Origin of the sequence: Bartonella sp. AC10YNML, assembly GCF_042196825.1 — a bacterium.
In the GTDB taxonomy this organism is placed as follows: domain Bacteria; phylum Pseudomonadota; class Alphaproteobacteria; order Rhizobiales; family Rhizobiaceae; genus Bartonella.
Window position 1 is genome coordinate 1 of record NZ_JBHIRA010000005.1, and the last position, 57,671, is coordinate 57,671.

Genomic DNA, 57,671 nt, shown 5'->3' on the forward strand with positions numbered 1-57,671 from the left:
GTAGCATTTTTATCTTCTGTCGAGATTGGCAAAAAATCTGTTCCTGTAGGACTGGAGGAAAAGATCATAGAGCTTTACGGTTTAGATAAAGAGAAGGCTTCTCTCTTAAAAAAAGAAGCCTATTCTTGTCGAAAAAGCATCATCATAAAGCCTTCTACTCCGTTGCAACGTGAAACTGTTGTTGCGTTTATGAGACTTTTAGATGGCTTACATCAAGAAGCGTTAGCAGACTTCAAAGAAACATTAGAAACATTGTGCGAAGCGTGCTTTATAGAGAAATGTTAAAAATCCTATTCCCTAACTTTTATTTACGCGTCCCTCACTGTAAAAAAGCTGTATAAATACAGCAAGTTATTTTTACATAAAACTTATATATTATTCTGTTATTGAATGTTTTATATTAAATAAATCGTGATAATTAATCACGGTTTATTTATTTTTTTTAATCTTAATGACATTGATAAGTTTATCCTTTTATATCATTAAGATATTGTTTTGTGGATGCCAGTATATGGTGCATTAAATTCAGCTAATCAGTTGCTTTTTAAATTTACTTAAATTTTTTCCTCTTCAAAATGCGCATTTTAGCTAAGTTTGTGGTTGATATTTTTTTATGATGAAAACGCGAATGCATTAATTGAGATATCCATAAACTTTGTATATCAACTCAAAAAATACAAGGTCACACAATCTTACGACTATTTGTGGGTTTTATGTTGATGAACTGAATAAGTATAGCGATGCGTCTTACAAATATTTGCAAAAATGCTTTTATTGGAATCTTTTAATCTCTTTGTGGTTTACAATTCATTTTATCATTTTATCTTAAGCAAAGAGAATGTGAATTCATTTCTATTTCTCTATTTTATCTGAGAAGGGTGGAGTTATACGAATGTCAAAAAAAGTCATGATCGTGGAAGATAATGAGCTTAATATGAAGTTATTTCGCGATCTTGTAGAAGCGAGTGGTTATGAAACCGTTGAAACGCGTAATGGTCTTATGGCATTAGATTTGGCGCGTTCATCAATGCCATCTCTTATCCTTGTGGATATCCAGTTGCCAGAGGTCTCTGGAATAGATGTTATTAAACAATTAAAAGAAGATGAAGAACTTCGATCAATCCCCGTTGTTGCTGTAACAGCTTTTGCTATGAAAGGCGATGAGGAGCGAATTCGTGCCAGTGGATGTGAAGAATATATGTCAAAGCCTATTTCTGTCCCTCATTTTATCACAATGGTAAAGCATTTCTTGGACTAAAGCTTGTTAAGTGGTGATAGAAAAAGCATTGAAAAGCTTATAAGATTGCTAAAGTTGTCGCGTAAATATTTTTGTGCTTCAGCACGTGGATATATTACAAGTTAGTAAAACAGATTTTAAAAATTGAAACTGAAGTTTTGAATTTTTTCGGTCTATTTTTCTTGCCTTTTATCTTAAGAGAAGGGATTGTTTTGCATTCTTGTTTTTTCTAATCGGTATAGATTTGTTCCTACATTCATCTAAAAGTTTGTTTTAGTAGGGGAAAAAGCCCCGTTTTTGTCCGAGGCTTTATGCATTGCAAAAATTGAAATTAACGCTTTGAGAATTGGAAAGAACGACGTGCTTTTGCTTTACCGTACTTTTTACGTTCAACAACACGGCTATCACGGGTAAGAAACCCACCTTTTTTCAAGATTGAGCGAAGTTCTGGTTCGTAATAGGTTAAAGCTTTGGAAATGCCATGGCGCACTGCACCGGCTTGTCCGGAAAGACCACCGCCTGCAACGGTTGCAATAATATCAAATTGGGTATCCCTATTTGTTGCAACAATTGGTTGACGAAGAATCATTCTAAGAACAGGACGAGCAAAATATTTGTCAAATTCCTTATTGTTGATCGTGATTTTTCCAGAACCTGGTTTAATCCATACACGTGCAACAGCGTCTTTACGCTTTCCTGTTGCGTAAGCACGTCCTTGTGAATCAAGCTTTTGCACGTGAACAGGAACAACATTTTCATGTGTTTCTGTAATACTTGTTACTATGCTAAGCTCAGAAAGAGAATTAATTTCAGCCATAATCAAGCAATCCTTTTGTTTTTGCGGTTTAAAGCACCAACGTCAAGAGATTCAGGCTGTTGTGCTTCATGTGGATGTTGGTTTCCAGCATAAACACGCAGATTCTTCAATTGACGGCGACCAAGAGGCCCACGAGGAATCATACGTTCTACCGCTTTTTCAATAACGCGTTCGGGAAAACGCCCCTCAAGAAGTTGACGTGCTGTACGTTGTTTTATTCCACCAATATAGCCGGTATGCCAATAATATTTTTTATCCGTATATTTTTTGCCAGTGAGAGCTATTTTATCTGCATTAATGACAATAACGTTGTCACCATCATCAACATGTGGAGTAAATGTAGCTTTATGTTTGCCACGTAAGCGGTTCGCAACAAATGTGGCAAGACGACCTAAAACAAGGTTTTCTGCGTCAATAATAACCCATTTTTTCACCACTTCAGTTGGCTTTTGTGAAAAAGTTGCCATAGAAGTATCCTTTATTAGAACCCTTTTAATATAAGGGAATTTTTACTGTTTTGCGTTGAAAATTGTTACCATAGCGAAATATTTAACGCATACTACTTGCTCTGATATAATGTCTTTTGATTGACGTCAAGAGAAAATAAAAACTTTATAAAACAGCATGTTATGAGAGAGGTATTATAATACCATATTAAAGAAGTTTGTGGATCATTTAAATTTAAAATGAATGTTGCAAAAGACTATTTTATCTTTAACGCATGATTGTATTTTATCGTTCTTCATTATAAAATAAACAATAATGCAGTCGCCTCGTTATTTTCTCAATGTTGAATCTTCTGCTTGTGGTCAAGCTTGGTTAGATGCCCTTGATGTTCAAGGGATAAATAATGCGCGCGCTATTTCTCAAAAATTTGGTTTTCCAGATCAGCTAGCTCGAGTACTTTCAGCAAGAGATGTGGATGAAGCTGAGGCTGTTGCTTTTATTAATCCAACATTGCGTACGCTTATGCCTGATCCAGAAAGTTTTAGGGATATGCAATGCGCTGCAGAGCGTATTGTTAAGGCTCTTTTCAATCAAGAACAGGTTGCTGTGTTTGGTGATTATGATGTTGATGGTGCTTGTTCATCGGCACTTATAGCGCGTTTTTTTCGTTATTTTGGTATTGAAGTCAAAATTTATATTCCTGATCGTATTGTTGAAGGCTATGGTCCGAATGAACAAGCAATGAGGATGCTTGTGCAAGAAGGCGCTCGGTTAATTATCACTGTTGATTGTGGCGCAAACAGTCCAGATGCCGTAAAAGCAGCTAGGCTTGCTGGGGCTGATGTTGTGATTTTAGATCATCATCAAATGTCAGAGATTCATCAAGAAGCTATTGCTCTTGTTAATCCTAATCGTCCTGATGATTTTTCTGAACAGGGTCATTTATGTGCAGCGGGTGTTGTCTTTGTTACATTAGCTTGGGTTCATCATTTACTGCGGAAAAAACAATTCAAAGGGAAACTGCCTGATCTTCTCAGTATGCTTGATCTTGTTGCATTGGCAACCATATGTGATGTTGTTCCATTACAGGGGGTTAACCGTGCTTTTGTGATAAAAGGGCTGCAAGTTGCTCGTTCTATGCATAATCTAGGAATAACAGCTTTAACAAAGGTTGCACGAATAGGGGAGCCGCTTAATAGTTTTCATTTAGGTTTTTTATTAGGTCCTAGAATTAATGCAGGAGGGCGCATTGGTGATCAAGCTTTGGGAGCACGTTTGCTTAGTTGTGAGAATAAAGATGAAGCGGACAGAATAGCAGAACAATTAGATCGGCTTAATCAAGAACGCCAAGAAATGGAGAACATTCAATTAGCACAAGCGGAATCTTATATTACTTCTCTTTATCAAGATCAAGAAATACCATTGTCGCTTGTAATTTCTCATAAAGAATGGCATCCGGGAATTATTGGTATTCTTGCTTCCCGTCTCAAAGAGCGTTTTTTTTGTCCTGTTTTTGCTATTGCTTTGAAAGAAGATGGAAATGGCATAGGGTCGGGACGCTCAATTAATGGTATAGATTTAGGAGCACTCGTTCGTGAAGCTGTTACATTAAATTTATTAGAAAAAGGAGGGGGACACAGTATGGCAGCAGGAATTACAATTCAATCAACAAAAATTGAAATTTTTCGAAAATGGCTAGAAGAAAAAGTTTCTTTAATGGTTTCACAGTTGCGTGCAAAAAAATCTCTTAGTATAGATGGTTCTCTTTCTGCTTCCGGTGTTAATGAAGCGCTGTTTGAATTGCTTGAAAAAGCAGGGCCATTTGGGGCAGGGAATGCAACACCTGTTTTTGTTCTTCCCTCTCATCGACTGGTGAATCTATCTGAAGTTGGTAAAGGACATCTTCGCCTCATTGTATCTAATGTTGAAGGAAAAAAACTACAAGGAATAGCTTTTCGTGCTGTAGGGACATCACTTGGTGATTTTCTTTTTGAAAATATTGGTGAAATGATTCATTTAGCTGGTCATCTTAGTTTGAATTATTGGAATGGAACGATCAATCCGCAACTGCGCGTGATTGACGCAGCCGCAGTGGTTTGAAAGGGATATTTTTTATATTAGATGTCTAGATTAGAAGCAAAAGTAGAGTTTTCTTGTATGAAACGAAATCGTGCTTCTGGTTTTGTTCCCATGAGACTTTCTACAGTCTTTTTCGTTTCTTGTATTTCCACGGCATCAATAGAAACACGAAGCAATGTACGTTTTTGAGGATGCATAGTCGTTTCTTTAAGTTGTTCTGCGCGCATTTCACCCAGCCCTTTAAAACGCCCGATTTCGATTTTAGCTTTTCCAGTAAATTCAGTTTTGAGCAATTCATCCTTATGAATGTCGTCACGAGCATAAGCAACTTTTCCTCCTTGCGATATTCTATAAAGGGGAGGGACGGCAAGATATAAATGTCCCTGATGAATAAGGTCAGGCATTTCTTGAAAGAAGAAGGTAATGAGCAGTGACGCAATATGAGCACCATCAACATCAGCATCTGTCATGATGATAATACGTTCATATCTGAGATCTTTTTCACGATACTTGGAGCGTGTTCCACATCCAAGAGCAAGGATAAGATCGCTAATTGTTTGGCTTGAGTTCATTTTTTCATGTGCAGCACTAGCGACATTTAAGATTTTACCACGAAGAGGTAAAATTGCTTGGTTTGCTCTATTTCTTGCTTGTTTAGCAGATCCTCCTGCAGAATCCCCTTCAACAATGAATAGTTCAGCACCCAAAGCATGGTTCTGGCTACAATCTGCAAGTTTACCGGGCAGACGTAATTTACGGACAGCAGTTTTTCGACTTATTTCTCTATCTTGGCGTCGTCTAACACGTTCTTCAGCACGTTCGATAACCCAATCGAGAAGTTTTGTTGCTTCTTGTGGGGAATTTGCTAACCAATGATCAAAAGGATCGCGGATTGCATTCTCAACGATACGCTGTGCTTCAATGGTTGCTAATCGATCTTTTGTTTGTCCAACAAATTCAGGGTTACTGATAAAGACTGAAAGTATTGCGGCTGTTGAAATCATAATATCGTCAGACGTAATAATTGCTGCGCGCTTGTTTCCTATTAACTCAGCGTAGGATTTCAATCCACGCAAAAGAGCTTGGCGTAATCCTATTTCGTGTGTTCCGCCTTCTCCTGTAGGAATCGTATTGCAGTAAGATTGCACACAAGAATCACCACCATGCCAAGCGATCGCCCATTCAACGCAGCCATGGCCGTTATTTTGTTGTGTTTTGCCAGAAAAAATTTCTGACGTTACTCGATATTCATCTTTTAGTGACGCAAGTAAATAGTCTTTAAGCCCATCGGGAAAATGAAAAACAGCTTTTTCAGGAATATTTTTTGCGCCTTCAAGTATGACGGGATCACAACACCAGCGAATTTTTACGCCACCAAAAAGATAGGCTTTGGAGCATGTCATCTTATAGATTTTTTCTGGATCAAAAGCTGCTTTTTCACCAAAAATTTCATGATCAGGATGAAAACGAACGCGCGTACCACGACGATTATAAACATCTCCCAGATCTTCCAATCCAGATTGAGGAATACCGCGTGAGAAACGTTGGCGGTACAGTTTTCGTTCTCGTGCAACTTCAACTTCCATATCATCAGAAAGAGCATTGACGACAGAAATTCCTACTCCATGAAGCCCACCAGCAGTTTGATAAGCTTTTCCATCAAATTTTCCGCCTGAGTGGAGTTGTGTCATAATAACTTCAAGAGTAGATTTCTCAGGCATTTGAGGATGATTTTCGACAGGAATACCGCGTCCATTATCTGTAACGGTTATATAACCGTTCCTATCTAATGAGACTTCAATAGAATCTGCATAACCCGCAACAGCTTCATCCATCGCGTTATCAATAATTTCGGCAAATAAATGATGAAGTGCTTTACTGTCTGTTCCACCAATATACATTCCAGGGCGTAAACGTACGGGCTCTAACCCCTCAAGTACTCGAATAGAGAGAGCATTATAGTCATCTTCTTGCATATCTTTCGCACTTTTTTTTGAAATCATCGCTTTTGATTTCATTGGAGACTGCAGAGTGCTTTCTTTTGTATTTACCCGAGATTGGGCTTTATTTAAAACACTAAAAAGATCCTTGTTGTTATCGCTCATAGCGTTTAACTATCCACCTCATAAAATATTTATTAAAATAAATTTTATGCCTGTTTTTTATTTAAAAATCAATGCACTTAGGAAACATCAATTGTTGGACCAAAAATTTCTTCAAAAGCGTGTTTGAGAGCGATATCAATATCATACATTGTTACAGAGTACCCTAGATCAAGAAAGCTTGTTACACCATGGTTTGTAATTCCACAAGGAACAATTCCTGAATAATGGGCTAAATTAGGATTAACATTGATAGAAACTCCATGAAAGCTTATCCATTTGCGCACTCGAATGCCAATAGCTGCAATTTTATTTTCAGAAGAAAGATCATTTTGTTTTGATGGGCAATGAGGCTGTTTAATCCAGACACCAACGCGATCTTCTCGTCGTTCGCCTTTAATATTAAAATTTGCAAGCATCTGTATGATCCATTCTTCTAATGCACTAATGAAAGCACGAATGTCTTGTTTTCGGCGTTTAAGATCAAGCATGATATAAGCAATACGTTGTCCTGGACCGTGATATGTAAATTCACCTCCACGTCCTGCTTCATAAACAGGGAATAAATGGGGTGCTAAAAGATCTTTTTTGTTGGCACTCGTCCCCGCTGTATAAAGGGAAGGGTGTTCAAGAAGCCAAACTTGTTCATGTGCGGTTTTTGCAAGAATTTTTTCTACACGTTCTTGCATATAACGCAGAGCTTCAGGATACTCAACTAGATGATCACTTATCTTCCATTCAACTGGTGGATTGCCTAGAATTGCATTAAAATGATGTGATAAGTGATTACGATCCGTATGTTTCAATTCAAATGTCATTAGTAATATTTATCTTGATGTTTGAGTTTATATTGTAATCAGAAAAATAAAAAAAGAATAAAATTAAGAGATAGTTTATAAGAAGTGCAATGAATTTTATAAAAAAATCGTTATATGCTCGTTTTACCATCTTCCTGTTGCACCGCCACCACCTGATGATCCACCACCACCCCTAAATCCCCCTCCACCTCGAGGACCTCCGAACTTTCCACCAGGATATCTGCCACCGGCACTTAAGTTAAGAAACCAAGGTGTGAAGATAATCCCCATCCAAAGATACTTTTGTGGGCCTACTTTTTTACCAAAAATCATTGCAAGAATGGGCAAACCAACGACTATAAAGAGAATGAAAAACATGATTGTATTGATAATCATTTCTTCTTTTTCAGCTTGTTTACGTTGTTCTTCAACAGCTTTAGCTTTTTGATTGATTCGAAAAGAAAAATCAGCATCACTTTGTGTGATTACTTTGATAATTGCATGAACCGCTTCGACAATCCCTTTTTGATAATTTCCTTCACGAAAATTAGGAATCATGAAGCTATTAATGATGACAGAAGAAATGGCATCTGTTAGTTCTCCTTCCAGACCGTAGCCTACTTCGATACGTGCTGTGCGTTCATTTGGTGCAATGACCAGTAATACACCATTATTGATCTTCTTTTGGCCTAATCCCCATGTACGAAAAAGAGAATTGCTGTACGTTTCTATATCATTGCCCGAAAGAGTAGGGAGTGTGACAAGAACAATTTGATCTCCCGTTTTCTCTTCGAGTGCTGCCAGTTTTTTTATCAAGTCTTCCTTGGTTGCATTATCGAGCAAATGAGCTACATCATTAACATACCCTGTTAAATGAGGAAATTTTATTTGCGAACAAGCGATACTTCCCAATGCAGCAACTAAATACAGAGAGCAGATAAAAGCCCATAATTTTGGAAATACAATACGTTGCAAAGAGTATCGAAATAGTTTCATTAATTAAAATTAACCTTTGGTGTTTGTTGGCTATCTGTATCGATGGTAAAAGTTGGCATGGGTTTAGCATCGCGAAACCATAACTTTGCCCAAATCATCGTCGGCATTGTTTTGAGTGCAGTATTGTAGGCACGTACTGTTTCAATATAATCGCGGCGCGCAACGGAAATACGGTTTTCTGTTCCTTCTAATTGTGACTGAAGAGCAAGAAAGTTTTGGTTTGCTTTAAGATCCGGATAGTTTTCAACAACAGCCATAAGCCGCGAAAGTGCACTTGATAAGTTTGCTTGATTTTTGAGATATTGCTGCATAATTTCTGGATTATTCAACATATCTGCATTAATATTGACTTGCGTTGCTTTAGCACGTGCTTCAATTACATTTGTGAAAACGCTTTGTTCATGAGCTGCGTAAGCTTTAACTGTTTCTACAAGATTAGGGATGAGGTCTGTACGACGTTGATATTGATTGAGCACTTCACTCCATGCGGCGTGTGCTTTTTCTTCATTTGTTGGTATCGCATTGAATCCGCAACCACTTAAAAATGGCACTAACCATACCAAAAAAATAATAATTGAAAATCGTTTTAATATTCTAAACATTGAAGAAGTTTGTACATTTAACATAAAGATGTCTCCACAGATATTTTATGTATTATATAGAGTCTTTTTTCTTGGTGGAAAGTATTTTGAAATTTATAAACAGGCGTATTTATCAATAAATTGATATCTCTATGCGTTTTAGGTACGCTTAAGTGACTTGTTGATATTAAAATAATAATAGTAATATAGATGTCATCTTATAAAAGATCAATAATATTTATATCAATTATTATTACAGAAAATTATATTATTTTCGTAGGAGTTTTGGATTTCGCAACGTGCAGATAATAATTGGAAAAGAGAAAAATGTAAGGATCAATTTTATAGAAAAATAGAAGGTAAGGGCAGTTCTTATTTTCTTCCTTTAGAAGTTATGCTTAACGTATTGGATAAAAATACTTTTTAATTATGTATATCAGCAACTGTAAGGAGAGACAAAGTTCTATGATAGAAAGTGTCCAACAGCAAAGTGAAAAATTTGACGGATTGGCTGATGATTATAATCGCTATCGTCCTCGCTATCCCCTTACTTTATTTAAGACCATGCTCTTTCCTTTTAAGAACAAAAAGAATTTGTCCATCGTGGATGTAGGCGCTGGGACAGGCATCGCATTAGAGGGGATTGTTAAATTTTTAGGCAACGAGCACCAATATCATGCTATTGATGTATCGGAAGATATGATTAAGCAGGGACGAAGAAAATTTCCGAACGTGCGTTGGTATCAGGGCCGAGCCGAAGATCTATTGCCTCAAATAGGCAAGGTAGATCTTATCGTTGCAGCGCAGGCATTTCAATGGATGGATCGCCCTAAATTGCTTTGCGTTATTTCAGATCAACTTCGGGTCAATGGTGTCATGGCGGTTATTCAAAATAATCGTGATTTCAAGCATAGCGAATTTCTAGAGGCTTATGAGACATTGTTAGAGAAGATGAGTCCAAATTATTCCCGTTATTATCGTAATTTTGATTTTTTACAGGAAATGAGTGATGGCTTTGGGGTAAAAGCAGAAAAAATTTCTTTCCATACGCATAATTGGACGATGATGATCTCGTCTGAATCTTTTATTGGAATGAGCCGCTCTTCAACGCAAGCGCAACGCGCTATTGCGAGCCATGGAAAAGAATATTTGCGGCAATTGGTCGCATTGATAAAGAAATATGAAGTGCAAGGCAATTTGGAGATTTTGTATCGAAGTGAGCTCTATATGTATGCAGGATAATCCGATATCGATGATTGCTTTTGCTCTTTTAGCACATCAGAGTGGGCGCTATTCAGAAAATTAACGCATTATTAAGGCAGACTTTGAGGGAGAAAGGTTTTTTCTTCTTCAGCATTCACATTGACATCTTATTACCGCTGATTTTCATTGTTCATTTAATATGAGAGAGTTTAAATAGAAAACTTATGCTCTGCATTATAGCATCGAAGCGCTTTCTTTACTGCAGTTTAACAACAGATTATTTTATAAAATGGAAAGAGGTAGATTGAATAGAAATGTTTGATAATTCTTTGTTTTTATGATTGCTTTTTATTATTAAATGAGAGTGTTTTTAATAAATTTTGACAAAAATAACTGAAAAAGTACAAAAAATTATCATAATCAGAAATTTGTAGTAAAAAAGTAATGGCTTGGAAGAACCTTAAAAAAACAACTCATTTTGAAATTATCTCTAAATTTAGATTCAGTATAACAAAAAAGTAAAATATAAATATGCTATATGAAGCATTTCTCTTTTTAAAAGATATAATATAAAACAATATATTAATTATTTTTTTTGATATAAGAAAACTTCTTTTATTTTCTATTTTAAATAACGGGTTAGGCCGAGTCTTATGTGGTTTTATTGAAGATGTGTTTTTCAAGGTTTAATCTGGCGCTTTAAATACAATTTTAGAAGTGGCAAATAAGCTCAATTTCTTCTCTGTTGTGATGTGTTGAATAAGTTTTTAATTTTCTATAGAGTTTGATTTTTGCAATCATGATAGATTGTGACAGCTATCTATTTAAGGTTTTTATAAGTTTAGTAAGAATAGCTTGATAATAAATCCATTGAGTTTTCCATCTTTACGCTTCATAAAAGAATAAGCCTGCACCATCCACACTTTCATCTCCCAATGTTGCGACAGCCTTTGACACGGTTCATAAGAGGAGTTTTTAGTCCTTTTTTACAGTTTTATCCATACGCCAATCTCGCTTATTACGTGCAAGCGAATGGTTTTGATTTATTCAACATACACAGATTTGGAATGAGAGAGTTTTAAGATATTCAGCTCTCTCATTTAATATGCAGCATGCTAGATTATGATTATAAATTAAAGTGTTATCTATTTTTGAAATCCATTACTTTGGTTGTGCTTGTCAATATTTCATTTTCATTTATCGTCAACTATTCTACTTTTGGATAATGACTCCATTGTAAGGAATACCTTTAAGAAAGCATTATCGCTTTAAAGAGTCGTTATAGTTTTTTTTGTTTTATAGAAAGATCAATAATGTTAAGCATTGTACTTTAATGAACGAAGAAAGAAAATCATGATGATTACACTAAAACCGGGCGAGGTAACGCTTAGTGAACTTAAAGATATTTATTTTAATGGAGAAGTGGGTAAACTTCATAATAATACGCATTTAGCTATCGAGAAAGGAGCGCAGCGCATTTCTGAAATTGCTGCTGGAAGTAAGCCAGTGTATGGTGTTAATACTGGTTTTGGGAAATTGGCTTCCATTAAAATTGATACGGACAATGTTGCTGTTTTACAGAGAAATCTTATTTTGTCCCATTGTTGTGGGGTGGGAGAACCTTTAGCAGAAAATATTGTGCGTTTGATAATGAGCTTAAAGCTTATCTCTTTAGGAAGAGGGGCTTCAGGGGTTCGTCTAGAATTGATAAATTTGCTGGAAAATATGCTTGCAAAGGGCGTCATTCCTGTCATCCCTGAAAAAGGGTCTGTTGGCGCTTCCGGTGATCTCGCCCCACTTGCTCACATGGCGGCTGTTATGATGGGAGAGGGAGAAGCATTTTTTAAAAATATTCGTATGAGTGGAGCTGCTGCGTTAGAAAAAGCGGGATTGTCCCCTATTATTTTAAAGGCAAAGGAAGGTCTCGCTCTTATTAATGGGACTCAAACCTCAACAGCCCTTGCACTTGCCGGTCTTTTTCGAGGTTATCGGGCATTGTGTGGTGGATTGCTGGCAGGAGCTTTGACAACAGATGCCCTCATGGGGTCAACGGCGCCATTTCATCCTGATATCCATATTTTACGAGGACATTATGGGCAGATTGCCGTATCGAAAACATTAGAAAAACTTGTAGAGAATTCAGAAATTCGTGCAGCACATCTACGGGGTGATGAGCGTGTACAAGATCCTTACTGTATACGTTGCCAGCCACAGGTGATGGGGGCATGTTTTGATATTTTGTTAGCCGCAGCAAAAACACTTATTATTGAAGCAAATGCTGTTACAGATAATCCTTTGATTTTAAGGAATGGTGAGGTTGTATCAGGTGGGAATTTCCATGCAGAACCTGTAGCATTTGCTGCTGATCAGATCGCTCTTGCTTTGTGTGAAATAGGATCTATTTCTCAGCGGCGTATTGCTCTTATGGTTGATCCAGCTGTTTCTTATGGACTTCCAGCTTTTTTAGCGCATAATCCAGGTCTTCATTCAGGTTTTATGATCGCTGAAGTAACAGCAGCAGCTTTAATGTCTGAAAATAAGCAAATGGCCTATCCTGCTTCCGTTGATTCAACACCTACTTCAGCTAATCAAGAAGATCATGTTTCAATGGCTTGCCATGGCGCTCGTCGGTTATTGGTCATGAGTGAAAACCTTTTTACACTTATTGGCATTGAAACGCTTGTTGCAGCACAAGGAATTGAATATCGTGCACCTTTAAAAACAAGTACTTTTTTGCAATCTGTTATGGAATGTTTACGAAAAAATGTTGCTTCTCTTAAGGAAGATCGCTATCTGGCTCCAGATCTTCATCGAGTACATATACTTGTGCGTGAAGGACATTTATTATCTGTTTTACCAGAAACAATTTTTCCTTCATTAAGTTTTCAATAGTATTTGTTTTAAGGTCAATGCTGAAGGGGGGATATTGAATTTTGAAACTTTCTCATATGAAAATATAGAGGAGCAATACTATATTTGAATTATTTAATAAAATGTATATTTATTACTGTATATATCTGATTTTTGTAGTTAACTAGATATTTTGTTATTTTATAGAAACTATAAAATTAAAGCACCTATATTTTCTGATTTATATCAGAAATTTTAATATAAGTTAAATAATATATACGAATTATATATTCGTGATATTATATTTTTATAAATATAAATTATGATATATGTATTGTATCAAGTAAAAATAAAATTTTTATTTTATATTCTTCTTATTTTTAATACTTTATGAATTTTATAGTTCATTTTTGATATTTAAAATAAAAAAGGAGAAAAGAATGTTTAAAAGTGCTAAATTATGTGTTTCAATAACAGTTCTTTTTTTCTCTCAAATTCTTGAGATTCATGCAAATTTTAGGAGAGCTAGCTTTCCAGAGGAAGTTTTCATTATGATAGTGGCTCAAGAGAAAGAGCCTCTTATTTCAGCGAAAAACAAAGATTTTATTGCTATCTCAGGGCAAATTCCCAGAGGTAATGAGAACGCTATCATCGGACCAATAATCAAAGATGCTTTTTTTATCGCATATTTTTTTTTCATTGGAAAGCTTGTCGTTAAGACAGCTGGAGTCCTTAAAAGATGGGTTCTAGATAAATTTTCTCATGCTTTTGAAGACTTGCGAGATTCGTATTATCATTGATTGAGCTATTCAATTGGCATAAAAAGTTTGTTTTATGGGCTCAAAGAAAGTTTGCTTAAAGTAACAAAAAATTAATTTTATGCATAGTTAATGTGTTTGTTATGAATTTTTAGGCTTCTATTTCAGTGCACCGAAATAGAAGCCTAAAAGTTTAGATTACATTAAGGTTAATTTTCTCTGTAAAAAACTAGAGAATACGAAATGAATTAAATGACAATTGTGAAAAAATTCATTATCACTTTATTTGAATAAAATAATACGAAATTGTAGGCTATAAAAGCTGAATAATTCGCAATAAAAGTATTTTTTCATTGTTTAGAGCAAAGTGTTGGACTGGCTGGTCTTCGATGTTTTTTGAAATATATTTGTGAAAGAAACATGAGGCTTTATTTATCATAGGGCTGTTATCGTGGTGTGGATTGTCAGCATTTCAAAAAGTAAGGAAAGAAATGGCAATAAATGAACTGAAACGGGGTATGAGTAAGCGCCAAGTTATTTTTTTAGCTCTTGGTTCTGCTATTGGAACAGGTCTTTTTTATGGGTCTGCACAGGCAATTAAGCTTGCGGGTCCCAGTGTTTTGATTGCCTATTGTATTGCTGGTTTAGCTATTTTTATGGTTATGCGGGCTCTAGGAGAGATGATACTTCATAATCCATTGCCTGGTTCTTTTGCTCGTTATGCGGCAAATTACATATCACCATTAGCAGGTTTTTTAACGGGATGGACATATGTATTTGAGATGATTCTTGTTGGTTTGGCTGATATTACAGCTTTTGCGACTTATATGGGTTTTTGGTATCCTGATGTTGCTCCTTGGGTATGGGCACTGAGTATTACATTAATCATCACAGGCATTAATTTAGCTGCTGTAGAAGTCTATGGTGAACTAGAGTTTTGGCTCTCTTCTATTAAAGTTATAGCTATCATTGCGATGATTATTTTAGGAATAGCAATTATTTTTTGGGGGTGGGGTGAAGGTGCAGATTTTTCTACCGTTACTGTTCATAATTTATGGAAAAATGGTGGTATTTTTCCCAATGGTTGGTTTGGTTTTTTAGCTTGCTTTAGTGTTGTTGTTTTTGCTTTTGGTGGCATAGAAATTATTGGCATGGCAGTTATGGAAGTTCAAAACCCTCATCAAACGATTTCAAAGGCAATTAATTCTACTCCAGTTCGTATTTTGCTTTTTTACGTCATGACGTTAGCTATTTTAATGTCTCTTTATCCTTGGAATGAGATTGGTCTTATGGATAGCCCTTTTGTATCTATTTTTGAAAATCTTGGGATTTCGTATGCAGCAAATATTTTAAATATTGTTGTTGTTACAGCGGCTATTTCAGCAATGAATAGTGGAATGTATGGTGCTTGTCGTATGATCCATGGTTTATCGCAGGAAGGTTATGCTTTAAAAAAGTTTCAATATTTATCAAAAAATGGTATACCAGTTTTTGTTATTTTGATGATCTTCGGTATCTTTCTTCTTGGTGCTCTCCTTAATTATTTTTATCATGAAAAGCTTTTTTTTCTTATTGCCGCAATGGCAACATTTGCGACAGTTTTTGTTTGGATGATGATTCTACTTTCACAATTTTCTATGCGAATTAAGATGCCTAAAGAAGCACAGAATGGTTTAAAATTTCCCATTCCATTTTGGCCAATAGGGTCGATTTTTTCTATTTTATTTATGGTTTTTATTTTTATTCTCTTATGGTATTTTGATGAGACACGACCGGTTTTAATTATAGGTGTTAGTTGGATTGCTTGGCTTGTTGTTTGTTTCTATGTACTTAAACTTTATAATTTTAAGCAAAAGAAACAGCAATAAAATGTGAATAGAGATAAAACTCAAAACAAATAGCTGATGTCATCAGGAAAACAGGTGTTTGATTGTTATTCTCTAAAGGTTAGAACAATCTAGATTGAAAAAATCTGCTCGTTATTATTTTGCTTTGGAAGTTTTTGTGAGCCATTGCTTACGGTAACGACCAAATCATATAAATATTAGGCGTTTTTTGATGGTGAGCTGTGCTATCAATATAAGTCTTTCAGGTTAAAATGCCTAACAGCGCAAATAGATTTTACCAGATACAAGATTATAGGCAGATATCTTTTTCTAAACGTATTAATGAAGTTCTGTTTTACAAGAGAAGTTATTGTAAGAATTGTTTTTTTAAGCTCTTTAAAAAATTGGTTGCTTAAATTTTGTTGTTTAGAAAATTACTATTGCTTTTAGAAACGAAGATAAAGTTCTTTATGTCTTTTCTTGAAAAGAAGGGGTGAAGTTTTTTTTCTATTTTTTTTTCTTAAAGAGAATTGGCGTTGGTAGAAAATAGTGGATAACAAAGTTACATGAGGCATTGTATCATTGTTTTTATAAAAACTTTAATAAACAGCAGCAAGATATTACAATAAAATCTCATAGAAGAGTAAATTAAAAAGAACAATGAACGTGTGACAGTTTTACGATTCTTATTATTATTGCTCTCACAAGAGGAAGGATCAAACTTATTTTTTATAATATTGATACGAGAGTAGTTTTTATTACAAGTGGAGGCGGACAAAATGTACTCCGCAATTGTATTTCGGTGCAAAATTATTCAATATTACCATAAAAGGCGCTCAAGAACACTACGACCAGAAAAAACAATCATCGGAAAGTGGCTTTTTACACGAGAAGTCTTCCAATAGCTCTGAAACACACACAACAACGATTCCGTTTATCCTTGAGGTAACAGGCAAAGTTGATATGGATGTACAATGAGATGCTACGATTATTGCTTCTCATCTGATTTCTGGTCAAGATATCAATGTAATGGAAGAAAGTATGACGGTTGTTAGCATGACAGACCATCATAGCGGTCATTCACAGAGGCATGAAACAGGTTTTGATGGGCATAGATTTGACTTTGTAAGCAGAATTATTGGCGGCAATGACTATACTTACGAGACAGCACCTGCTGGTAGTAACTGGTGGACAGAATGGTGGAGAGTGATCATGAATCCCATAAGCTCCCATACCTGTCTTGGAGATGCGGGTCCGAAATGCCAAAAGTTTTATGGCACATCTCATTTAGAACAAAAGCCTTGAATTAAATCATGGAGGAAAAAATGAAACAAACCTTAAAATTATTAAGTGCGATAATTCTATTGGGTATAGCTGGGTGCCAGTTTAATAAACCTCCTCCAGGAGAGGTGGCTACGTGGGAGAAAAATGGTGTTACTGATTTTACTGAGGTAGGAAAAGCTTTGTTAGAATGTGGTATGCCAAGCCTTATTGATGCCGATCCAGAAAACAGAAAACTCAGCTACAATGCATGGGCAACTATTGATGCCTGTATGGTTCAATCGGGATTTCGTGATAAAGTGGGGGGAGGGACTTGGTGCGAGAATCATAAAGCCGAAGATCTCCCGATTTGTCGTCCAGGCGCTGTTGTTCCACAGCGCAGTGTCAAGAAGCGCTTAAACAGCCCTTTTTGTAAAAAATATAAAAATGCACCTGAATGCAAACCTTAAGTCTTGCTGTTTGTGACGATCAACAATCCCTACCTTCATGTTTCTCATGCCCGTGTGGGGATGGCTTAATTCAGCATGTCAATGCTATTTATTTATGGGGACTACAACTGTTGGCGCAATAATATAAAATATCTATCTTGGTTGTAATCAAAATATTGAGAATAATTATATGCATAACGTTGATAGAATACGATTTAAGTAGTAATTTTGCTGTATTTTTGATATAATATCGGTGGCATAATTATCGGAAAGAGATAAATAACCATGAAGGTTGATAATGTTCATCGTTATTTTGGAAGTGAAAAAACAGCATGTAAAGTAATTTATGGATTGTTTCATAATATCAAATTATTCAAGGATAGGAAAATGAAGCAGATTTTAAAATTATTAAGTGGGATGACCCTATTTGTTATGGCTGGATGTTATCCAGAAAAGCCTTCTCAAACAGCTGTAGATGCATGGGAAAAGTCTGGTGCTGATCAACTTGAGATAAAAAAAGCTCTGTTAGAGTGTGGAATACAGTATCTTGATGGTCGTTTTGATACAGAAACAAGTACTGATGAGAGATTCAATGCAGAGGAGTCTGTGAATGCATGCATGATACAAGCAGGTTTCCAAGATAAATTGGGAAGGGTAAAGTGGTGTGAAAAGTATGAAAATCTTCCAATTTGTCAGCCTGATGCTGTTATTCCTCAGCGAAGTGTAGAGAGGCGCTTGAATAGTCCTCATTGTGAAGAGAACAAAGAGCAGCCCGAATGTCAACCTTAAATATTGATGCTGTTGTAATCAATAATCCTTATATTTTTGTTCTCGCAAGGGGGGCGGGATTGTTTTTCTCAATAGACTAGCAATCTTACATGTGAAAAAATTAGCACAGAGTTATAGGCTTTTTTATTCGTAAATATTGAGGGAGGGGGAAAATGAAAAAAATATTGAAATTATTGAGTGCTATGATTTTTTTTAAGCTCTGTGGGATGTGTTAGTAAATCTCCCCCATCGATATTGGCATGAGGGGAAAAGCCTGGTGTCAATAAATCTATGGTTCAACAAGCACTGTTAAAATGTGGATGGAAACCAATCTACGTTTCTTCTGAAAATATGGATTCGCGTGCAAGTGAATTTGCAGCAATTTATGAGTGTATGACTAAAGCAGGTTATCGGTACAAATTGCAGGATTCAAAGGGAATCTATTTTTCATCAACACCGCGAAGTGATTCATTTTTAGTCAATTTAATGGTAGCAGGGTATCAGAAGGTTATGGACAATGATACTTTGAAACAAAAACAAGATTTGATGTTACGTCTTCAGAATGATAAAAAATAGAAAAGTTTTGAAAAAGTGACATAACAGTAAAATATATTCATCTTTAAAGTAATAGTTCAATGAAAATATTAATAGGGGTGAGGGAGTAAAAGTGCTGCTCTTTTACCCTCGATATAGTTATATTCATTAGAAACTAGCTTAGCAATGTATTATTTTCAGATGATAATAATATTGGGGGATGGTTAGCATTTTTAGAGAAGATTATTCAATATAAAAAATGGCAAAGAATAGCTTTGCTAAAATATCCTCTTTAACGATAATAAATAGATTATTTTTATAGAAATGAGTTTGATGAAATATTTTATTTTGATGTTTTTTAATTTCAGGAAAGTGAGTGTTTTATTGTATTTTAAATTTTATCAGAAGATATTAAAGCGTTATGCAAGTAATTTTGATGTAAATATCTTTTCATTTTATGGTCTATTTCGAGATGATATCTTTTAGAGTGGTTTATTGATGAATTGAAAACATTGATGATAGGAACTTACGAGAAAATTTATTCAATTTTTTCACTAGGTAGTTTACAGCTTTTATATAGAATTAGATACCTACATTAACTTATACGCTAGTGAGCATTTCCTTAGGTTTTTGTTGTAGAAGAAATGGTGCAATTATAACTTTTGTATAGTTTATTTCATAGTGTTGTGTTTTTATTAAGACATTTTGAGTTTTTAAATCTTAACAATTATTCTCATTTTATTGTATTTTTATTTTTGGGTAGTGAAAGAAATTTAAGATTATATCTCTCCAAAGTTTGCCTTTCTTCAAGTTTTTTTGAGATTATTTTTCCGACACTTTGTGTTGCCATTCTCAGCAATTGGGGGATTAGTTCTTTAAGAGAGCGTAATCCTAAATGGTATTATTAAGTTTTTTGTTCTTTCTTTACATAAAATACAAAACATATTATGAAATGCTGTCATTTATCAGTAAAATAGTAAAATAACTTTGTTTATTTTATTCTTATCGTATTTAATGTATGGTTTATTTTTTACCGGCATTTTTTGTGTTTGTTGAGAAAAAGAAAGTTTTGAAAATAATGATAAGCAAGGTATCTAAAAATCGCTTATATTCGTGTGTTTTTACGGCAGCTATTTTTTCTTTTTTGTTAAACACAAATATTGAGGCACATTCTCGTTCATTTGTATTACTGTCATGTGATGAAAACAAATTACCTTATGAATGCAGAGATGGTGCAAAGCATACAATTAGTGATAAAATATATAAGTTCACTGCACCTGTTAAAGAAAAGAATGGGGAAGGTAGTTCTCTCATATTGCCTGCTGCTATAGTAGTACAGGAGCCTAATACAGTTATTCAGGCAATGCGTGTAGAGGTTGAAGGAATTTCAGGTATAGAAGATATTTATGGTGCTGTTGTATCACGAGGGGGAAGAATTGTTTTAAGCGATTCAGCTTTTAAAAATGTATCAGTAGGTCTTAAAGCTGATAGTGGAATAATTGAGGTCAATCGTGGAACAATTGAAGCTTCTCATATAGCTGCTTATGCAGAGAAGCAAGAAGCAGCTGTTAGGTTAACGAATACAAAAATTAAAGTAGAAGGTCAGGGTATTGGTCGAGAGAGTGCTCTTTTCGTTGGTGCTGATGCGGGCATTCAGATGACGGGTGGATTTATTGATGTAAATGATGCCGCTGCACTTTATGTGGGTATAAGGGGAAATGCAACTTTAGATGATGTTACCATTACTTCAAAACGTCAAAAAACAGAAGATAAAGAAAATACAAATGAAAAAATTGCGTATACAGTTTTCAATGTAGACCAGCGTGGTTCTGTTTATTTGAAGAAGACTAATATTGTTTCTACAAATGTTCATGTTTTAATGGTTGGACAAGATTCTAAGGCACAATCCAATGTTGGCTGGAATGAAAATATTTTAATTTCGCGGGTTAATATTGAAGATTCAACAATTAAGGCAATCGGTAACAAACATGGTATGCATTTTGAGATGGGGGGAGGGAACAATGCGTACGAACAAGGACTAGTCTTTTTGAAAAGGACGGTTTTTGAGGTTGCAGATGGAACAGCTATTCATAGTCATAACAGTCGTAGTTATATTGCAGTAACAGAAGGCACAAAAATTTTGGGTGACTTATTATTAACAGCTGAAAAGGGGGGGGCTGTAGCGATTTTGGCTGATTCTTCTTCATTGATAGGAGGAACTCGTGTTGCTGATGGTTCTATTGCTGAGCTTTATTTAACAGGAGGATCAAAATGGTTCGTAACAAAAAGAAGGGCGATAGATTCACATATTGCAAACCGTACAAGTTCATTTATTTCATTTGTAAAACTTTCTGATAGTTTGATTGCTTTTGAAACGCCAATGTTTCAGGAGTATCAGACACTTTATATTGGGAAGGGAGAGAAAGAAGTTTATAGTGCGCAAGATAGTGCAGATATTTATCTCAATACACATCTCAGTCGTGATGGTTTGCTTGATAATAAACAGACTGACCGACTTTTGATACATGGTGATGTTTCTGGGAAAACCACAGTTTATGTGCAATTTGTTCCAGGAAATCAGGGGGAGATAGCAACCGGTGAAAAGGCTCATAGTATTTCACTTATTCAGGTTTCTGGAAAAGCGGCAGAAGATTCTTTTCAGTTAGATCGTGCTTATATTGCATTAGAGGGTTTGCCTTACCAATATTATCTTCATGCTTATGGTCCGAATTCTTCTCTTGGAAATGCACAAACTTCTCAAAGATTGGTTGAAGGAGATGGAGACTTTTGGGATTTCCGCCTTGAAAGTAAATATATTCAGCCTGTTTTAGAGGTGTCTGCTATTCCCCCTTCTGAGTTAAAGGTCAGAGAGGTTGTTCCACAAGTTCCGACCTATCTTTTGTTACCAAATGCTTTGTTTCATGTTGGACTCATGGATATTCGTCATCAACAAAAACAGTTGCAAGCTACGCGGTCTATTTCTCGTAAATTGTTAAAAAACGAAGAGAATTTTGCTTTATCTATTCACAGTTATGGTGGGCGTTATCGTTATGTCTCAGATCTTTCTACACTTAAATATGGGTACGATGGTCATGTTGATTATAACGCTATAAAAACAGATATTTTGCTCAAAACAATAGAAAGCGCATATAGTACGACATTTTTTGGGATTATGGGAACCTATGGAAAGCTTTCCTTACAACCTCGTAACGTGGAACGAAGCCAAAAGAGTACGTTTAATAAATGGTCATTTACGGCATACGCTAGTGTGGAAAACAACACTGGTTTTTATGTAGATGGTCTTTTATCTTATGGTTTGTTTAAAGGGGATGTGCTTACCCATGCTTGGGGTAAGACGGCGACATTAAAAGCAAATCCTCTCAACGTTTCGTTTTCTGCTGGTAAAGTGTTTATGACAGGATATGAAGATCTTATTTTTGATCCGCAACTTCAGCTTATTTATCAACATCTTCAATTTAATAAGTTTCGTGATATTGATGGATTTGATGTTGAGATGAAAAAAATAGGTCAATGGTTGGTGCGTATCGGTGGGCGTTTAAATAAAACATTTTCAGCATTTGAAAAGGATCGTATCACTTCTTTTTATGGCAATATTCATCTTACTCATTGTTTTGATAAAGAAAAATTTGTTCATTTTAAAGATGTTTTCCAGTTGAGTTCTTTTGGTTCTTCCTTAGAGGTTGGCTTGGGTGTCAATTCACAGTTTTCTTCTAAAGTTACACTTTACAGTGATCTTGGCTATCAGCATACGTTAACAAAGGCGGGTTTTTCTGGAGTTCGTTTTTCTGGTGGATTGCGCTATCATTTTTAATCACTCTTTTTAAAAATAATAAATGTGATTTTCAAAATCTTGTTCTGTTGTCGAGAACTAAAACCATTGTTTGTGCAGAATTTTTTAACAATAGTCCCATGTGCTTTAATAAATATGAAAGTATCACGTTGATTTATTTTTATTGAGTATAGCATTTCTTAAATGCTTTTAAAAAATTGGTCTATTAGATTCTAAATTTTTTTGTCTTGTTTTGGCTATAAATATTTGGGATACCTTCGTTATCATCTTTTTAAAAGAACAGCATTGTTATCTTATTATGCCATAAAACACCGTTGTGTAAGGTATGCTGATATCAGGCATGAAAAAAGGCAGGGGAATATTGTTTGTGCTGATTGAGAGCCTTTGCTTTTAAGGATATGTGAAGAGAAAGAATGCACAACTCTATAGTTTCATGGATAATGGGCATTTTTCTACTTTTAAATTTTGCAAAAAGCGTTTTTGAAGCTTTAGAATCGAGTGCATTATTGTAAGTGGGGAATAAGAAAAGTGGTAAAGTGTGCTTCCTTTCACCATAAGATTCACTATCTTTAATTTTAAAATCAAGATAAATCCTTTGAAGAAATTGTTAGAATTGTTGCTGAATAGATGAACAAGGCCGTTGTTTTGTTTGTTAAATAGAGATGAAATATAACTTTTAAATCGGAGTGAAAGTGGTAAGATTTTCTTCTTTCTTTAAGGCGTGGGGAGAAGAGATTGATCATATCGAAAAAGTCGATGACAAGTTTTCTTTATGGTTTGAAATATGGAGATATTGAAGAGAGTCTATTAAAATGGGGTGTAAAAGTAGATCATCGCTTCCTCAATCATTAGGTTTTGAAAAGGGTAAGAGAAATATCTTTATCGGCTTATTGATAAATATGGTATTTCCAGTGGGTGCAGTTTTACGCGCTTGTTTTAAAGAGAGTTCTCTCAACGTTCCAAAAGTCCTTTCGCGACGGCATTTTTGAATGGTCTAACGGTAAATCCATTGAGCCTCCCATCTTTACGCTTATGAAGTAACAAGCTGGCACCATCACACACTTTGCCAGCTTCCAATGTTTTTTGCTACAGCTCTTGTCGTAAGATGATGCATAAGAGGCATTTTTACTTCTTTTGTAACGTGTAAGAAAATTTTTTTGACTGATTTAATATAAACAGGGTTGGGATGAGAGAGTTCTTCAATATTGGGAACGCTCATTCAACATACAAAAAAATAAATTGTTTTTATAAGTCAGTATTTTGCCATATGATGTTTAAAGTGTCATCAAGCCATTTATGGTAATTGCACGCTTCTTTGTTTGAGGCATGAACAGAGAAAATAAAGCCAGGATATCCACCAAATGCTGGTGGAGGTGGTGAAATATGATCCGTTTCAAAGAAAATGATAGTTCTGCTAGTTTGTGGATGTTGTACGACCTTATCGAGACCTAAAAATCCAGAGAAGCGTCCATACCCATGAAGAGGAATAATATAATTTGCAGCCACTTTTTTAGCTGGGAGGACATCAGGAAGATCTAAATTTTGTTCAGCTAAAGCGGCATTCATACAGAGTTTTGCAAATGAAATTCCTGTACCTTGTTCTACAATAAAATGGGAGACACCTGACCCACCTATACGAGCGCCGATCTCAATGATATAAGGTAAATTATTAGCATCTAGGCGTAGCTCTACATGGGCAGCTCCCATATTTATACCAAGAGCTTTGACTCCAGAGCATGCAGCCTCACATAAAGCAATAATTAAAGGATCATCTATATCACAGCGTTGACGATAAATTGTTTCTTCAAACCATGGTCCTTCAGGTTGTCCTTTGTCGCCAACGGCTAAAACATGCACACCTGTTGTATCAACAAAACATTCTACGACAAATTCTTTTCCTGGCAAATATTGTTCTACAATTAAACCTACAGGTTTATTTTTATCATTAAAACGTGCCATATCTTTATGCTGAATATTCCATACAGCTTTGATGAGCTTAGAAAATTCTTCAGGATTTTTAGCTAACATGACGCCTGTACTCGCCCATCCAGAGACGGGTTTAATAACGAGCGGATAGTCTAAGGTTTGTGTTTGTGATAGGTCTTCTGGATTATCTATATACAGAAATTTTGGTGTTCTTAAGCCTGCTTTAGCAAAAGCTTGACGCATGAGATATTTGTTTCTGGTTAATGCTGCTACTTCTGGTTCAATACTTGGAGTGTTGATTTTTTTGGCAGCCAAAGTTGTCCATAGAATGGCTTCTTCGCGAAGGGTCATAACCCCAGCAATATTGCGTTCTTTTACGCCTGCTGCAAAAGCGTCTAGAGCTGCCTCTGGCTTATCAAAAACAGGAAGTTTCCAAGTTTCACTGACTGCTGCGAGGTGTTGAATAGGGGCGTTTTCAGCGGTATCATAGATCATTACTAATTCGATATTAGCTGCTTGTGCTGCTTCAAATATAAACGGGAGCTTTGTATTGCGCTGGCAAACTAACGCGAGTTTTTTCATTTTGTTTCCTTATTAAATTTGGAATTTGTGGCACGACGTTTTTGTTGCCATCCAGATACCTTTGATGCATCTATAAATAAGAATGTCATTCCTATAACAGCCATCATCATAGCAATTATTTTGATAATGTTGAGAGAAGGGCTCGAGCCGATTATCCATTCACATGTAACCACTGCAAAAGGGGATAATACGCCAATAGTGTTGGCGTATAATACACCTCCCTCAGCTAAAACTTTTTGGTACAAAACGTAAACTGGTGCCGAGCAAATAGTTCCTAAAATCAATATCTTAAATACATCTTCTAACTTAAGATATAAGAGTGGGGCAGGATCAAAAATGAATAATGGCATAAATGATGCGGCAGAAATTGTTGTAATCCAAGCCAGTGAGGTGAGCAAAGGTAAATGTTTAAGATAACGTTTAGACAATAAGCCATAAGCAGAGTAAGAAAGTGCTGCTGTTAAGGCAAGACCTACTCCTATCAGGTTATAATATCCACCTTCTCCACTGTTTATATTGAATGCTACAGCTGCTACACTGACAATTATCACTCCACTAAGCTTCAGCCATGAGAATTTAAGGACATTTGTCAATGCACCTAATATATAAGTAATCCCTGGAATAGTAGCAAGCACCATGGTTAAATCACTAGCTTTGAGTGATTTTAATGCACCAAAACTGCATACAAAATACAGCGAGAATCCTAACACTGAGAGAATAAAAAAAGCAGGTATCATGGAAAGCAATGGTAGGGATCTGAAAACGGCTTTCTCACGAAATAGTGCAATTAACCATAAGGCGGCAGCGGTGGCAAACAACCTAAGTTCAACCGCATGCATGACGGGTATATTGCTAACCAAATTCTTAGATAATAACCAACTTATGGAAAACAATGCTAGAATAGCAAAGGTAAACAGGAATAACCGTCCTTTTAAGAAACTCAATGATTTAATCCCCCAATAATGTACTGTGCATAAGATGATGTTGAAAAGTTAAATCGTGACTTTGAGGTCTGTGGTTTTCCAAGATTATTTTGGATATAATCCTTAGCTCCTGCCAAATAAGCATCATCATCTAATGCTTCAAGTGCTTTATAGCTGCAATCATCAATGCTATTACTTGTTTGAGATGCTCCAAATTAAAGATACCTCCTTGATCCGTTTCAATCAATGCTTTGTTTCACATCAATATTTCAAAAAGCAAGATCCCTGTACCAGCATCGAATGTCATATGCTGATCAGAATCTTTTGGATAACGAAATATGCGTTCTAAGAGGATAAATTCAGTTATTTCTTTCCAAAACTTTGAACAGTCTTCTAGCATAATACACACTGTAACTAAGTTAACTTTAATTTCTTCTAGAAGATCTGTAAACCAATTTAATTTTATATACAGATTCTTATTTAATGGTTGCGGTCCAGTATGATGTGCATAGTCATGATAATACCCCCATAAACAGTGAACATCGTAAATGTCTTCTTTAGATAAGTTACGACTATGCAATTGACTGAACAGGAATTTACTATCTCGACCGAGTAAATTTTCAGCTTTCACAATTGTTTGCTTGTTGTAAATATCAAAGAGTTTGCTGAACAAACAAAGCAAATGCTTGTTTGTCAATTTTTTTAGCAGTTGCACAGATTTTGGGAATAAAACAATGTAATTGCCTTCTAAAAAACCTTTTGATGCTCTTCCCATTTTTATACATTGAAAAGGTGATACATAATCCTTTGTATATTTTGAGGCGTCGGCAAGATAGTCCGTTTCATGACGATATCCTGTCTAATTCCAGTCGGAATCCTTCTGGATCAGGTTCATTTGTTGCACGCATTGGAGCCAAGAAAAACAAGGGAGCATCTGGTAATGGCGCTTTGAAAGCAGTCAAGGTGTTATCAAGTTTAGGAGGGGTAGTTAAACCGCTGAGCATTCACTGATGAAGATCATCAGAAGTGGTCACCAAAAGTTCCGGATATAATCCCCGTCAATTATATCTGCATGATGATTGAGCAGAGTGATCAATTCATTGATTATATCACTATCTGCTGAAGTTGGTTCCTTAATGCTCCCATCTCGTTCTTGGCGCACACGAAATTTGTCAACCAAGTTAACAATAGAAAGAAGTGCTTCAGATTGTTTCATGATGAGCTGACTTTAGCGAATGGAGCAAGAAAGCCATTGGCACTTGTCCAAAATTTTTCATAATATTCAGCTTATAACGGTTTGCTGCAAACGATATTGTGATACTAGCATCGGCTTTTTTAGCCTTACAAAGAACGGCTGCATCAGCATGGCTGTTGGCAAATATTTTGTCATATTGAGGAGCCACTAGAGATTGCGGAGTAGGATGAGTCGCTACGATTTTAATTTCATCAGCCTTATTGTGTTTAGCTAAAACCATAGAATGGGTAGGCATGAAAAGCTATTAAATAATTGCATGTCACCTAAACGGGTGAATATAAATGTATGCAAGTCGGGGTAAGCCGCACAGCTTAGGAGATAACCATCCTTTTTCTGAGCGAGTTCATCAAAGGCTTCTTCAAGAGTTGCGTATAAGATAATACGCGATTCTGAATCAGAGGAAAAAATATTTTGATTATGATTGTCAAGCCACTATTAAGCCACAGCTGCACAGTTAGTTTCTGCAGGGCCAAGTGTATTAAAGTATTATTTTCAGGTTTCACGACCTCTACACTCTATAATTATACAATTAAATTTAAGCTAGTGCAGTATGTGAAGTATATTAAGAAAAATAAGTTAAATAATTTAGTGCTTTAGAAAACATATGTATAGGTAAAAGAAAATTTACGATTATAATTTTGTCTTGTCATTGCCCTATTGCCATAAAATATCGTTATTTAGGGGAGTTATTAGGGAGAAAAGATTCTATGCAGGGGGTGTTTATTGGATATGTTAGAGAATTATTGGAATGGTGAAGCAAAGGTTGATGATGTGTAAAGCACACTGTTCTTTTGGGGATAATAAGCTTTTTTCTACTTTAAAATTTTGCAAAAAGTATTTTTTAGCTGTTCGTATCAAGTGCACTATTGTAAGTGGATAACGAACAGAATGGTAAAACACGATTGCTTTTACCATCTCATTCAATATATTTAACTTTTTAATTAAAATAATATTTTTAAAAAATATTCTACAGTTGTGACTGTATTGAATATATGAAAAGGTATCATCATTGGCTTGTTTGTAAAAGAAACATGAAATATAACTCTTAAATTAGAGTGAGGTTGGCAAGAATCTTTTTCCTTCTTTGAGGTGTGGGAAGGGTGGATTAAATCTTATTAAAATATATAAAACTTAGAAAAAATAGTCTCTTTCTTAAAAAGATCAGAGGTAAACAATATGCGTGGGATTTTGGATCACTTTGATATGCCATTGAATAAAAAGATTTCCGTTCAACAGACTCAAAATTTTTCATGTCAGCCGTTACCAAAACGATTTTATAAACAAGTGAAAATTGCTTGTGAGGAAAGAGGTTTTACTATCTTATTAGATGAACGTTCTGTTAAGACGCCCGCAAGGCGTCATTTTTATGTGCCAACGCAAGTGTTTGCTGAATTCGTTGCTCAGGAATTTGAGAGCCAAAAGCACGTTGTTGATCCTGCAAAAATGCCGATGACGCGTTTGGTTAACACAGTTATTGATGGTATCGCTGATGATATGCAGGCTGTGTTTGAAGATTTATTGCGTTTCGTTGTATGTGATATGATCTTTTATCGTGCGCAGACACCTAAAGAGCTGGTGCAAAAACAATCTAAACAGTGGGATCCTTTATTAGATTGGGCAGAAGAAAAATTGGGGGCGCGATTTTATTTGACAGAAGGGCTAATGCATGTGGAACAATCACCAGAAGCACTTCAAGCAGTCAGTAATTATTTACGTAGAGTTGAATCTCCTTATATGCTTGCTGCACTTCATATGATGACGACCTTAACGGGATCTGCTCTCATTGCTCTTGCGGTTGCTGCGGGAAAGATTGATGCTGATCATGCATGGTCTATTGCCCATTTAGATGAAGATTGGATGATGGAACAATGGGGAAGGGATAAAGAAACAATAGCACGCCGTACTCATAAAAAAGTTGAATTTAATGCTGCGGTTACAATTGCTACAGTATGTTTATAAGATTTCTTTGTTTCCGTGGGCTTTTTAAAGAAACATCTCTCAAAGAGTACCCAAGCCCATTTCACGGTGACAACCATGAATGGTATAACGATAAAGCCATTGAACACCACCATCTTTACGCTTGTGAAGAAGCAAGCCAGTACCATCATACACTTTACCAGCTCGTAGGTGTTGCGAACAGTCCTTGGTATTTGAGAGGGTTCATAAGAGGCATTTTTAGTTCTTTCTTGTACAGTTTTTACTCATATGCTAGCCCCGTTTTTGACGCGCAAGGAAATGGTCTTTATTGATTCAATATACACAGATTTGAAATGAGAGAATCTTACGATATTTAGCTTTCTAATTCATTTATAAATCAATGTGTTGTTTTTGCTGTTACATTATTTTTGTGATTTTGAGAGGATTGATTTTTACTTTTTCAAGTCCAGGAAATATTTCATTGGTTATGTTTAAGATTGCTTCGTCATTACCACGGATAAAATACCATTCATTATCGTGAAGGAGGGCAATAATTTCAGTTTGAATAGAGCATTTTTTTCCAGCATTTGTTGCGGTTACAAGCTCCACGGGTATAACAAAATAAGGAATGCCATTATCAAGTGTCCCTTCACGTTTTTGTTTTTGATCAATGTTGATTGTTTCAATCTTGTAACTTTCTGCCAACCGTTCTATTTGGCTTTTCATAATTTGTAGAAATTGTGATTGATTAAGATTTTTTTTGGCGGTTAAGCGGTTGATGATTTGGGGAGGAATAGCATTTAAGATGGCATTTGCATCGGCATTTTTAAGTGCTTTACTATAAGCAGATGTTGCTTTCTCAAGAGTTGTAAGCTTTTGGTTGGTTATTGTATGTGCTTTAGTTGTTGATGTGATAAAGACAATGCATAAAAGAACGGGAACGAGAAAACAAATTCGCGGCATTAGAAACCTTTGTTAATTCATTTGAAGAGATTCAACACATTATAAAGGAAAAGCGGATGAGCAAAAAGCCTCTTGCGCTTTTGCATGAGACGAATATCCACAAAAATGGAGGCTTTTGCCTCCATTTTTAAAATCAAAAGAATGCGTATTAATTGTTTAAACAGAATAGTACATATCAAATTCAACAGGATGGGGTGTTGTTTCGTAACGCAAGACTTCTTGCATCTTTACTTGAATGAAGGAATTAATCTGATCATCATCAAAAACGTCGCCAGCTTTAAGAAAGCCACGATCTTTGTCAAGTGCTTCAAGCGCTTCACGCAGGCTTCCTGAAACAGTAGGGATTTCTTTAAGTTCCTTTAAGGGAAGATCATAAAGATCTTTATCCATAGCATGTCCGGGATGAATTTTGTTTTTGATACCGTCAAGACCAGCCATTAAAAGGGCTGCAAATGCCAAATAGGGATTTGCTGTTGGGTCTGGAAAACGAACTTCTACGCGTTTTGAATTTGGTGAGGAGCTCATTGGAATACGGCAAGATGCAGAACGATTACGTGCTGAATAGGCAAGAAGAACAGGAGCTTCATAACCAGGAACCAAACGTTTATAGGAGTTTGTGGATGGGTTGGTAAAAGCATTTATTGCTTTTGCGTGCTTAATAACACCACCGATAAAAAACAGACAGGTTTCTGATAGTCCAGCATATTCATTTCCTGCAAAAATGGGTTTGCCATCTTTCCAAATGGAAATGTGGACATGCATTCCAGAGCCGTTATCACCAAAAACTGGTTTTGGCATGAAGGTTGCTGTTTTCCCATAACTGTTTGCTATTTGATGTACAACATATTTAAAAATTTGCATCTTGTCAGCCTCGCGAACAAGTGTATCAAAACGAATACCCAATTCATGTTGGCCCGCTGCTACTTCGTGATGGTGTTTTTCGACCTGTACACCCATATCTTTGAGTGCTGTGAGCATTTCAGAACGCATATCTTGGCAAGAATCAATCGGCGGAACAGGAAGGTAGCCTCCCTTTATTCGTGGGCGATGCCCTAGATTTCCTGTTTCATATTCCGTATCATCATTGGAGGGAAGTTCACTTGAATCGAGTTTAAACCCTGTGTTGTAAGGGTCCGTTTTATAGCGCACATCATCAAAGATAAAAAACTCTGCTTCTGGACCCACATTGATTGTATCTCCAATGTTTAAAGATTTCATATAAACCTCAGCCCTTTTGGCGATAGAACGAGGATCTCTACGATAAAACTCACCAGAGACAGGGTCAAGTACGTCACAAAATATGACCAAAGTAGATTGAGCAAAAAAAGGATCAATATGTGCTGTTGCTGGATCTGGCATTAAAACCATGTCAGATTCATTAATTGTTTTCCAACCAGCAATTGAAGAGCCATCAAACATAACACCATCACTAAAAGTATCCTCGCTGATTTCTGCGATATCCATTGTGATGTGATGCAATTTTCCTCGTGGATCAGTAAAACGTAAATCAACAAAACGGATTTCGTTGTCTGCAATCTGTTTGATAATATCTGATGCGGTTGTCATATTCAATTTCCTTAATGTGGCGTTGAGGTGGATAAAAAGACTAATTTTTTCGTTATCTATTAAAGGGCATCGATCCCAGTTTCGTCAGTCCCTATACGAATGGCATCATCAATGGAAAAGACAAATATTTTTCCATCTCCTATATGTTTGGTTTGGGCTGCTTTACGTATTGCATCAACAGTTTGTTCCAGTTTGTCATCGGACACGACAATTTCAATTTTTACTTTAGGGAGAAAGTCAACAACATATTTCGTCCCACGATAAAGTTCTGTATGTTCCCTTTGACGACCAAAACCTTTCGCTTCTGTTACTGTAATACCATGTAACCCAATTTTTTGAAGCGCTTCTTTCACTTCATCAAGTTTGAAAGGTTTTATAATGGCTTCAATTTTTTTCATGCTGAAATTATCTCCAACGTTATTTTGTCTTTTTAGACTGCATCACATTATATTGACAACTGTAAGATGTCCAACAGATACTTTGTGCACAAAAAGTCGGAAATGATGATACTATATATTCTTGGAGAGGCGCTTCTTTTGTAAAATTAAAGTGAAATATTATTGTTTTGGAAAAAACTTATAATCCTTATAAGCGAATCAAAATAATATCATTAAGAGAGTTTGCTTCCTTTTTGGGGGATAATGCATTGACTTATAAGGATAATTAGACGTTTTCTATATGGCATGAGGAATTCTAATAGCGTAAGATTTTCTCATTTTAGATCGTCTCATCAAAGCTATATCCTTGTATATCAAGAGATATGAGTGTGTGGATAAAAACATTTGAAAAAGGAATATAAATGCTTTTTATGAAAGCTCTCGATAACCAAAGGTTATTACAATATTAGAGATTAGGGGAGAGCGCAAATATTGGAAATGAAGGTGTTAGTTTGCACTTGCTTAAAAGCACAAAGATAGTGGTGTATAATAATTAATTTACCATTCTCAGGTGATGTCGTGAACTGGATTTGGGAGTGTTGAAAAATATTTTTTAAAACAAGCGTGTGAATTGGCAACGAAAATATATTCTATTTGGGGCGTTTTGTTTTTCGTGAGGAGCGAGATCTCATTAAAGAATGCGATAAACAAAAGCGTGAAGCAATGCGCAATCTTCATTCTTTTTAAAATATTGCTGTAGATGTTTTTGAAAATCGTAAAGATGAATTAAAAGGGGAGGGTAAAGATGGAAACTGGTTTATACCCTTAAAACTTCATATCCTTTCAAAATTAGGTTGTCTTCTCGTTTCAGAGATTACACCCAATAGAGCTATGCAATATGTTTGCCGCTATTTGACAATACAAAAACTAAAATAAAACAGCTTATAAAGCGCTAAATTGTTTTTAGTCTTTGCTTCCAACATGTTGCACCACTGGAATTAGGTGTTGGTTTACAGGTAACAATAAAAGTACAGGCTTTGTTCGTATGCTGTGTTTTATAAGGGGAAGCATTTTTAAGAATTGGAATTATAGAGGGATGGGCGCAGTAAAACATCTTTTAGAAATTTTCCTGTATAGGAAGCGGGAATTTTAATAATGTCTTCAGGGCGTCCAATTGCAACGATTTCTCCACCGCGATCTCCACCTTCTGGTCCTAAATCAATAATCCAGTCGGCTGTTTTTATAACATCAAGGTTATGTTCAATGACGATGACTGTGTTGCCTTGCTCGACTAGTTCGTGAAGCACTTCAAGAAGTTTGGAAATATCATGAAAATGTAAACCTGTTGTCGGTTCATCCAAAATATAGAGTGTACGTCCCGTTGTTTTACGAGAAAGTTCTTTCGCAAGTTTTACACGTTGTGCTTCCCCACCAGAAAGTGTGGTTGCTTGCTGTCCTACTTTTATGTAACCCAATCCTACTTTAATGAGAGTTTCCATTTTATTATGAATAGCGGGAATAGCTTGGAAAAATTCTTCTGCCTTTTCAATTGTCATATCCAAAATATCGGCTATAGACTGTCCTTTGAATTTTATTTCTAGTGTTTCTCGGTTATAGCGTTTTCCTTTACAGACATCGCAAGTAACATAGACATCAGGTAAAAAGTGCATTTCAATTTTAATGACTCCATCACCTTGACATGCTTCGCAGCGTCCTCCTTTAACATTAAATGAAAAACGTCCTGCTTTATAACCACGGGCTTTTGATTCTGGAAGTTCGGCAAACCATTCACGAATCGGTGTAAAAGCGCCTGTATAGGTTGCGGGATTAGAGCGTGGGGTGCGTCCAATAGGGGACTGGTTGATATCAATAACTTTATCAAGAAATTCTAGTCCTTCAATTTTGTCATAGCTGGCAGGGCTGTGATGAGAGCCCATGATATGATGTGATGCTGCTTTGAAAAGCGTTTCAATAAGAAATGTTGACTTTCCTCCTCCAGAAACACCAGTTATGCATGTGAAGGTTCCAAGAGGGATGTTCGCATTGATATTTTTGAGGTTATTGCCTTTGGCACCGATGATTTTAAGTGTTTTCGATTTTGATATTTTACGCCGTTCTGTTGGCATTCTAACAGCCATTTTTCCTGAAAGGTATTGGCCTGTGAGAGAGGCTGAATTTTCTATAATTTCCTGCGGTGTTCCTTGTGCTACGATTTTTCCACCATGAACGCCCGCGGCCGGCCCCATATCGACAACATAGTCTGCCGTGAGAATAGCATCTTCATCATGTTCAACGACAATAACTGTATTGCCAAGATTGCGCAAATGCTGCAGCATTTCCAAAAGGCGTTCATTATCGCGTTGGTGTAAACCGATAGATGGTTCATCTAAAATATAAAGAACGCCTGTAAGACCAGAACCAATTTGAGATGCTAATCGAATACGTTGGCTTTCTCCCCCTGAAAGCGTTCCTGAATTTCGAGACAAGGTAAGATATTCCAATCCTACATGATTTAAAAAAGCCAAACGTTCACGAATTTCTTTTAAAATACGTACGGCGATATTACGTTGTTTTTCTGTGAGATATTGATGAACATTGGCAAACCAATCATCTGCTTGTGAGATGGAAAGATCTGATATTTGCCCAATATGCATTCCGTTGATTTTTACAGCAAGTGCCTCTGGTTTTAAACGATAACCGTGACAAGCCGGACAGGGCGAAGAAGACATATAACGTTCGATTTCTTCTCGAGACCAAGCAGAATCGGTTTCTTTCCAGCGTCTCTCCATATTAGGGATGATTCCTTCAAAAGGTTGGGTCGTTTTATGCGAACCAGAATTATTTTTATAGATAAAAGAAATTTCATCTCTTTTTGTACCGTAAAGAATAGCCTGTTGTGCTTCATTAGAGAGTTCACACCATTGATCTGTGAGTTTGAAACCGTAAGCTTTTCCTAATGCTTCTAAGGTTTGTTTATAGTAAAGTGAATCTGATTTAGCCCAAGGGGCAATGGCGCCATTCTTGAGGGTAAGATTTTTATTGGGCACAATTTTCAGTGGATCCATTGCTTTTTTTATGCCCAGTCCATCGCAGAGAGGACAGGCGCCAAAAGGATTATTGAACGAAAAAAGGCGTGGTTCAATTTCAGGAATAGAAAAACCCGATACAGGGCAGGAAAACTTTTCTGAAAAAATGAGCCGTTTGTGTGTATCATTTTTTGATTTATGAGCAGATTCCTTTGTCGTTTCTTTTTGTGCTAAGGGTTGGTCTGCCATTTCAGCAATGGCAAGCCCATTTGCTAGCTGTAAACAGGTTTCTATACTATCAGCTAAACGAGAGGTGATATCCTTTTGTACAACAATGCGGTCTACCACGACATCGATGTCGTGTTTATATTTTTTATCAAGAGGTGGAATATCAGCGATTTCATAGAATTTTCCATCAACTTTAGCGCGTTGAAATCCTCTTTTTAAAAGTTCTGTTAGCTCTTTTTTATATTCTCCCTTTCGTCCTCGCACCAAAGGGGCCATAATAAAAATTCGCGTTCCTTCTGGTAAGGACATAATTTGATCCACCATTTGGCTTACTGTCTGGCTTTCAATAGGAAGTCCTGTCACAGGAGAATGAGGAATGCCAATACGGGCAAAGAGAAGACGCATGTAATCGTGGATTTCAGTAACGGTACCTACCGTTGAACGAGGATTGCGACTGGTTGTTTTTTGTTCAATGGAGATAGCGGGAGAGAGACCGTCTATGCGGTCGACATCGGGTTTTTGCATGACTTCCAAAAATTGGCGTGCATAGGCCGAAAGGCTTTCGACATAGCGACGTTGTCCTTCAGCGTAAATTGTATCAAACGCTAAGGATGATTTCCCTGATCCAGAAAGTCCTGTTATAACAATGAGTTTATCACGAGGCAGATCGAGATCAATATTTTTAAGGTTATGCTCACGTGCACCGCGAATGGAGATATATTTTTGATGAGTCATACTTTATCCTTGGCATATGTGGCAAAAATTGAGCACCTAAAATGGAATAAAACTGTTTTTTTAGAATTACAATGTGTTTAACTGCTTTAATGCAAAAGGAAGGTATAAGTTTTGTGAAGAAAATACAAATAAGCAGCTTTTTATTCTCTCGAGGTGGAATAAACTATGCGTTTTTATCATCTTTTGTTATAATTACACTGAATACAATATTGGTAAAGGATAGCAATACCTATATTGATGGTCAATTGCGACATGTAAATTGAAGGTCAAGATGGTTATAACTGTTATAGAACAGAGTATTTTACAAATTAAAATTTTGGAGTTTATGCGATGGCTGGTAGCCTTAATAAAGTTATTTTAATTGGTAATCTTGGTGCGGACCCTGAAATCCGCCGTTTGAATTCTGGTGATCAAGTGGCAAATCTGCGTATTGCTACTTCAGAAAGTTGGCGCGATCGGAATACAAATGAGCGAAAAGAACGCACTGAGTGGCATAGTATTGTTATTTTTAATGAAAACCTTGTCAAAGTTGCAGAGCAATATTTAAAAAAGGGGAGCAAAATTTATATTGAGGGGCAGTTACAGACACGAAAATGGCAAGATCAAAATGGAAATGACCGTTATACGACAGAGGTTGTTTTGCAAAAATACCGTGGTGAATTACAAATGCTTGATGGGCGCGGAGCAGCGGGTGGAGAGCAGGGAGCAAGTCAAGGGGGGAGTTACAGTGGTGACTTTGCTAATAGTAGTTCAAATCAAAGAAATACTTTTGGTCAAAATAATAACCAATTAGGAGAAAGTTTTTCACACAAATTAGATGATGATGTTCCTTTTTAAAAGGCTTTAAAGTTGCAGTATTATGATTGCTTTATGGTTTGTTTGTTTTAGATTTTTGAAGTTTAGCAAAGTGAAAGTTGTTAATTATTATTGGTAATTTAAAATATAAATTAATAACATCTTGAAAAATATTGTTAAATTTCTTTTTTGTTATGGGAGAGAAATTAGCATTTTTGTGTATTTTTCGATATAAACCGATATAAATAAAGTGAAATGATTCTTTTTTGAAAGTTTTTAAATTGTGACCGATCTTACTCCACACCCAGAACGTGATGTGCTGACCGGTATTGAACCAATCAGTATTATTGATGAAATGCAACGCTCCTATCTCGATTATGCGATGAGCGTGATTGTTTCGCGTGCACTCCCTGATGTCCGTGATGGTCTTAAGCCTGTTCATCGACGTATCCTTCATGCTATGAATGAGATGGGGCTTTCTTTCAATAAGTCGTATCGTAAATCTGCTGGTGTTGTTGGTGAGGTTATGGGAAAATTCCATCCTCATGGTGATGCTTCAATTTATGATGCTTTGGTGCGTATGGCGCAGGACTTCTCTTTGAGAAATCCATTGATTGATGGTCAGGGGAATTTTGGTTCCGTTGATGGTGATCCACCTGCAGCTATGCGCTATACTGAGTGTCGTTTAGAAAAAGTTTCAGAAGAACTTTTAGCTGATATTGATAAAGATACTGTTGATTTTCAGGATAATTACGATGGGCGTGAGCGTGAACCGGTTGTCTTGCCAGCACGTTTTCCCAATCTTTTGGTTAATGGGTCAGGGGGAATTGCTGTGGGAATGGCAACCAATATTCCTCCCCATAATCTTGGTGAAGTCGTTGATGGTTGTATTGCTTTGATTGATAATCCTGATATCACACTCGATAAAATAATTGAAATTATTCCTGGTCCGGATTTTCCTACAGGGGGTATTATCCTTGGCCACTCTGGTGTCCGTTCAGCTTATGAAACAGGGCGGGGTTCAATTATTATGCGTGCTAAAGTTGATATTGAAGAAATTCGTAGTGGTCGGCAGGCAATTATTGTGAGTGAGATCCCTTATCAAGTTAATAAGGCCACAATGATTGAGAAAATGGCCGAATTGGTGCGCGATAAACGCATTGAGGGAATCTCTGATTTACGTGACGAATCGGATCGTGATGGGTATCGCGTTGTTATTGAGTTGAAAAAAGATGTTGTTGCGGAAGTTGTTTTAAATCAATTATATCGTTATACGCCGCTGCAAACTTCCTTTGGTTGTAATATGGTTGCGTTGAATGGGGGAAAACCCGAACAAATGACGTTGCTTGATATGCTTCGTGCATTTGTTTCTTTTCGGGAAGAAGTTGTCAGTCGGCGAACAAAATATCTTTTGCGTAAAGCGCGTGAGCGGGCCCATGTTTTGGTTGGTCTTGCCCTTGCAGTTGCCAATATTGATGAAATTATAGCGCTTATTCGCAAAGCTCCTGATCCACAGACAGCACGTACACAATTAATGGAACGACGTTGGCCAGCGATGGATGTCGCGCCTTTGATTAAACTTATTGATGATCCTCGTCATATTATCCACGAGGATGGTACTTATAATCTCTCTGAAGAACAGGCACGTGCTATTTTAGAATTGCGTTTGCAACGATTGACAGCCCTTGGACGTGATGAAATCGCTGATGAATTGAATAAAATTGGTGTGGATATTGCTGATTATCTTGATATCTTAGCATCGCGCGTACGCATTATGGGTATTGTTAAGGACGAGTTGAGTGCTCTGCGTGAGGAATTTGCAACACCGCGACGTACCGTATTTGGTTTTGGTAGCGCTGAGATGGAGAGTGAAGATCTGATCGCGCCAGAGGATATGGTCGTAACGGTGAGCCATAGTGGCTATATTAAGCGCGTACCTCTTAATACCTATCGTGCGCAACGTCGTGGTGGTAAAGGGCGTTCTGGTATGTCCACGAAGGATGAGGATTTTGTAACACGGTTGTTTGTCGCCAATACGCATACTCCGGTTCTTTTCTTTTCATCACGTGGGATTGTTTATAAGGAGAAAGTTTGGCGTTTACCGCTAGGTACACCGCAATCACGTGGGCGGGCTTTGATCAATATGCTTCCCTTACAACAAGGTGAACGCATTACGACAATTATGCCTTTGCCTGAAGATGAAGCAAGCTGGAGCGCATTGGATGTCATGTTTGCGACAACACGTGGAACTGTGCGTCGTAATAAGTTGTCAGATTTTGTTCAGGTTAACCGTAATGGTAAAATTGCAATGAAACTTGATGAGGAAGATGAAATTCTTTCTGTCGAAACTTGTACAGAACATCACGATGTCGTTCTAACAACAGCGAATGGACAGTGTATCCGTTTTCCAGTTGTTGATGTGCGTGTCTTTGCGGGGCGTAATTCTGTGGGAGTTCGTGGTATCAATTTGGCTAAAGGCGATAAAGTCATTTCAATGACAATTTTAGAGCATGTCGAGGCAACGTCCATTGAACGTTCTGCTTATATTAAACGTGTCATGAATGAGCGGCGTGCTGCTGGTGCAGATGCTGATGTTGAAGATATTGTCATTCTGGATGATGAAGATGGGGGTGTTGAAACAGAGTTAACAGATGAACGTTATGCAGAACTTCATGCACGTGAACAAATGCTTTTAACAGTGAGTGAATTTGGTTATGGTAAACGTTCTTCTTCCTATGAGTTCCGGATTTCGGGGCGTGGTGGAAAAGGGATTCGTGCAACAGATCCATCTAAAACAGCTGAAATTGGTAAATTAGTAGCGGCTTTTCCGGTGAAGGCGCAAGACCAAATTATGTTGGTGTCAGATGGGGGGCAGCTTATTCGTGTCCCTGTTGAGGGAATTCGTACTGCTGGGCGCTCAACTAAGGGAGTCACAATTTTTAATACAGCCAAAGGTGAAAGAGTCGTATCGGTTGAACGTATTTCTGAGCCTGAAGATGATACGAGTTCATTGGATGATGAAGGTGAGAAGCATTCTGATACGATTGATATGAGCGAAGAAAAGTAATTTTTAAGAGGAAGGAGTAAAATCATGAAAATTGCTCTTTACGCAGGTTCGTTTGATCCTCTTACAAACGGTCATCTTGATGTTTTAAAAGGGTGTTTTGTGTTAGCTAATAAGGTGGTCGTCGCTATAGGTATACAGGGTGACAAAAAAGCACTCTTTAGCTTTGAAGAGCGTGTTGGTTTTATTACCCAAGTAGGGAAAGACTTTTTCGGTGCAGATTCTAATCGGTTGCAGGTTCTTTCATTTAATAACCTTCTCATTGACAAGGCACGTGAAGTTGGTGCTTCATTTCTCGTTCGCGGATTACGTGATGGTACTGATCTTGATTATGAAATGCAAATGGCAGGGATGAATGGCATTCTGGCTCCTGAATTGCAAACTGTTTTTTTGCCCGCAAGTGTTTCTGGGCGTGCGATAACGTCTACATTGGTACGTCAAATTGCCTCTATGGGAGGTGATGTGACACCATTTGTGCCGCCCAATGTTGCACAAGCTTTGCGCTCGAAATTCCAGTCTTTAGAGGAGAATAAGTGTGTCTCGTAGAATTTTTGCTGTTTTGATATGTGTGTTTTGTTTTTTTTCATTGTCCGCTGTCGCTGGTAATTCTAGCCCTGCAAATGATTCAAGCCTTCTTGTTTTATCTCTCAAAGATGGTGATGTTGTTATTCGCCTGCGTCCTGATTTGGCACCAAAACATGTTGCGCAAATCAAAAAACTAACAGAGGAAGGGGCCTATAATAATGTTGTGTTTCATCGTGTAATTCCTGGCTTTATGGCGCAAACTGGTGATGTAGAATTTGGAAAAAAAGGCAGTAGAGATTTTGATCTGAAACGCGTTGGTATGGGGGGATCAAATTATCCCAATATACCGGCTGAGTTTTCAAAGCAGCCATTTAAGCGTGGTACTGTTGGGATGGCACGTTCACAAGATCCAGATTCCGCGAATTCTCAGTTCTTCATTTGTTTTGATGATGCTGCTTTTTTAAATGGTCAGTATACGGTTGTTGGGGAAGTAATAAAGGGGATGGATGTTGTTGATAAAATTAAAAAAGGTACCACAAGTAATAATGGATCTGTAGAAAATCCAGATGTTATTAATGCTGCTACTTTACAAGTTGATAGATGAAGCAAAGGAGCTTTTCATATGATTGAGGATAAAAATCCGGAAAATACTTTAATTCTTGAAACAACAAAGGGCAGAGTTGTTATTGAGCTTTTTGCTGATTTAGCGCCTTGTCATGTTGCACGTATCAAAGAACTTGTCCGTGAAGGTGCTTATGATAATGTTATTTTTCATCGCGTTATTGATGGCTTTATGGCGCAGACTGGAGATGTGCAATTTGGAAAGAAGGATGGTGAAAAATTCAATTTATCACGTGCTGGTATGGGGGGGGCAGAAAAACCAAATTTAACAGCAGAGTTTTCAAATCTTTCTCATAAGCGTGGTACAGTTTCTATGGCACGGAGTCAGAATCCAAATTCTGCTAATTCTCAGTTTTTTATTTGTTTTGCAGATGCTCCGTGGCTTGATCGTCAATATTCCATATGGGGGCAGGTTGTTGAAGGTATGGAAAATGTTGATAAAATTAAACGTGGTGAACCTGTTGCAGACCCAGATTCAATTACCAAAGCCATTATTGCTGCGGATGTAGAATAGTATAAATTATACTGGTTTCAATTGTAAGTTGCTAAGAGAAAATTCTCCTATCTGATATAGGGTGGTGATCAGTGATTACAGCTTAAATTCCTAACAGAGTTCAGCTGCTATGCCTTTATTCTTTCTACCAAGTTTCTTTTAATTTATGGATTTAGAGAATTTTGTTTGCTGTATTGGGGAAAGGTTGTGATTTGTTTGGGTGTTTTCTCGAACGAAGAGACCGCTCAATTGGGTGGAAGACGTAAAGATGAAAATAAAAGGCTCATCTTGCTCTCTCCTTTTTAATTCAGCTTTACTTTTTCAAAAGTATCTAAAGCAATGTCTTTTAAATAATGAAGATGACGCATTGCCTTATGCTTTGGTTCCTCTTGTTTTTTAATAAGAGGAACACTCATTACGTGGAATAGAGCGCCCCAAATAGAGTTACGCATTTACGCGCTTTTTTAAAGAAACATCTCTCAGTCTATTCCAACATTCATTTAAACTCCCTCATCTTTATGCTTGTGAAGGAGCAAGCCAGTATCATCATATGCTTTTTTCAGCCTCCAATGTTATAACAGAGCCTTTGGTATGTGTAGTTTGACAGTAAGTTTCGCAGTAAGTGGGAAGAGGTGGGATTAGTTAGGAATACGTGATAATTTACTATTTTATGTATAAAATTTAGCATTAAATGCGTATTTTGTCAAAATGGATTTTGACATTTGAAATTGCCAAAAAGAGCTAAAAATAACGAAATTTGGAATTTTGGAGCAAAAATGATAAAAGGCTTTGAAAGATCTTTTAAAATCCTTTGAAGATTTTTAAAAAGTCTGTGAAATCCCAAAAAACCGCCTTTGAAGACCCTTTGAGAGCCCCTTAAAAATCATTTGAAAAAAATAAATTGATGCAAAACCCGATGATAAGCTACAGTATGTGAGAATCTTAAAAAAGTGCTTTTTTTTAGTGTTTTTATTTACACGTTAATCTCTCTTGTGATGTGCAAGAAAATGATTTTAGTTATTTTAACATATACAGATTTACAATAAGAGAAGCTATCCCTTCATTCAACATATAGAAATGAATTATTATTATAAATCAATGTATTGATGCTGTTTCTAAATATTGTCGTTAATAGGATTATTCTATCAAAGTTTGGCTTTTACATCTTAATACGGTTTGTTCGATGTAATTTGAGTATGAATAGCCTATTTTATTGTACTTACTATTTATAGGGTTCGTCGTTTTTTAAAATTGTTTTTGCGTTTCATAATAGGTGGTTCATTTTATTTTTATCCCATGTGGGTAATGATCTTACAGTTTAATTAAGGATTTTTCCTGTTAGATTGAATGAATTATTTTTTCATGCTTGTGCTTTTTAAAAAATTTTGATGAATCTATCAATGTGGATGATACAAGGTAAGGTTTTAAAATAGAGTATTACATTTGTGATGTTGGTTGTCTTGTACAATCTGGAGAGCCTTTTAACGCCATATTATATGAATATATTGCGCAAGATAATGAAAATAAAATCATGATTTTTTTATTTGCAATTACAATGGAGCAAAGATGTAATCTCTAGGCTTGTGTTTTATGAAGTTATATCTAAATAACTTTAGAGATAGGTTTCTTTCTAGATTAGTACATTGATTTATAACGGATAAATTATTATTTTGTCCATTGAAAGAGCGCTTTGAATATTGTAAGATTTTCTTATTTCAATTTCTCTTATATTGACTTCTTCTCCATCCTAAAGGGTGAATTTTCTACAAGTGTCGGTTTGTAAGCCTTTCTTTTTTCACGGTAGGGGTCTCTTACAGATTATTCATGCGGTTGAATTAATCAAAATCATCCCTTTTGCTCGTCACAAATGAGATTGGCGTGGGGAAAAACTATTGGAAAAAGCTCCCTTTTATGAATTATCTCAAGGGCTATCTCAATGTTGTGAACGGATAAATGATAATATGCATTTGCACTTTTATTAAGCGTAAGGCTCTCGGTGCCCGATAGATGAAAATTTTTTATCTGTAAAAGTGAAGAATATTGGAAGTTGTATAATGCGTTCATAACTTTCTTCTATTCGTACGAAATTATTACTTATGAAAGTACGTAAAGATGAGATTGTTGAGATAATAATTTTGCAGTTCTGTTAAGGCTTTAGTGCGTTAAGCATAGGTATTTTGAGGTGTGATATTATAAGGATTTTACTTGTTTTCTGGAGCTAGATTATCACTTTTATTATGTTGATTTCTTAACAAGAAATGTTCTTTTATCTCGTTTAATTTTTGATGCTGATTACAATATTGAGCGAATCAAAAATTAATTCATAAAGCTTATGACAATGCTCGTAAGGGGATATCTTTTTTCTTTCTATAGAGATATGCATTGATGGAATCAAAAAGACGAGAGTTATGATAAAGACATTTCATTATAGAAAAATTGCTCAAGATGGGTATGCACGTCGAGGCGAAATTATAACGGGGCGAGGATGCGTTCGTACACCCGCATTTATGCCAGTTGGGACGGCAGGAACCGTTAAGGCTATGTATATGGATCAAATTCGTGATCTTGGTGCAGATATCATTTTGGGAAATACTTATCATTTAATGTTACGTCCAGGAGCTGAACGTGTTGCACGTTTGGGAGGATTACACGAATTTTCACGCTGGAGCGGACCTATTTTAACTGATTCTGGAGGCTTTCAGGTGATGTCGCTGGAGGGAATCCGTAAAATTACTGAACAAGGTGTGATTTTTCGCTCTTACATTAATGGCGCTTACTATGAAATGAGTCCAGAGCGTTCTATCGAAATTCAAGGGCTTCTTGATGCGGATATCCAGATGCAGTTGGATCAATGTATTGCATTACCCGCCACTAAAAAAGAAATGGAAGAAGCTATGGAACTTTCATTGCGGTGGGCGCTGCGTTGTAAAACAGCTTTTGGAGATCAGCCAGATAAAGCATTGTTTGGGATTGTTCAAGGTGGTGATAATATGAAACTGCGTGAGCGTTCTGCTCAAGCATTAAAAGAAATGGATTTAAAAGGTTATGCTATTGGAGGGCTTGCTGTTGGTGAGCCGCAGAGTGTTATGACAGCAGTATTGGATACTACTTGTCCGATTTTACCAGAGGATAAACCACGCTATCTTATGGGAGTAGGGACACCTGATGATATTTTACAAAGTGTTGCTCGTGGTATTGATATGTTTGATTGTGTTATGCCGACGCGTGCAGGACGTCATGGTTTAGCTTTTACCCGCTTTGGTAGAATTAATTTGCGTAATGCGCGTTATGCAGAAGATCCACATCCTCTTGATCCACAGTCACTTTGTCCAGCAGCACATGATTATAGTTGTGCTTATTTGCATCATTTGATCAAATCTGGTGAATCTCTTGGGGGGATGTTATTGACTTGGAATAATCTTTTTTATTATCAACAACTTATGCAGGGAGTTCGTGATGCCATTGAGGAAGGTTGTTATGCTGATTTTTGCGCTGAAACGCGTGCTCTATGGGCACAAGGACGCTAAAATATTAATCGAAATATAGCACCTCATTTTTTTATTGAATTTATTCTCGCACTTACAAATTTAACTAAAAATATGAAATTAGAAACATCTTCCAAAATTATAAAATCCACTATCTTAAGATATAACAGTGCGGTTTTATAGGGCATATATTCTCTTTCTAAGTACTATATAAAACAGAAACTGTTACTCCGGTACGCGCTACCTGATCCGGAGAAAAACAGTTTTTCTGTTTCTGATGACTGTTTACAGCAACAATGTTAATGAGGCGTTAGCGAACTCTTAAAGAAGTATGAAAATTGTACTTTTATGAGCTACTTGGTATTTTTTATTACTAAAGTTAAAGAATGGATTATATACAATCGAACAGATAAATTTTTAGAAAATTAAAATAAAGTTAAAATAAAATTACAAAATTTTAAATGTTGTAATTTTATTTTTTAATTTTTCATATATAAATATTCTTTAAAATATATTTATGTAATATTATTAATATTATAAAACTATAGATATAATGTTATAATAAATTAAAATATTAATTACGATAATTGTCATATTTATAAAATATCAATAAATATACTTATACAAAATTTGTTATATTTGTTTTTTGCTTTGTTTATAGAATTTATCTGAAAATAATCATAATATATTTATGTGAATATTTTAATTTACAGATAGTGAGTTAGATATCTGATGCGATTCCTCTGTTAGATGAGGGAGGGCTAAAGATGTCTAAAAGAGGGTATTTAATAAATCTAGAAACCAAGCACTATTATCATGAGAATTTTTAAAAGAATTTATAATAATTTATAAAAATGGCATAAAGTTGAAATTATAACTTATCGATTTGGAGGGTCTGTATTCAGGTAGCAAAAATAAAGCAACAATAATTTTAGGGGAGACGTTTTATCTTTGTATCAAAATAATGATGAGATATTATTCACTTGTTGAAATGCATTCTTCAGCAAATTTTAGAATTATTTATAGGATATAGTATGTCGTTGCAAAATAAAGCTTTCATTGTAAAATTACAATGACTGAAAAGAGGAGGTAAAGTTTATTATCTGGCAGATCTGATAAAAATAGGTAAATACGTCTGTGACCTTGAGGTTTTCAAAGGTTTTTCATTAAAGAATCTTACTTAAAGCTTCATAAAATGCTTTATATATCAAAATATTTCTAAAATTTTATTAGGGACTATTGGGCATGCGTATAACAATGTTTTGAATTTTTGTTTGTGTGTATTACAGATATCTACAGTTAAAACTCCTATCCAGAAGTGATGATATGAAGGATTTTTATCAACAAAAGGTTCTTGCATTGGGAATTGATTCGAGAATACGGCGTTTAATAATTTTAGCTCTTGCTGTGGGGAGTTTTGCTATTGGTACTGCAGAGTTTGTCGCAATGGGGCTACTACCAGAGATGGCACGAAGTTCCTATGTTGATATTCCTACCGCTGGTCAATATATTTCTGCTTATGCATTAGGAGTTGTGATTGGAGCACCTCTTTTAGCTGTGGCAACAGCTCAGGTATCACGCAAAACTGTTTTGATAGGATTGATGCTTTTTTATGCTTTAGCAAATATCGCTAGTGCCTTTTTTTCTGACTTTAGCATATTAGTCGTATTACGCTTTCTCAGTGGACTTCCCCATGGAATCTATTTTGGACTTGCGGCTATGGTTGCCTCTTCAATGGTCGAAATGAAAGAACGTTCTAAAGCTGTTGGATATGTTATGCTCGGCTTAACAATTGCAACCGTTTTGGGAGCACCCAGTGCTACTTGGATTGGTCAACTTATTGGTTGGCAGATTGCTTTTATCCTTGTGGGTATGATTGCTTTATTATGTAGCTTGCTTATTTGGAATTTTTTTCCTTGTGATTCAATTTTTCCAAAAACGAATCCTTTGCAAGAAATGGGTGCATTAAAGCAAAAGCAGGTGTGGTTTCTTTTGTTGATGGTTTCGGTGGGAGCGTCAGGATTATTTTCTGTTTTCACTTATATCAAGCCAACGTTAATGCATATTTCTGGTGTTTCACTTGAGTTGGTACCATTTATCATGCCTTTAGTTGGATTGGGTATGGTGGTAGGAAATCTCTTGGGGCCTAAATTAGCCGTTAAAATTGGTATTTCGCCGATGATATTTTTTTCTATGCTTTGGAGCGTATTTGTTTTTTTTCTTTTTTTCTTTTTATCCTATGCTCCGTTAACAGCGGCAATAGGATGCTTTTTTGTTGGAACTTCTTTTGCTGCTATGCCTTCTATACAAACAAAAATTATGGATGTTGCACTACAGGGACAGATTTTGGCAGGAGCATTAATGCAGTCTGCTTTTAATATTGCCAACGCTCTTGGTGCAGAATCTGGAGCATTAGTTTTAAAATTGGGCTATAGTTATGAATATACAGCTGTTTTAGGAAGTGTTCTAACTTTGTGTGGATTAATGGTTTTTTGCATCTCATGGTATATGGAGAAGCATGCTTAATATTTTTCATTTTTTAAATGAAGAAGGAATTTTTATATTTACTTTTAGTTATTGGAATGTCCTGTTGGTTTTTTTAATATGCAGTAAGAAATGCGCAGTGCTAATGGAATAGCAAGACAAAATAAAAGACCCATAAGCACTATAAGAAGAGTTTTTGCTGCTAAGATCATTCCTATTGTTCCTCCAGGATTAAAGAGGCCAGCAAGATTGGTGATAACTCCTGCTAGAGTTGCACTTAAGGCAGCTGAAAATAGTTGTACAGAGGTAAGGGATTCACTGGCACGGAGAGCATCTTCATCATTTGCACATTGTAAGATCCTTGTGAGCAAATGTGGCCATGCTATGCCCGCACTGATTCCAATAAAAAACAGTGCTAAGCAGATCATAAAAATATATTCAAGTGTGGAAACTTCTGTTGGAATGAGCCATAAAAGAATAGCTATGCCTAATAGTTTTAATAGGGGGGAGTATATAATGATGTTGCGAATTTTTTTTGCCGATACACCAGCGCTTGAGAGGGCTCCACATGTCCATCCTAGGCTCATAAGTGCTGCTATGTAACCAGCAAGAAGTGGAGTTTGTCCATGAAGCTCTTGAAGAAAAAGTGGGAAATAAAGCTCCATACTATATACGACTGTCGTCATAACGAGTATTAATGCGTAAACAGGAAAAATTTCAGAAGAAAAAGAAAAGGATTTGCGTGGCAACATAGGATGAAGGGTAGATGATTCGATTTTTGCTAGGACAAAGAGGAGACTAAGTCCGATAACTAATCCGCAAATTTTGGCCATTGTTGTGTCCATAGCTCCTCCAACAGAAATGATAAAAATCAATAAGGTGAGTGTGAGAAGCTGGAGCAGAGGGAGAGGGGTTGTTGGAATATAATTTTCATTCTTTTGGGGTAAAAATTTAAAGGCTATGAGTGAGAATAATATAGCTAATGCACCAATGATCCAAAAAGATGCTCTCCACATGCCATAATATACAGAAATTCCTCCGATTGCTGGTCCTAACAAGGTTGATATTCCCCACATTCCAGAGATGACACTTAATGCGTGTGACCATAAAGATGGACTGAAAACAATACGTACCATGGAATAGGATAAGGATAACAAAGAACCACTTCCAAATCCTTGAATAAAACGTCCTATTAAAAATAATGGCATAGATGAAGAAATGCTGCACATGAAAGTGCCTAGGGTAAAGATAAGTCCAGAGAGAACATAAGTGTTGCGAGGACCTAATTTCCCTAATATTTTTGTTGCAAATGAAGTCCCAAGAAGTGAAGCTGTAATAAAGACAGTTGCCACCCAAGAATAATATATTTCATTGCCAATATGATTCATAAGAGAGGGCAAAATAGTAATAACAATATAAACGTTGGTAGCGTGTAACACAACACCGCCTATAAACGTCAAAAAGCAAAGACCATTTTTACCTAATAAAAGCGCAGACCAGCTTTGTTTTTTCACTGTTTTTGCTATTTAATAAAATTTATCCTCTTTTTATTTATAAGGCAGTTCTTTAAATTTGCCAAGAGAAATTCAAAGCTCTAAACAGAGCTTTGAATTTTAATTTAAGTAATAACTTAATTGCCCATTGCTTTTTTGAGATTCTCATCAATTTTATTGAGGAAACCTGTTGTAGAAAGCCACTTTTGTTTAGGCCCAATCAAAAGTGCGAGATCTTTAGTCATAAAACCTTCTTCGACGGTTTTAATACAAACTTCTTCCAATGTCGTGGAAAAGTTTTTTAACTTTTCATTGTTATCTAGTTTAGCACGGTGCGCTAGTCCACGCGTCCATGCAAAAATAGAGGCAATGGAATTTGTTGATGTTTCTTCACCTTTTTGATGCTGACGGTAATGGCGTGTTACGGTGCCGTGTGCTGCCTCTGCTTCAACAATTTTGCCGTCAGGTGTCATGAGAACAGAAGTCATGAGACCCAGAGAACCAAAGCCTTGGGCAACAATATCAGATTGGACATCACCATCATAGTTTTTACATGCCCATACGTATCCACCTGACCACTTTAATGCAGAAGCAACCATATCATCAATAAGACGGTGTTCGTAATATAATTTACGGTTTTCAAATTCAGTTTTAAATTCCGTATCGAATATTTCTTGAAAGATATCTTTAAAACGACCATCGTAAGTTTTTAGAATGGTATTTTTTGTTGAAAGATAAACTGGAACATTTCGTTGTAGTCCATAATTAAAGGATGCCCGGGCAAAATCACGAATTGACTCATCAAGGTTATACATAGCCATGGCAACCCCTGCGCTTGGAGCATCAAAAACATCATGTTCAATAACTTGATTATCATCACCGACAAATTTAATACTTAATTTCCCTTTTCCTGGAAATTTAAAATCTGTTGCCTTGTATTGATCACCAAAAGCGTGACGTCCGATAATAATTGGCTTTGTCCAGTTAGGAACAAGGCGAGGGACATTTTTACAGATAATGGGTTCGCGAAAAATGACTCCTCCTAAAATATTGCGGATTGTGCCATTAGGTGATTTCCACATTTTTTTTAGGTTAAATTCTTTAACGCGTGCCTCATCAGGTGTGATGGTTGCGCATTTTATACCAACCCCATATTTTTTGATAGCATTGGCAGAATCGATAGTTACCTGATCATTGGTTGCATCACGATTTTCGACGGAAAGATCATAATATTTTAGATCAATGTCGAGGTAGGGATAGATTAATTTATCTTTGATATATTTCCAGATGATGCGGGTCATCTCATCCCCATCAAGTTCAACAACGGGGTTTTCTACTTTGATCTTTACCATTAGAAATCCTTTTTCTTTTAAGCGATACTATTTGTATAACACTTTCAAGTTTATAATGAAAAGTAAAAACAGGGGAAAAAAGCATTCAAATATGAGCTTTTAGAATATATTATCAATAGAGTGTAAAATTTTGTTGGAGGGTTTAATTTTTGAAAAGAAGTGATGTGTTTGCAAATCTATAATTATTCTATGATTGATGAGGAATCTGTTTAATAGATAAGGTAGTTAGATCATCGGGGGATCGAGATTATACATTTTTATTATCAGAGATTCCATTTAATAAGTTGATCGTATTCTGAATTATAGTTTCTTGATTTGTTGTGTTAGGTGAATAAGAAACTATTTTTATATTGCTATTTCAATTTTAAGCTTACGGTCTGTTTGTTTATAAAAAGTTTAATGTGATAACAATGGCACTGTAATTAGAAATGCTTCATATAAAATGCGTTTGGGATAAACTTCAATTTTGAAGGTTGGAAAATACGCAAGGATATGACTTATAAAATTACCGTATCGCGAGCTAGAATCTTCTAACTTTTATGTTTTATCGATTCTTATTGTTATTAACTGTGCGCAGTAAAGCACTATCCTCGAAATGCAACAAAGAAATTAATCACCTAATGATTCTTGTATCCTTTTTACGAAGAGATTCCTTTTAAAATCTTATTCCCTCGTTTTTATTTATGCATCCCTCATTTTTAAAAACACAAATAAAATGAATATATTACACATAAAAAAAAGAAACATGGTACGCCCAAGGGGAATCGAACCCCTGTTTCCGCCGTGAAAGGGCGATGTCCTAACCGCTAGACGATGGGCGCAAACCAATGATGAGGCTTATAGAGAGGATCTTTTTACTTCGCAAGCCCTCTGTGTCATTTTTTTTGAAAAAAGTGTGTTTTATTGAATAATTTTTGAGCGATTTCTGTTTGGATTGTTTTTTTCAGTTTGAGGAGTAGGCAAAAATGATCAAAAACAGCATTTTTAATGTATTTATTTTTTGCATATTTTATCGTTTGTTATCTTTGCTCACCATATGAGAATATTATTTAACTTGCTTGAAAGAGCCTTTATACAGAAGACTTCTCATTTGAGTTTATCATAAAGCAAAAACTGTATAATTTATGAAGTAGAAAGACAATATTTATTACCAAATTAACAAATAATACCAATCATACAAAAGTTTTTTGAGGAACAAGCCACAGATTCCTTTCAGTTTAACAAAATATAAAAAGATTCTTTATAATAAAAATATTAAAGCAATTTTTACAGAATATATTAAAAAATAATTTTCTTATATTTACTTTTACATGACTGTAAAATTTTTAAAATTAAAAATCATTCATTTGTTCTTTTACATATTGAGAAGTTCTTGATTTGAAAATGAATTAGCGTGGATAAAGGGTAAATTGAGTTTTTTGTCACTTCAATTCGCTAGTTTTGCAAAGAGGTGGTAATAAGTTGAGATAAAATATTCGAATTTTGCAAATTTATTCTCCATATTTATAATATTTCAGAATTATGGTGTACACATATCAAGTCTTGTTTTTTACTTTAATGTAAGGTTCTATTTTGATATATGAGTGCGTTAAGATTTTTGCATTAAAGATTTATAGTTAAAGCTATGGAATGGTAGGAAGGAATGTGTTATCATTTACTGATTTACTTTATTTTATTCATTCCCTTAATTTATCATATGAAAGAATGTTTTTTGTTCCATACTTGTTGATTTAGAAGAGATGTTTTTATTCTTTCTTACCAATTCTTCAATATTCTTTAACTGGTTATTGATTATTTTTTAGAACTTTTCTTTATGGAAACTTGCATTTATAAGTTTTACAGATTTTCATTCTGAATTAGATATTTTATAAAGATTCTGAAATCTTTGAAGACAATAAATATTATATTTTTAGGAATGTTGATTGAACAAGCGGGGATAATTCTATTAGAAAAAATGAAATGAATAGAGCAGGGTATTTCTTTTGTTTTTATGAACATAAGTACTTTTTGTGTTGATTGGCACATCATTTAAACGATTTTTCAATGAAGATAGGGATCAGTGGTTAATAATGGCAGAAGCTTTAAAAGTTGGTGTTGCGGGACTTGGTACAGTTGGTACTTCAGTTGTTCGAACTCTATGTGAAAAAGCGAATAGTTTAGCTTGTCAATGTGGACGATTCATCAAAGTTGTTGCTGTTAGTGCGCGTGATAAAGGCCGCAATCGTGGAATTGATCTCAGTAATATAAAATGGTTTGATTCACCTGTGGAGTTGGCTGCTTCTGATGAGATTGATGTTTTTGTAGAGTTAATTGGTGGTGAATTGGATGTGGTGTATACCGCTGTTAAGAGAGCGCTTGAGGCGGGACATCATGTTGTAACAGCCAATAAAGCTCTTCTTGCTCAACATGGAGTAGAGCTCGCTATAATTGCAGAAAAAAAAGGTGTTTTTCTTCATTTTGAAGCAGCTGTTGCTGGGGGAATTCCTGTTATCAAAGCGATGAGAGAATCACTTGTTAGTAATCGCATATCGCGAATTTATGGTATTCTCAATGGAACCTGTAATTATATATTAACACGTATGTTTACGGAAGGTCTTTCATTTAAAGATTGTTTAGCAGATGCACAGAGACTTGGGTATGCTGAAGCAGATCCAAGTTTTGATATTGAGGGAAATGATACTGCTCATAAATTAGCTTTGTTGACAAGCTTGGCATTTGGAACTGCTGTTTCGTTAGATAATGTTTATGTTGAAGGAATTCATAATATTTCGCAAATTGATATTCGAGCAGCTGATGAATTGGGGTATCGGATTAAGCTTTTAGGGGTTGCATTAAAAACGGATTCTGGAATAGAGCAACGCGTTCATCCAACAATGGTACCAACATCCTCGATGATTGCACAGATAAATGGTGTAACCAATGCTCTTTCTATTCAAAGTGATTTATTAGGTGAATTACTGTTTTCTGGTCCCGGTGCCGGAGGAAAGGCAACAGCATCAGCCGTTATTGGTGATTTGGCTGATATAGCAAAAGCACGTTCTGGTTTTCAGTATGCACCTGTTTTAAGACGCCCAGCATTAGAACTTGCTCCTCATAAAAAAGCACGTATTTCGCATCATGCAGGTGGTTATTTTATTCGTTTAAATGTTCATGATCGTACTGGTGTTTTTGCCGCGGTCGCAAGGCATATGGCTGATAATCACATCTCATTGGAGTCGATTGTTCAAAGATCTTTTGTAGAAGATCAAATTGAAAAAACAATTATTTTAATTACGCATGAAACAACAGAGGTGAATGTACGACAGGCACTTGCAGAAATTGAAAAAGATGGACATCTTGTTGCAAAATCTCAATTTATTCGTATTGAACCTATGGCAGAGAATTGATAACTTTCTTGATAATGACAAAAAGGTAAGCTTGAGTTCTTTTGTCTCTTGTGGAAAATTTTCATCTTTGCCAAAAACTTTATTCTTAGTATTTAATAAGGACTCATATTTTTTCTGGTATTCATTCGGTAGGATTTTTTCATATGCCCACAACTCAGAAGATTTTAAATGGACTTGATCGTATTTTGACACTTGAATTGGTACGTGTTACTGAACGTGCTGCTGTTGCTGCTGCACGCTGGCGCGGACGTGGCGATGAAAAGGCTGCGGATCAAGCTGCTGTAGATGCAATGCGGCAGGAACTTAATCGATTGCCTATTGATGGTACAGTGGTGATTGGTGAAGGTGAGCGGGATGAAGCGCCTATGCTTTATATTGGAGAAAAAGTAGGTCTTCAAAGTGGATTGGCGATCGATATTGCACTTGATCCACTAGAGGGAACAACACTTTGTGCTAAAAATATTGCCAATTCTTTGGCTGTGGTTGCAATTGCTGAAAAGGGTAACCTCCTTTATGCTCCTGATGTTTATATGAAAAAAATTGCTATTGGTCCTGGTTATCCAAAGGGAATAGTAGATATAGATGCTTGTCCTGCCGATAATATCCATGCTCTTGCAAAGGCTAAAGGAGTAGCCGTTAATCAGATTACTGTTTGTATTATGGATAGACCTCGTCACGAAAAATTGATTGATGAAGTACGAGCAACAGGAGCAGCGATTCGCTTGATTGGGGATGGAGATGTGGCTGCTGTTATTGATACAACTGATCCAGAAGAAACAGGTATTGATATCTATATGGGGATTGGTGGAGCTCCAGAGGGGGTCTTAGCTTCTGCTGCTTTGCGCTGCATTGGGGGACAGATGCAAGGTCGTTTGCTGCTTGATACAGAAGAGAAAATTGCTCGTGCAGCTAAAATGGGGATTAGTGATCCCAATAAGGTTTATACAATGGAAGAAATGGCAAAGGGTGATGTTTTGTTTTCAGCAACAGGGGTGACAGATGGTAATATGCTTTCTGGCGTTAAATTCACGCCTCGCTATATTCAAACAGAAACTCTCGTAATGCGTTCCCATACGGGAACAGTCCGCAATATTAAAGCACAGCATAAAGATTATTCAAAATTTGATTAATATTTTTTGTAGTCGCTAAAAAATAGAGAAACTTTTTAGTGAGCACGTACGCTTCCATGAAGGTAGATATGTATTCATGGAAGCGTTATAAATATAAAAATATCTCATTATTATGAGAGCTGGATAGAATGTACCCAGCCGTTTTTGTCTTCTATGTCCCCTTTTTGAAGGCCAACCAATTGTGTACGAAGCTGCTTTGTAATTTCTCCAACTGTTTCATTTCCAATAATAAACTCTCCCCCTTTATATTTAAAACGACCAATTGATGTGACAACGGCAGCTGTACCACAAGCAAAGACTTCTTTAAGATGTCCACTCTTTGCATCTTCTTGGAGAGATTTAAAGGAATAAGGACGCTCTTCTATCTCTAATCCTATTTGTTTTGCCAATTCTAAGAGCGAATGACGTGTTATTCCTGGAAGGATTGTTCCATTAAGTGGAGGAGTTACGAGTGTATTATTGTCCATAATAAAGCAGACATTCATACCACCAAGTTCTTCAATCCATTCATGTTCAACCATATCGAGAAAGAGCACTTGGCTACAATTGTTTTCAGTTGCATTTTTTTGTGCAAGTAAGCTCGCTGCATAGTTTCCACCACATTTGGCAGCCCCTGTCCCCCCTGGACCGGCTCGACTATAATCTGTTTCAATCCAAACGCTGACAGATTTTTCTTCTCCTTTGAAATAGGATTCAACTGGAGAGGCTATGATACAAAAAAGATATTCTTGAGAAGAGCGAACACCCAAAAAGCTTTCATTGCCAAACATAAATGGACGTATATAGAGGCTAGCATTGGGATGGTCGGAAACCCATTTTTGATCAATTTTTACTAATTGATGAACGGCATCTAGAAAAATATTTTTTGGTAATTCTGGCATCGCTAACCGTTGTGCTGATTCTATAAAGCGTTGTGCATTGGCATCAGGACGGAAGAGCAAGATGCGTCCATCTTTTGCACGATATGCTTTTAAGCCCTCAAAAATTTCTTGTCCGTAATGCAAAACGGTACTTGCAGGATTAATTTCTAAAGCTTTGTATTGAGAAATGATGGCATTATGCCAGCCTTTGTCTTCAGTCCATTGAATAGTACACATGTGATCTGTAAAAAACTGACCAAAACCGGGACTTTGTAGAATTTTTTCACGTTTTTCTTCTGACAGAGGAGATGGGTGTTTTTCTATTTTAAAGGGAAGCGATGATATGGGAGATTTCATAAAAAACCTTCTGAGTATGTTTCATTTTTATTAATAAAAATAATGAAATATTTTAATTATAACTCTATTATTAACAAAACCTTTGTGTCAATGTTTTATTATAGAATACAAAGGGGTTTATTATAGAATTCAAAGGCTAGGGTAGGGTGGATATTTTAATTCTATCCCTGCCTCTTCTCCTCAACTTTATGAAGTAAGCTGGAACTTTTGTCTATAATTATCGTTTTCTCACAATAAGTATCTGAATAATTTCATATATGCATATTTTCTAGAAATTTAAAGGTAAGGGAATTGAGAAAAGGAATCCACTATGATTGATAAAAATTATCACACATATGAAGAACGTATGGCCGCAGAAAGAAGAGGTCGTGAACAACCTGTTTCAATCGCTAAGGGTATTTTTGCTATTCTTCTTGCGATGGTTATTATCTGGTTTATTTTTGGTTTTTTAGGATCTTTTTTTGCAAAATCTCCTGAACATAGTTCGCGTTATAATACCCCAGAAACAAGCCAAAGCGTAACAACGCCCAAAAAAGATTTAAATTCGCCTCCCCTTGTACCTTATACTTATAAGGGTACGGAGTGATTTTTTCATAAATATAATCTTTTAGATAGAGCAAAAATCGACGTAGATTAAGGAATAAAGTCAGCACAAAGACATAAGCGAAAAAGATTGAGGGAATTGTAATTTCTAACGTTTTCGATAAGTAATGAGCTGGTATGGAAATAAATAATGCAACGGTTGTTAAAACCGCTGCATTATTGGTTTAGCGTGTGATGAAGCAGCTTCCACCAGAACTTTTAATGGATTCACAAAGGATTATGGCTTCATTACGGTCTTGCGCTTGAATCCGAACACGGTAATAAGTGCCTTTTCCTGGTATAAAAGCGGATTGAATATTTAAAGGACGGGCACCGATAAGGAACCCAAATTTAGATTTCATATTTTTTAAAGAATCTCTAGCTAGCTCATGCGTTGGTTGAGATGCAAGTTGTACATAATAACTTTCTGAATTTTGTGGTGCAACTCTGTTTGATGAGGTGGGGCGAGATGCAGTCTCTGTTTCGACTTGTGCATTTCTCTCTGCATGAGAAGGAATTGGGATAAATTTTTCTTCAATATTTGAGCTAGAATTATTTTCTGCGATTATTTTATCAATATTATTTTTGAGATCATGATCTCTTTCTTGGTCGTTTATATCAGAATCATGGGACGAATCTTGAAGTTCATTAGAAGCTTGATCAATGCTTTCTTCAGATTGAGCAGCAGTTTTGCTGTTTGTTTGATGCGCGGGGGCTAGTGTAACTGTACCATCTTGATTGACAATAACAGTTTGTACTTCTCGCATTGGAATAGTATGATTTATGGCTTCTGTGACTGCATCTTCAACATCAGATTCATTTAAAGACGATAAGGAAACGCTTGAAGATTCTTCAGGGTTTAATTCTTTTAAATTTTCAGGTTGTTCAGAGTTATCAATAAGAAATTGTTGTGTATTTTCTTGTTTCTCATTTTGTTCAGTTGTTTGTTTATAGATATCTAAATTATGTGCAACATCATTTTTCGTTTCAGTTGTTTCTGGTTTGAATTTAAAAGGCGTATTATCAGCGTG

The 57,671-nt window shown here is 36.1% G+C and carries 44 protein-coding genes, 1 tRNA gene and 1 pseudogene (1 of these 46 running past the window's edge); 24 read left to right on the plus strand and 22 right to left on the minus strand.

The window, feature by feature from the left end; all coding sequences use genetic code 11:
- Nucleotides 1-285, plus strand: a 285-nt coding sequence (locus ACFINA_RS03850) for an XRE family transcriptional regulator (RefSeq protein ID WP_375615105.1), incomplete at its 5' end; no start/stop codon positions are given.
- A 607-nt stretch (nucleotides 286-892) separates the two neighbouring features.
- Nucleotides 893-1,258 carry a response regulator gene (locus ACFINA_RS03855; RefSeq protein WP_273724078.1) on the plus strand — a complete coding sequence of 122 codons (366 nt, stop codon included), beginning with the start codon at nucleotides 893-895 and terminating at the stop codon, nucleotides 1,256-1,258.
- A gap of 78 nt (nucleotides 1,259-1,336) precedes the next feature.
- Here ACFINA_RS03855 and ACFINA_RS03860 read toward each other — a convergent pair whose 3' ends face one another.
- From ACFINA_RS03860 to rplM, 3 genes are all read right to left on the minus strand, one after another.
- Nucleotides 1,337-1,414: a hypothetical protein gene (locus ACFINA_RS03860; RefSeq protein ID WP_375606729.1), complete on the minus strand. Its 78-nt coding sequence runs from the start codon at nucleotides 1,412-1,414 to the stop codon at nucleotides 1,337-1,339.
- A 154-nt stretch (nucleotides 1,415-1,568) separates the two neighbouring features.
- Complete coding sequence (gene rpsI, locus ACFINA_RS03865; protein WP_015856545.1) at nucleotides 1,569-2,054, minus strand: 30S ribosomal protein S9; 486 nt, start codon at nucleotides 2,052-2,054, stop codon at nucleotides 1,569-1,571.
- A 2-nt stretch (nucleotides 2,055-2,056) separates the two neighbouring features.
- Nucleotides 2,057-2,521, minus strand: a complete 465-nt coding sequence (gene rplM / locus ACFINA_RS03870; protein ID WP_375606694.1) for a 50S ribosomal protein L13 — start codon at nucleotides 2,519-2,521, stop codon at nucleotides 2,057-2,059.
- A 295-nt stretch (nucleotides 2,522-2,816) separates the two neighbouring features.
- Between rplM and recJ the strand changes: the two genes are divergently transcribed.
- The gene (recJ, locus tag ACFINA_RS03875) at nucleotides 2,817-4,601 is read left to right on the plus strand and encodes a single-stranded-DNA-specific exonuclease RecJ (RefSeq protein WP_375614551.1); all 1,785 of its coding nucleotides are present in this window, start codon (nucleotides 2,817-2,819) and stop codon (nucleotides 4,599-4,601) included.
- A gap of 17 nt (nucleotides 4,602-4,618) precedes the next feature.
- Here recJ and parE read toward each other — a convergent pair whose 3' ends face one another.
- The 4 genes from parE to ACFINA_RS03895 all read right to left on the minus strand — a co-directional run bounded on the left by parE (nucleotide 4,619) and on the right by ACFINA_RS03895 (nucleotide 9,101).
- Nucleotides 4,619-6,685 (minus strand): DNA topoisomerase IV subunit B, encoded by a 2,067-nt coding sequence (gene parE / locus ACFINA_RS03880; protein ID WP_375608695.1) that lies wholly within the window; start codon nucleotides 6,683-6,685, stop codon nucleotides 4,619-4,621.
- Nucleotides 6,686-6,762: 77 nt separating this feature from the next.
- Complete coding sequence (lipB, locus tag ACFINA_RS03885; protein WP_375606691.1) at nucleotides 6,763-7,500, minus strand: lipoyl(octanoyl) transferase LipB; 738 nt, start codon at nucleotides 7,498-7,500, stop codon at nucleotides 6,763-6,765.
- Between the two features lie 123 nt (nucleotides 7,501-7,623).
- Entirely contained in the window at nucleotides 7,624-8,475 is an 852-nt protein-coding gene (locus tag ACFINA_RS03890; RefSeq protein ID WP_375606690.1) for a TPM domain-containing protein, read from the minus strand.
- The gene (locus ACFINA_RS03895; protein WP_375606689.1) at nucleotides 8,475-9,101 is read right to left on the minus strand and encodes a LemA family protein; all 627 of its coding nucleotides are present in this window, start codon (nucleotides 9,099-9,101) and stop codon (nucleotides 8,475-8,477) included. The genes ACFINA_RS03890 and ACFINA_RS03895 overlap by 1 nt, the downstream gene beginning before the upstream one ends.
- A 420-nt stretch (nucleotides 9,102-9,521) precedes the next feature.
- On the opposite strand from ACFINA_RS03895, the gene ACFINA_RS03900 reads away from it, so the two are divergent.
- The 9 genes and pseudogenes from ACFINA_RS03900 to ACFINA_RS03940 all read left to right on the plus strand — a co-directional run bounded on the left by ACFINA_RS03900 (nucleotide 9,522) and on the right by ACFINA_RS03940 (nucleotide 22,536).
- Nucleotides 9,522-10,298: a class I SAM-dependent methyltransferase gene (locus ACFINA_RS03900; protein WP_375608696.1), complete on the plus strand. Its 777-nt coding sequence runs from the start codon at nucleotides 9,522-9,524 to the stop codon at nucleotides 10,296-10,298.
- A gap of 1,314 nt (nucleotides 10,299-11,612) precedes the next feature.
- A complete protein-coding gene (gene hutH / locus ACFINA_RS03905; RefSeq protein WP_375608697.1) occupies nucleotides 11,613-13,151 on the plus strand; it encodes a histidine ammonia-lyase in 1,539 nt (512 codons plus the stop codon).
- A 398-nt stretch (nucleotides 13,152-13,549) separates the two neighbouring features.
- On the plus strand, nucleotides 13,550-13,909 hold the full coding sequence (locus ACFINA_RS03910; RefSeq protein WP_375615106.1) for a hypothetical protein: 360 nt from the start codon (nucleotides 13,550-13,552) through the stop codon (nucleotides 13,907-13,909).
- Nucleotides 13,910-14,358: 449 nt separating this feature from the next.
- Entirely contained in the window at nucleotides 14,359-15,735 is a 1,377-nt protein-coding gene (locus tag ACFINA_RS03915; protein ID WP_375610429.1) for an amino acid permease, read from the plus strand.
- Between the two features lie 774 nt (nucleotides 15,736-16,509).
- Nucleotides 16,510-16,998, plus strand: a pseudogene (locus ACFINA_RS09820) (hypothetical protein); the annotation flags it as partial.
- 20 nt (nucleotides 16,999-17,018) lie between these two features.
- Nucleotides 17,019-17,423 (plus strand): hypothetical protein, encoded by a 405-nt coding sequence (locus ACFINA_RS03925; RefSeq protein ID WP_375606683.1) that lies wholly within the window; start codon nucleotides 17,019-17,021, stop codon nucleotides 17,421-17,423.
- A gap of 366 nt (nucleotides 17,424-17,789) precedes the next feature.
- On the plus strand, nucleotides 17,790-18,191 hold the full coding sequence (locus ACFINA_RS03930) for a hypothetical protein (protein WP_375606682.1): 402 nt from the start codon (nucleotides 17,790-17,792) through the stop codon (nucleotides 18,189-18,191).
- A gap of 270 nt (nucleotides 18,192-18,461) precedes the next feature.
- Nucleotides 18,462-18,746: a hypothetical protein gene (locus ACFINA_RS03935; RefSeq protein WP_375608699.1), complete on the plus strand. Its 285-nt coding sequence runs from the start codon at nucleotides 18,462-18,464 to the stop codon at nucleotides 18,744-18,746.
- Nucleotides 18,747-19,782: 1,036 nt separating this feature from the next.
- Nucleotides 19,783-22,536, plus strand: coding sequence for an autotransporter outer membrane beta-barrel domain-containing protein (locus ACFINA_RS03940; protein ID WP_375615107.1), 2,754 nt, complete (start codon nucleotides 19,783-19,785; stop codon nucleotides 22,534-22,536).
- Between the two features lie 1,224 nt (nucleotides 22,537-23,760).
- Here ACFINA_RS03940 and ACFINA_RS03945 read toward each other — a convergent pair.
- The 3 genes from ACFINA_RS03945 to ACFINA_RS03955 all read right to left on the minus strand — a co-directional run bounded on the left by ACFINA_RS03945 (nucleotide 23,761) and on the right by ACFINA_RS03955 (nucleotide 26,721).
- Entirely contained in the window at nucleotides 23,761-25,023 is a 1,263-nt protein-coding gene (locus ACFINA_RS03945; protein WP_375615108.1) for an acetyl-CoA carboxylase biotin carboxylase subunit family protein, read from the minus strand.
- Nucleotides 25,020-25,967, minus strand: coding sequence for a DMT family transporter (locus tag ACFINA_RS03950; RefSeq protein ID WP_375615109.1), 948 nt, complete (start codon nucleotides 25,965-25,967; stop codon nucleotides 25,020-25,022). Before ACFINA_RS03950 ends, ACFINA_RS03945 begins: the two co-directional genes overlap by 4 nt.
- 235 nt (nucleotides 25,968-26,202) lie before the next feature.
- Nucleotides 26,203-26,721 carry a hypothetical protein gene (locus ACFINA_RS03955; protein ID WP_375615110.1) on the minus strand — a complete coding sequence of 173 codons (519 nt, stop codon included), beginning with the start codon at nucleotides 26,719-26,721 and terminating at the stop codon, nucleotides 26,203-26,205.
- 32 nt (nucleotides 26,722-26,753) lie between these two features.
- On the opposite strand from ACFINA_RS03955, the gene ACFINA_RS03960 reads away from it, so the two are divergent.
- Complete coding sequence (locus ACFINA_RS03960) at nucleotides 26,754-26,957, plus strand: hypothetical protein (protein WP_375615111.1); 204 nt, start codon at nucleotides 26,754-26,756, stop codon at nucleotides 26,955-26,957.
- 19 nt (nucleotides 26,958-26,976) lie between these two features.
- Here ACFINA_RS03960 and ACFINA_RS03965 read toward each other — a convergent pair whose 3' ends face one another.
- On the minus strand, nucleotides 26,977-27,162 hold the full coding sequence (locus tag ACFINA_RS03965; protein ID WP_375615112.1) for a hypothetical protein: 186 nt from the start codon (nucleotides 27,160-27,162) through the stop codon (nucleotides 26,977-26,979).
- Nucleotides 27,149-27,421 (minus strand): hypothetical protein, encoded by a 273-nt coding sequence (locus tag ACFINA_RS03970; protein WP_375615113.1) that lies wholly within the window; start codon nucleotides 27,419-27,421, stop codon nucleotides 27,149-27,151. Before ACFINA_RS03970 ends, ACFINA_RS03965 begins: the two co-directional genes overlap by 14 nt.
- Nucleotides 27,422-28,377: 956 nt before the next feature.
- Here ACFINA_RS03970 and ACFINA_RS03975 point away from each other — a divergent pair.
- Nucleotides 28,378-29,160, plus strand: a complete 783-nt coding sequence (locus ACFINA_RS03975) for an ATP12 family chaperone protein (RefSeq protein WP_375615114.1) — start codon at nucleotides 28,378-28,380, stop codon at nucleotides 29,158-29,160.
- 375 nt (nucleotides 29,161-29,535) lie between these two features.
- On the opposite strand, the gene ACFINA_RS03980 is transcribed toward ACFINA_RS03975, so the two are convergent.
- The 4 genes from ACFINA_RS03980 to uvrA all read right to left on the minus strand — a co-directional run bounded on the left by ACFINA_RS03980 (nucleotide 29,536) and on the right by uvrA (nucleotide 36,013).
- Complete coding sequence (locus tag ACFINA_RS03980; RefSeq protein WP_375606673.1) at nucleotides 29,536-30,081, minus strand: hypothetical protein; 546 nt, start codon at nucleotides 30,079-30,081, stop codon at nucleotides 29,536-29,538.
- Nucleotides 30,082-30,237: 156 nt separating this feature from the next.
- Nucleotides 30,238-31,647: a type I glutamate--ammonia ligase gene (glnA, locus tag ACFINA_RS03985; RefSeq protein WP_375606672.1), complete on the minus strand. Its 1,410-nt coding sequence runs from the start codon at nucleotides 31,645-31,647 to the stop codon at nucleotides 30,238-30,240.
- 59 nt (nucleotides 31,648-31,706) lie between these two features.
- Complete coding sequence (locus tag ACFINA_RS03990) at nucleotides 31,707-32,045, minus strand: P-II family nitrogen regulator (protein WP_375606671.1); 339 nt, start codon at nucleotides 32,043-32,045, stop codon at nucleotides 31,707-31,709.
- A 1,052-nt stretch (nucleotides 32,046-33,097) separates the two neighbouring features.
- Nucleotides 33,098-36,013: an excinuclease ABC subunit UvrA gene (uvrA, locus tag ACFINA_RS03995; protein ID WP_375615115.1), complete on the minus strand. Its 2,916-nt coding sequence runs from the start codon at nucleotides 36,011-36,013 to the stop codon at nucleotides 33,098-33,100.
- A 330-nt stretch (nucleotides 36,014-36,343) separates the two neighbouring features.
- Here uvrA and ssb point away from each other — a divergent pair, with 330 nt between their 5' ends.
- The 5 genes from ssb to ACFINA_RS04020 all read left to right on the plus strand — a co-directional run bounded on the left by ssb (nucleotide 36,344) and on the right by ACFINA_RS04020 (nucleotide 41,532).
- On the plus strand, nucleotides 36,344-36,850 hold the full coding sequence (gene ssb, locus ACFINA_RS04000; protein WP_375606669.1) for a single-stranded DNA-binding protein: 507 nt from the start codon (nucleotides 36,344-36,346) through the stop codon (nucleotides 36,848-36,850).
- A gap of 241 nt (nucleotides 36,851-37,091) precedes the next feature.
- The gene (gene gyrA, locus ACFINA_RS04005; RefSeq protein WP_375615116.1) at nucleotides 37,092-39,875 is read left to right on the plus strand and encodes a DNA gyrase subunit A; all 2,784 of its coding nucleotides are present in this window, start codon (nucleotides 37,092-37,094) and stop codon (nucleotides 39,873-39,875) included.
- 24 nt (nucleotides 39,876-39,899) lie between these two features.
- Nucleotides 39,900-40,418, plus strand: a complete 519-nt coding sequence (gene coaD / locus ACFINA_RS04010) for a pantetheine-phosphate adenylyltransferase (RefSeq protein ID WP_375606667.1) — start codon at nucleotides 39,900-39,902, stop codon at nucleotides 40,416-40,418.
- Nucleotides 40,408-41,001, plus strand: coding sequence for a peptidylprolyl isomerase (locus ACFINA_RS04015; protein WP_375615117.1), 594 nt, complete (start codon nucleotides 40,408-40,410; stop codon nucleotides 40,999-41,001). Before coaD ends, ACFINA_RS04015 begins: the two co-directional genes overlap by 11 nt.
- 18 nt (nucleotides 41,002-41,019) lie before the next feature.
- Nucleotides 41,020-41,532, plus strand: coding sequence for a peptidylprolyl isomerase (locus tag ACFINA_RS04020; RefSeq protein ID WP_375606665.1), 513 nt, complete (start codon nucleotides 41,020-41,022; stop codon nucleotides 41,530-41,532).
- Between the two features lie 281 nt (nucleotides 41,533-41,813).
- Here ACFINA_RS04020 and ACFINA_RS04025 read toward each other — a convergent pair whose 3' ends face one another.
- Nucleotides 41,814-41,963, minus strand: a complete 150-nt coding sequence (locus ACFINA_RS04025) for a hypothetical protein (protein ID WP_375606664.1) — start codon at nucleotides 41,961-41,963, stop codon at nucleotides 41,814-41,816.
- Nucleotides 41,964-43,919: 1,956 nt separating this feature from the next.
- Here ACFINA_RS04025 and tgt point away from each other — a divergent pair.
- A complete protein-coding gene (gene tgt, locus ACFINA_RS04030; protein ID WP_375615118.1) occupies nucleotides 43,920-45,038 on the plus strand; it encodes a tRNA guanosine(34) transglycosylase Tgt in 1,119 nt (372 codons plus the stop codon).
- Nucleotides 45,039-46,322: 1,284 nt separating this feature from the next.
- Nucleotides 46,323-47,522: an MFS transporter gene (locus tag ACFINA_RS04035; RefSeq protein WP_375606662.1), complete on the plus strand. Its 1,200-nt coding sequence runs from the start codon at nucleotides 46,323-46,325 to the stop codon at nucleotides 47,520-47,522.
- 44 nt (nucleotides 47,523-47,566) lie between these two features.
- On the opposite strand, the gene ACFINA_RS04040 is transcribed toward ACFINA_RS04035, so the two are convergent.
- The 3 genes from ACFINA_RS04040 to ACFINA_RS04050 form a co-directional block, all read right to left on the minus strand.
- Nucleotides 47,567-48,994 carry an MFS transporter gene (locus ACFINA_RS04040; protein ID WP_375615119.1) on the minus strand — a complete coding sequence of 476 codons (1,428 nt, stop codon included), beginning with the start codon at nucleotides 48,992-48,994 and terminating at the stop codon, nucleotides 47,567-47,569.
- 116 nt (nucleotides 48,995-49,110) lie between these two features.
- Nucleotides 49,111-50,325, minus strand: coding sequence for an NADP-dependent isocitrate dehydrogenase (locus ACFINA_RS04045; RefSeq protein WP_375606660.1), 1,215 nt, complete (start codon nucleotides 50,323-50,325; stop codon nucleotides 49,111-49,113).
- 746 nt (nucleotides 50,326-51,071) lie between these two features.
- A tRNA-Glu gene (locus ACFINA_RS04050) sits at nucleotides 51,072-51,146 on the minus strand.
- A gap of 1,248 nt (nucleotides 51,147-52,394) precedes the next feature.
- Here ACFINA_RS04050 and ACFINA_RS04055 point away from each other — a divergent pair.
- Both ACFINA_RS04055 and glpX read left to right on the plus strand, forming a co-directional pair.
- Entirely contained in the window at nucleotides 52,395-53,711 is a 1,317-nt protein-coding gene (locus ACFINA_RS04055) for a homoserine dehydrogenase (RefSeq protein ID WP_375608329.1), read from the plus strand.
- A 143-nt stretch (nucleotides 53,712-53,854) separates the two neighbouring features.
- Complete coding sequence (gene glpX / locus ACFINA_RS04060; RefSeq protein WP_375606658.1) at nucleotides 53,855-54,841, plus strand: class II fructose-bisphosphatase; 987 nt, start codon at nucleotides 53,855-53,857, stop codon at nucleotides 54,839-54,841.
- A 110-nt stretch (nucleotides 54,842-54,951) separates the two neighbouring features.
- Here the strand turns inward: glpX and ACFINA_RS04065 are convergent, their stop codons facing one another.
- Nucleotides 54,952-56,058, minus strand: a complete 1,107-nt coding sequence (locus ACFINA_RS04065) for a branched-chain amino acid aminotransferase (RefSeq protein WP_375608328.1) — start codon at nucleotides 56,056-56,058, stop codon at nucleotides 54,952-54,954.
- A gap of 310 nt (nucleotides 56,059-56,368) precedes the next feature.
- Between ACFINA_RS04065 and ACFINA_RS04070 the strand changes: the two genes are divergently transcribed.
- Complete coding sequence (locus ACFINA_RS04070; protein WP_375606656.1) at nucleotides 56,369-56,644, plus strand: hypothetical protein; 276 nt, start codon at nucleotides 56,369-56,371, stop codon at nucleotides 56,642-56,644.
- 181 nt (nucleotides 56,645-56,825) lie between these two features.
- Here ACFINA_RS04070 and ACFINA_RS04075 read toward each other — a convergent pair whose 3' ends face one another.
- Nucleotides 56,826-57,671: the 3' end of an SPOR domain-containing protein gene (locus tag ACFINA_RS04075; protein ID WP_375615120.1), read on the minus strand. Its footprint extends 1,659 nt past the window's final position; the window shows 846 of its 2,505 coding nt (coding positions 1,660-2,505); its start codon lies beyond the right edge, outside the window; the stop codon is at nucleotides 56,826-56,828.

Bases quoted from the DNA above. Each gene is read 5' to 3' on its own strand.
- ACFINA_RS03855 (WP_273724078.1), top strand. From the start codon at position 893: ATGTCAAAAAAAGTCATGATCGTGGAAGATAATGAGCTTAATATGAAG.
- rpsI (WP_015856545.1), bottom strand. From the start codon at position 2,054: ATGGCTGAAATTAATTCTCTTTCTGAGCTTAGCATAGTAACAAGTATT.
- rplM (WP_375606694.1), bottom strand. From the start codon at position 2,521: ATGGCAACTTTTTCACAAAAGCCAACTGAAGTGGTGAAAAAATGGGTT.
- recJ (WP_375614551.1), top strand. From the start codon at position 2,817: ATGCAGTCGCCTCGTTATTTTCTCAATGTTGAATCTTCTGCTTGTGGT.
- parE (WP_375608695.1), bottom strand. From the start codon at position 6,685: ATGAGCGATAACAACAAGGATCTTTTTAGTGTTTTAAATAAAGCCCAA.
- lipB (WP_375606691.1), bottom strand. From the start codon at position 7,500: ATGACATTTGAATTGAAACATACGGATCGTAATCACTTATCACATCAT.
- ACFINA_RS03890 (WP_375606690.1), bottom strand. From the start codon at position 8,475: ATGAAACTATTTCGATACTCTTTGCAACGTATTGTATTTCCAAAATTA.
- ACFINA_RS03895 (WP_375606689.1), bottom strand. From the start codon at position 9,101: ATGTTAAATGTACAAACTTCTTCAATGTTTAGAATATTAAAACGATTT.
- ACFINA_RS03900 (WP_375608696.1), top strand. From the start codon at position 9,522: ATGATAGAAAGTGTCCAACAGCAAAGTGAAAAATTTGACGGATTGGCT.
- hutH (WP_375608697.1), top strand. From the start codon at position 11,613: ATGATGATTACACTAAAACCGGGCGAGGTAACGCTTAGTGAACTTAAA.
- ACFINA_RS03910 (WP_375615106.1), top strand. From the start codon at position 13,550: ATGTTTAAAAGTGCTAAATTATGTGTTTCAATAACAGTTCTTTTTTTC.
- ACFINA_RS03915 (WP_375610429.1), top strand. From the start codon at position 14,359: ATGGCAATAAATGAACTGAAACGGGGTATGAGTAAGCGCCAAGTTATT.
- ACFINA_RS03925 (WP_375606683.1), top strand. From the start codon at position 17,019: ATGAAACAAACCTTAAAATTATTAAGTGCGATAATTCTATTGGGTATA.
- ACFINA_RS03930 (WP_375606682.1), top strand. From the start codon at position 17,790: ATGAAGCAGATTTTAAAATTATTAAGTGGGATGACCCTATTTGTTATG.
- ACFINA_RS03935 (WP_375608699.1), top strand. From the start codon at position 18,462: ATGGTTCAACAAGCACTGTTAAAATGTGGATGGAAACCAATCTACGTT.
- ACFINA_RS03940 (WP_375615107.1), top strand. From the start codon at position 19,783: ATGATAAGCAAGGTATCTAAAAATCGCTTATATTCGTGTGTTTTTACG.
- ACFINA_RS03945 (WP_375615108.1), bottom strand. From the start codon at position 25,023: ATGAAAAAACTCGCGTTAGTTTGCCAGCGCAATACAAAGCTCCCGTTT.
- ACFINA_RS03955 (WP_375615110.1), bottom strand. From the start codon at position 26,721: ATGGGAAGAGCATCAAAAGGTTTTTTAGAAGGCAATTACATTGTTTTA.
- ACFINA_RS03965 (WP_375615112.1), bottom strand. From the start codon at position 27,162: ATGAAACAATCTGAAGCACTTCTTTCTATTGTTAACTTGGTTGACAAA.
- ACFINA_RS03970 (WP_375615113.1), bottom strand. From the start codon at position 27,421: ATGGTTTTAGCTAAACACAATAAGGCTGATGAAATTAAAATCGTAGCG.
- ACFINA_RS03975 (WP_375615114.1), top strand. From the start codon at position 28,378: ATGCGTGGGATTTTGGATCACTTTGATATGCCATTGAATAAAAAGATT.
- ACFINA_RS03980 (WP_375606673.1), bottom strand. From the start codon at position 30,081: ATGCCGCGAATTTGTTTTCTCGTTCCCGTTCTTTTATGCATTGTCTTT.
- glnA (WP_375606672.1), bottom strand. From the start codon at position 31,647: ATGACAACCGCATCAGATATTATCAAACAGATTGCAGACAACGAAATC.
- ACFINA_RS03990 (WP_375606671.1), bottom strand. From the start codon at position 32,045: ATGAAAAAAATTGAAGCCATTATAAAACCTTTCAAACTTGATGAAGTG.
- uvrA (WP_375615115.1), bottom strand. From the start codon at position 36,013: ATGACTCATCAAAAATATATCTCCATTCGCGGTGCACGTGAGCATAAC.
- ssb (WP_375606669.1), top strand. From the start codon at position 36,344: ATGGCTGGTAGCCTTAATAAAGTTATTTTAATTGGTAATCTTGGTGCG.
- coaD (WP_375606667.1), top strand. From the start codon at position 39,900: ATGAAAATTGCTCTTTACGCAGGTTCGTTTGATCCTCTTACAAACGGT.
- ACFINA_RS04020 (WP_375606665.1), top strand. From the start codon at position 41,020: ATGATTGAGGATAAAAATCCGGAAAATACTTTAATTCTTGAAACAACA.
- ACFINA_RS04025 (WP_375606664.1), bottom strand. From the start codon at position 41,963: ATGCGTAACTCTATTTGGGGCGCTCTATTCCACGTAATGAGTGTTCCT.
- tgt (WP_375615118.1), top strand. From the start codon at position 43,920: ATGATAAAGACATTTCATTATAGAAAAATTGCTCAAGATGGGTATGCA.
- ACFINA_RS04035 (WP_375606662.1), top strand. From the start codon at position 46,323: ATGAAGGATTTTTATCAACAAAAGGTTCTTGCATTGGGAATTGATTCG.
- ACFINA_RS04045 (WP_375606660.1), bottom strand. From the start codon at position 50,325: ATGGTAAAGATCAAAGTAGAAAACCCCGTTGTTGAACTTGATGGGGAT.
- ACFINA_RS04055 (WP_375608329.1), top strand. From the start codon at position 52,395: ATGGCAGAAGCTTTAAAAGTTGGTGTTGCGGGACTTGGTACAGTTGGT.
- glpX (WP_375606658.1), top strand. From the start codon at position 53,855: ATGCCCACAACTCAGAAGATTTTAAATGGACTTGATCGTATTTTGACA.
- ACFINA_RS04065 (WP_375608328.1), bottom strand. From the start codon at position 56,058: ATGAAATCTCCCATATCATCGCTTCCCTTTAAAATAGAAAAACACCCA.
- ACFINA_RS04070 (WP_375606656.1), top strand. From the start codon at position 56,369: ATGATTGATAAAAATTATCACACATATGAAGAACGTATGGCCGCAGAA.